General features: G+C 68.9%; 59 protein-coding genes, 1 other RNA gene and 1 pseudogene (2 of these 61 only partly in view). 25 read left to right on the forward strand and 36 right to left on the reverse strand.

Annotation, left to right across the window (positions count from 1 at the left end; genetic code table 11):
• On the reverse strand, positions 1 to 14 hold the start of the coding sequence (locus ACWGL1_RS00555; RefSeq protein WP_291778042.1) for a DUF1476 domain-containing protein. The gene continues 310 nt to the left of window position 1, outside the view; only the first 14 of its 324 coding nucleotides appear in the window; the start codon lies at positions 12 to 14; the stop codon falls past the left edge of the window.
• 261 nt (positions 15 to 275) lie between these two features.
• Here ACWGL1_RS00555 and purC point away from each other — a divergent pair, with 261 nt between their 5' ends.
• Genes purC through ACWGL1_RS00570 form a run of 3 tightly spaced genes read left to right on the forward strand, consistent with a single transcriptional unit; the run spans position 276 to position 1769 of the window.
• Positions 276 to 1034: a phosphoribosylaminoimidazolesuccinocarboxamide synthase gene (purC, locus tag ACWGL1_RS00560; RefSeq protein ID WP_291778039.1), complete on the forward strand. Its 759-nt coding sequence runs from the start codon at positions 276 to 278 to the stop codon at positions 1032 to 1034.
• Positions 1034 to 1273, forward strand: a complete 240-nt coding sequence (gene purS / locus ACWGL1_RS00565) for a phosphoribosylformylglycinamidine synthase subunit PurS (protein ID WP_313041133.1) — start codon at positions 1034 to 1036, stop codon at positions 1271 to 1273. Before purC ends, purS begins: the two co-directional genes overlap by 1 nt.
• A 1-nt stretch (position 1274) precedes the next feature.
• Positions 1275 to 1769 carry a GNAT family N-acetyltransferase gene (locus ACWGL1_RS00570; protein ID WP_452110866.1) on the forward strand — a complete coding sequence of 165 codons (495 nt, stop codon included), beginning with the start codon at positions 1275 to 1277 and terminating at the stop codon, positions 1767 to 1769.
• Here ACWGL1_RS00570 and ACWGL1_RS00575 read toward each other — a convergent pair.
• A complete protein-coding gene (locus ACWGL1_RS00575) occupies positions 1760 to 2935 on the reverse strand; it encodes an SAM-dependent methyltransferase (protein WP_291778033.1) in 1176 nt (391 codons plus the stop codon). The two genes, ACWGL1_RS00570 and ACWGL1_RS00575, sit on opposite strands and share 10 nt — an antisense overlap.
• 136 nt (positions 2936 to 3071) lie before the next feature.
• On the opposite strand from ACWGL1_RS00575, the gene ACWGL1_RS00580 reads away from it, so the two are divergent.
• The 3 genes from ACWGL1_RS00580 (at position 3072) to purQ (ending at position 5622) form a co-directional block, all read left to right on the forward strand.
• A complete protein-coding gene (locus ACWGL1_RS00580; RefSeq protein WP_338576385.1) occupies positions 3072 to 3554 on the forward strand; it encodes a YbhB/YbcL family Raf kinase inhibitor-like protein in 483 nt (160 codons plus the stop codon).
• Between the two features lie 124 nt (positions 3555 to 3678).
• A complete protein-coding gene (locus ACWGL1_RS00585) occupies positions 3679 to 4926 on the forward strand; it encodes an MFS transporter (protein WP_338576387.1) in 1248 nt (415 codons plus the stop codon).
• A gap of 33 nt (positions 4927 to 4959) precedes the next feature.
• Positions 4960 to 5622 carry a phosphoribosylformylglycinamidine synthase subunit PurQ gene (purQ, locus tag ACWGL1_RS00590; protein ID WP_291778027.1) on the forward strand — a complete coding sequence of 221 codons (663 nt, stop codon included), beginning with the start codon at positions 4960 to 4962 and terminating at the stop codon, positions 5620 to 5622.
• Here the strand turns inward: purQ and ACWGL1_RS00595 are convergent.
• The gene (locus ACWGL1_RS00595) at positions 5619 to 5852 is read right to left on the reverse strand and encodes a hypothetical protein (RefSeq protein WP_452110867.1); all 234 of its coding nucleotides are present in this window, start codon (positions 5850 to 5852) and stop codon (positions 5619 to 5621) included. The genes purQ and ACWGL1_RS00595 overlap by 4 nt on opposite strands.
• 123 nt (positions 5853 to 5975) lie before the next feature.
• Between ACWGL1_RS00595 and ACWGL1_RS00600 the strand changes: the two genes are divergently transcribed.
• The 5 genes from ACWGL1_RS00600 (at position 5976) to ACWGL1_RS00620 (ending at position 12029) form a co-directional block, all read left to right on the forward strand.
• Positions 5976 to 6773 (forward strand): hypothetical protein, encoded by a 798-nt coding sequence (locus ACWGL1_RS00600; RefSeq protein WP_452110868.1) that lies wholly within the window; start codon positions 5976 to 5978, stop codon positions 6771 to 6773.
• Positions 6774 to 6836: 63 nt separating this feature from the next.
• A complete protein-coding gene (purL, locus tag ACWGL1_RS00605; protein WP_452110869.1) occupies positions 6837 to 9047 on the forward strand; it encodes a phosphoribosylformylglycinamidine synthase subunit PurL in 2211 nt (736 codons plus the stop codon).
• Positions 9047 to 9415, forward strand: a complete 369-nt coding sequence (locus tag ACWGL1_RS00610; RefSeq protein WP_452110870.1) for an indole-3-glycerol-phosphate synthase — start codon at positions 9047 to 9049, stop codon at positions 9413 to 9415. Before purL ends, ACWGL1_RS00610 begins: the two co-directional genes overlap by 1 nt.
• A gap of 146 nt (positions 9416 to 9561) precedes the next feature.
• Positions 9562 to 10566, forward strand: a complete 1005-nt coding sequence (locus ACWGL1_RS00615) for a glycosyltransferase family 4 protein (protein ID WP_452110871.1) — start codon at positions 9562 to 9564, stop codon at positions 10564 to 10566.
• Between the two features lie 68 nt (positions 10567 to 10634).
• Positions 10635 to 12029 carry a cytochrome P450 gene (locus ACWGL1_RS00620; protein ID WP_452110872.1) on the forward strand — a complete coding sequence of 465 codons (1395 nt, stop codon included), beginning with the start codon at positions 10635 to 10637 and terminating at the stop codon, positions 12027 to 12029.
• Here the strand turns inward: ACWGL1_RS00620 and ACWGL1_RS00625 are convergent.
• The 5 genes from ACWGL1_RS00625 to ACWGL1_RS00645 form a co-directional block, all read right to left on the reverse strand.
• The gene (locus ACWGL1_RS00625) at positions 12026 to 12847 is read right to left on the reverse strand and encodes a TIGR00282 family metallophosphoesterase (protein WP_452110873.1); all 822 of its coding nucleotides are present in this window, start codon (positions 12845 to 12847) and stop codon (positions 12026 to 12028) included. The genes ACWGL1_RS00620 and ACWGL1_RS00625 overlap by 4 nt on opposite strands.
• Complete coding sequence (locus ACWGL1_RS00630; protein WP_452110874.1) at positions 12844 to 13389, reverse strand: 5-formyltetrahydrofolate cyclo-ligase; 546 nt, start codon at positions 13387 to 13389, stop codon at positions 12844 to 12846. Before ACWGL1_RS00630 ends, ACWGL1_RS00625 begins: the two co-directional genes overlap by 4 nt.
• A gap of 239 nt (positions 13390 to 13628) precedes the next feature.
• A non-coding RNA gene (ssrS, locus tag ACWGL1_RS00635) (6S RNA) lies at positions 13629 to 13789 on the reverse strand.
• A gap of 89 nt (positions 13790 to 13878) precedes the next feature.
• Entirely contained in the window at positions 13879 to 14220 is a 342-nt protein-coding gene (locus ACWGL1_RS00640; protein WP_291778013.1) for a cell division protein ZapA, read from the reverse strand.
• Complete coding sequence (locus tag ACWGL1_RS00645) at positions 14220 to 14510, reverse strand: hypothetical protein (protein WP_312218016.1); 291 nt, start codon at positions 14508 to 14510, stop codon at positions 14220 to 14222. Before ACWGL1_RS00645 ends, ACWGL1_RS00640 begins: the two co-directional genes overlap by 1 nt.
• A gap of 144 nt (positions 14511 to 14654) precedes the next feature.
• Here ACWGL1_RS00645 and tkt point away from each other — a divergent pair, with 144 nt between their 5' ends.
• The 7 genes from tkt (at position 14655) to ACWGL1_RS00680 (ending at position 23614) form a co-directional block, all read left to right on the forward strand.
• Complete coding sequence (gene tkt / locus ACWGL1_RS00650; RefSeq protein WP_452111122.1) at positions 14655 to 16604, forward strand: transketolase; 1950 nt, start codon at positions 14655 to 14657, stop codon at positions 16602 to 16604.
• 5 nt (positions 16605 to 16609) lie between these two features.
• Positions 16610 to 17467, forward strand: coding sequence for an alpha/beta hydrolase (locus ACWGL1_RS00655; protein ID WP_452110875.1), 858 nt, complete (start codon positions 16610 to 16612; stop codon positions 17465 to 17467).
• 23 nt (positions 17468 to 17490) lie between these two features.
• Complete coding sequence (purT, locus tag ACWGL1_RS00660) at positions 17491 to 18684, forward strand: formate-dependent phosphoribosylglycinamide formyltransferase (protein ID WP_452110876.1); 1194 nt, start codon at positions 17491 to 17493, stop codon at positions 18682 to 18684.
• A gap of 148 nt (positions 18685 to 18832) precedes the next feature.
• Positions 18833 to 20920, forward strand: coding sequence for a carbon starvation CstA family protein (locus ACWGL1_RS00665; protein ID WP_452110877.1), 2088 nt, complete (start codon positions 18833 to 18835; stop codon positions 20918 to 20920).
• Complete coding sequence (locus ACWGL1_RS00670) at positions 20913 to 21167, forward strand: YbdD/YjiX family protein (protein ID WP_452110878.1); 255 nt, start codon at positions 20913 to 20915, stop codon at positions 21165 to 21167. Before ACWGL1_RS00665 ends, ACWGL1_RS00670 begins: the two co-directional genes overlap by 8 nt.
• Before the next feature lie 129 nt (positions 21168 to 21296).
• Entirely contained in the window at positions 21297 to 22304 is a 1008-nt protein-coding gene (gene gap, locus ACWGL1_RS00675) for a type I glyceraldehyde-3-phosphate dehydrogenase (RefSeq protein ID WP_200168597.1), read from the forward strand.
• Positions 22305 to 22417: 113 nt separating this feature from the next.
• The gene (locus tag ACWGL1_RS00680) at positions 22418 to 23614 is read left to right on the forward strand and encodes a phosphoglycerate kinase (RefSeq protein WP_452110879.1); all 1197 of its coding nucleotides are present in this window, start codon (positions 22418 to 22420) and stop codon (positions 23612 to 23614) included.
• Positions 23615 to 23669: 55 nt separating this feature from the next.
• Here the strand turns inward: ACWGL1_RS00680 and ACWGL1_RS00685 are convergent, their stop codons facing one another.
• Positions 23670 to 24071 carry a hypothetical protein gene (locus ACWGL1_RS00685; protein WP_452110880.1) on the reverse strand — a complete coding sequence of 134 codons (402 nt, stop codon included), beginning with the start codon at positions 24069 to 24071 and terminating at the stop codon, positions 23670 to 23672.
• Between the two features lie 156 nt (positions 24072 to 24227).
• Here ACWGL1_RS00685 and fba point away from each other — a divergent pair, with 156 nt between their 5' ends.
• Positions 24228 to 25292, forward strand: coding sequence for a class II fructose-bisphosphate aldolase (fba, locus tag ACWGL1_RS00690; protein ID WP_452110881.1), 1065 nt, complete (start codon positions 24228 to 24230; stop codon positions 25290 to 25292).
• Between the two features lie 67 nt (positions 25293 to 25359).
• On the opposite strand, the gene ACWGL1_RS00695 is transcribed toward fba, so the two are convergent.
• Positions 25360 to 25998 carry a DUF2799 domain-containing protein gene (locus tag ACWGL1_RS00695; protein ID WP_452110882.1) on the reverse strand — a complete coding sequence of 213 codons (639 nt, stop codon included), beginning with the start codon at positions 25996 to 25998 and terminating at the stop codon, positions 25360 to 25362.
• Positions 25999 to 26076: 78 nt separating this feature from the next.
• On the opposite strand from ACWGL1_RS00695, the gene ACWGL1_RS00700 reads away from it, so the two are divergent.
• Together ACWGL1_RS00700 and rpoH are read left to right on the forward strand one after the other, a co-directional pair.
• A complete protein-coding gene (locus ACWGL1_RS00700; RefSeq protein ID WP_452111123.1) occupies positions 26077 to 27105 on the forward strand; it encodes an RluA family pseudouridine synthase in 1029 nt (342 codons plus the stop codon).
• 207 nt (positions 27106 to 27312) lie between these two features.
• Positions 27313 to 28197 carry an RNA polymerase sigma factor RpoH gene (gene rpoH / locus ACWGL1_RS00705; protein ID WP_291777990.1) on the forward strand — a complete coding sequence of 295 codons (885 nt, stop codon included), beginning with the start codon at positions 27313 to 27315 and terminating at the stop codon, positions 28195 to 28197.
• Between the two features lie 14 nt (positions 28198 to 28211).
• On the opposite strand, the gene ACWGL1_RS00710 is transcribed toward rpoH, so the two are convergent.
• The 8 genes from ACWGL1_RS00710 to ACWGL1_RS00745 form a co-directional block, all read right to left on the reverse strand.
• A complete protein-coding gene (locus ACWGL1_RS00710; protein WP_452110883.1) occupies positions 28212 to 29018 on the reverse strand; it encodes a response regulator in 807 nt (268 codons plus the stop codon).
• A 76-nt stretch (positions 29019 to 29094) separates the two neighbouring features.
• On the reverse strand, positions 29095 to 30390 hold the full coding sequence (locus ACWGL1_RS00715) for an adenylosuccinate synthase (RefSeq protein WP_452110884.1): 1296 nt from the start codon (positions 30388 to 30390) through the stop codon (positions 29095 to 29097).
• 90 nt (positions 30391 to 30480) lie between these two features.
• The gene (locus ACWGL1_RS00720) at positions 30481 to 31641 is read right to left on the reverse strand and encodes a phosphoserine transaminase (RefSeq protein ID WP_452110885.1); all 1161 of its coding nucleotides are present in this window, start codon (positions 31639 to 31641) and stop codon (positions 30481 to 30483) included.
• Positions 31642 to 31692: 51 nt separating this feature from the next.
• Complete coding sequence (locus ACWGL1_RS00725) at positions 31693 to 32628, reverse strand: DnaJ C-terminal domain-containing protein (RefSeq protein WP_452110886.1); 936 nt, start codon at positions 32626 to 32628, stop codon at positions 31693 to 31695.
• Positions 32629 to 32934: 306 nt separating this feature from the next.
• Complete coding sequence (locus tag ACWGL1_RS00730) at positions 32935 to 36612, reverse strand: baseplate multidomain protein megatron (protein ID WP_452110887.1); 3678 nt, start codon at positions 36610 to 36612, stop codon at positions 32935 to 32937.
• A 12-nt stretch (positions 36613 to 36624) separates the two neighbouring features.
• Positions 36625 to 37044, reverse strand: a complete 420-nt coding sequence (locus tag ACWGL1_RS00735; protein ID WP_452110888.1) for an NlpC/P60 family protein — start codon at positions 37042 to 37044, stop codon at positions 36625 to 36627.
• A gap of 179 nt (positions 37045 to 37223) precedes the next feature.
• Positions 37224 to 37877, reverse strand: coding sequence for a baseplate hub domain-containing protein (locus tag ACWGL1_RS00740; RefSeq protein ID WP_452110889.1), 654 nt, complete (start codon positions 37875 to 37877; stop codon positions 37224 to 37226).
• A gap of 3 nt (positions 37878 to 37880) precedes the next feature.
• Positions 37881 to 38492, reverse strand: coding sequence for a DUF2460 domain-containing protein (locus ACWGL1_RS00745; RefSeq protein ID WP_291777967.1), 612 nt, complete (start codon positions 38490 to 38492; stop codon positions 37881 to 37883).
• Between the two features lie 164 nt (positions 38493 to 38656).
• Between ACWGL1_RS00745 and ACWGL1_RS00750 the strand changes: the two genes are divergently transcribed.
• Positions 38657 to 39358 carry a DUF805 domain-containing protein gene (locus ACWGL1_RS00750; protein WP_291777964.1) on the forward strand — a complete coding sequence of 234 codons (702 nt, stop codon included), beginning with the start codon at positions 38657 to 38659 and terminating at the stop codon, positions 39356 to 39358.
• A 125-nt stretch (positions 39359 to 39483) separates the two neighbouring features.
• Here the strand turns inward: ACWGL1_RS00750 and ACWGL1_RS00755 are convergent, their stop codons facing one another.
• The 8 genes from ACWGL1_RS00755 to ACWGL1_RS00790 form a co-directional block, all read right to left on the reverse strand.
• Positions 39484 to 40005 carry a phage tail tape measure protein gene (locus ACWGL1_RS00755; RefSeq protein WP_338576434.1) on the reverse strand — a complete coding sequence of 174 codons (522 nt, stop codon included), beginning with the start codon at positions 40003 to 40005 and terminating at the stop codon, positions 39484 to 39486.
• Entirely contained in the window at positions 39998 to 40183 is a 186-nt protein-coding gene (locus ACWGL1_RS00760; protein ID WP_313634488.1) for a phage tail assembly chaperone, read from the reverse strand. Before ACWGL1_RS00760 ends, ACWGL1_RS00755 begins: the two co-directional genes overlap by 8 nt.
• On the reverse strand, positions 40183 to 40473 hold the full coding sequence (locus tag ACWGL1_RS00765; RefSeq protein ID WP_452110890.1) for a GTA-gp10 family protein: 291 nt from the start codon (positions 40471 to 40473) through the stop codon (positions 40183 to 40185). Before ACWGL1_RS00765 ends, ACWGL1_RS00760 begins: the two co-directional genes overlap by 1 nt.
• Positions 40473 to 40883, reverse strand: a complete 411-nt coding sequence (locus ACWGL1_RS00770; RefSeq protein WP_452110891.1) for a phage major tail protein, TP901-1 family — start codon at positions 40881 to 40883, stop codon at positions 40473 to 40475. Before ACWGL1_RS00770 ends, ACWGL1_RS00765 begins: the two co-directional genes overlap by 1 nt.
• Position 40884: 1 nt before the next feature.
• Positions 40885 to 41292, reverse strand: coding sequence for a DUF3168 domain-containing protein (locus ACWGL1_RS00775; protein WP_452110892.1), 408 nt, complete (start codon positions 41290 to 41292; stop codon positions 40885 to 40887).
• Positions 41289 to 41603, reverse strand: coding sequence for a phage head completion protein (locus ACWGL1_RS00780; RefSeq protein ID WP_452110893.1), 315 nt, complete (start codon positions 41601 to 41603; stop codon positions 41289 to 41291). The genes ACWGL1_RS00775 and ACWGL1_RS00780 overlap by 4 nt, the downstream gene beginning before the upstream one ends.
• Positions 41600 to 41866 (reverse strand): head-tail connector protein, encoded by a 267-nt coding sequence (locus ACWGL1_RS00785; protein ID WP_452110894.1) that lies wholly within the window; start codon positions 41864 to 41866, stop codon positions 41600 to 41602. Before ACWGL1_RS00785 ends, ACWGL1_RS00780 begins: the two co-directional genes overlap by 4 nt.
• Before the next feature lie 188 nt (positions 41867 to 42054).
• Positions 42055 to 43281, reverse strand: a complete 1227-nt coding sequence (locus ACWGL1_RS00790) for a phage major capsid protein (protein WP_452110895.1) — start codon at positions 43279 to 43281, stop codon at positions 42055 to 42057.
• Positions 43282 to 43449: 168 nt separating this feature from the next.
• Here ACWGL1_RS00790 and ACWGL1_RS00795 point away from each other — a divergent pair, with 168 nt between their 5' ends.
• Positions 43450 to 43980 (forward strand): AAA family ATPase, encoded by a 531-nt coding sequence (locus ACWGL1_RS00795; protein WP_338576448.1) that lies wholly within the window; start codon positions 43450 to 43452, stop codon positions 43978 to 43980.
• Positions 43981 to 43984: 4 nt separating this feature from the next.
• Here ACWGL1_RS00795 and ACWGL1_RS00800 read toward each other — a convergent pair.
• From ACWGL1_RS00800 to ACWGL1_RS00845, 10 genes and pseudogenes are all read right to left on the reverse strand, one after another.
• Positions 43985 to 44395: pseudogene (locus tag ACWGL1_RS00800) on the reverse strand (HK97 family phage prohead protease); the annotation flags it as partial.
• Positions 44396 to 44541: 146 nt separating this feature from the next.
• Positions 44542 to 44769: a hypothetical protein gene (locus tag ACWGL1_RS00805; protein ID WP_128720553.1), complete on the reverse strand. Its 228-nt coding sequence runs from the start codon at positions 44767 to 44769 to the stop codon at positions 44542 to 44544.
• A complete protein-coding gene (locus ACWGL1_RS00810; protein WP_452110896.1) occupies positions 44766 to 45932 on the reverse strand; it encodes a phage portal protein in 1167 nt (388 codons plus the stop codon). The genes ACWGL1_RS00805 and ACWGL1_RS00810 overlap by 4 nt, the downstream gene beginning before the upstream one ends.
• A 165-nt stretch (positions 45933 to 46097) precedes the next feature.
• Positions 46098 to 47273 carry a DNA-packaging protein gene (locus ACWGL1_RS00815; RefSeq protein ID WP_452110897.1) on the reverse strand — a complete coding sequence of 392 codons (1176 nt, stop codon included), beginning with the start codon at positions 47271 to 47273 and terminating at the stop codon, positions 46098 to 46100.
• On the reverse strand, positions 47242 to 47697 hold the full coding sequence (locus tag ACWGL1_RS00820; RefSeq protein WP_452110898.1) for a hypothetical protein: 456 nt from the start codon (positions 47695 to 47697) through the stop codon (positions 47242 to 47244). Before ACWGL1_RS00820 ends, ACWGL1_RS00815 begins: the two co-directional genes overlap by 32 nt.
• A 121-nt stretch (positions 47698 to 47818) precedes the next feature.
• Entirely contained in the window at positions 47819 to 50227 is a 2409-nt protein-coding gene (locus tag ACWGL1_RS00825) for an ATP-binding protein (RefSeq protein WP_452110899.1), read from the reverse strand.
• Positions 50228 to 50294: 67 nt separating this feature from the next.
• Positions 50295 to 50780, reverse strand: coding sequence for a YcgN family cysteine cluster protein (locus tag ACWGL1_RS00830; RefSeq protein WP_452110900.1), 486 nt, complete (start codon positions 50778 to 50780; stop codon positions 50295 to 50297).
• Between the two features lie 44 nt (positions 50781 to 50824).
• On the reverse strand, positions 50825 to 51163 hold the full coding sequence (locus tag ACWGL1_RS00835) for a DMT family transporter (RefSeq protein ID WP_312220330.1): 339 nt from the start codon (positions 51161 to 51163) through the stop codon (positions 50825 to 50827).
• On the reverse strand, positions 51160 to 51750 hold the full coding sequence (locus ACWGL1_RS00840) for a TetR/AcrR family transcriptional regulator (protein WP_452110901.1): 591 nt from the start codon (positions 51748 to 51750) through the stop codon (positions 51160 to 51162). The genes ACWGL1_RS00835 and ACWGL1_RS00840 overlap by 4 nt, the downstream gene beginning before the upstream one ends.
• Positions 51751 to 51797: 47 nt before the next feature.
• A complete protein-coding gene (locus ACWGL1_RS00845) occupies positions 51798 to 52391 on the reverse strand; it encodes a hypothetical protein (RefSeq protein ID WP_338576467.1) in 594 nt (197 codons plus the stop codon).
• A 97-nt stretch (positions 52392 to 52488) separates the two neighbouring features.
• Between ACWGL1_RS00845 and ACWGL1_RS00850 the strand changes: the two genes are divergently transcribed.
• Both ACWGL1_RS00850 and ACWGL1_RS00855 read left to right on the forward strand, forming a co-directional pair.
• Entirely contained in the window at positions 52489 to 54303 is a 1815-nt protein-coding gene (locus ACWGL1_RS00850) for an ABC-F family ATP-binding cassette domain-containing protein (RefSeq protein WP_452110902.1), read from the forward strand.
• A 187-nt stretch (positions 54304 to 54490) separates the two neighbouring features.
• Positions 54491 to 54708, forward strand: partial view of a S10 family peptidase gene (locus tag ACWGL1_RS00855; RefSeq protein ID WP_343830885.1) — the start only. It continues 1324 nt past the right edge of the window; only the first 218 of its 1542 coding nucleotides appear in the window; the start codon lies at positions 54491 to 54493; its stop codon lies off the right edge, out of view.

A 54708-nucleotide genomic window follows, 5' to 3' on the forward strand; every position in this document is an offset into this window, starting at 1 on the left:
TCGAAGGTCGTCATGCGCGTCGTAACTCCAGTCACGGGCCAGTCTCGCCCGCAAACGGCTCTATGGCCCCCGGCGCGAGCGAACGCAACCAGACTTCGGTCGCGGATGCTGACGCAGGGTCGCTTCAGGATATTTGTGTCACAGACGCCCTTCGGTTAAAGGGCGCGTGGTTCTATTAGAGCCGCCGTCGATTCAAGGACCGCGCCGCCCCGACCTTCGGGCCGCGCGTTTTTCGTTTTGAGGCCGTCCGTTTCCTTCCCGTCCGGGACCCGAAGATGAACACCAAGCGCAAGAAGCTCTACGAGGGCAAGGCCAAGATCCTGTACGAAGGGCCTGAGCCGGGCACGCTGATCCAGTATTTCAAGGACGACGCGACCGCCTTCAACGCGCAGAAGAAGGCGACCCTGGAAGGCAAGGGCGTCATCAACAATCGCATCAGCGAATTCATCATGTCGCGCCTGAACACGATCGGCGTGACCAACCACTTCATCAAGCGTCTGAACCTGCGCGAGCAGCTGATCCGCGAAGTCGAGATCATCCCGCTGGAAGTCGTCTGCCGCAACGTCGTCGCCGGTTCGCTGGCCCAGCGCCTGGGCCAGGAAGAGGGCACGCCCCTGCCCCGTTCGATCATCGAATTCTACTACAAGAAGGATGAACTGAACGACCCGATGGTGACCGAAGAGCACATCACGGCGTTCAACTGGGCCACGACGCAGGAACTGGACGACATCCTGGCCATGACGGTGCGGGTGAACGACTATCTGTGCGGCATGTTCGGCGCCGTCGGCATCACCCTTGTGGACTTCAAGATCGAGTTCGGCCGCGTGTGGGAGAACGACTTCAGCCGCGTCATCCTGGCCGACGAAATCAGCCCCGACTCGTGCCGCCTGTGGGATTCGACCACGGGCGAGAAGCTGGACAAGGACCGCTTCCGCCGCGACATGGGCGACGTCATCGAAAGCTACACCGAGGTGGCCCGCCGCCTCGGCATCATGAAGGACATGCCGACCGTGATTCAGGGAGGGCTGCATTAATGGCCAAGGTTAAAGTTCACGTCTTCCTCAAGCCCGGCGTTCTGGACGTTCAGGGCAAGGCCGTCGAAGGCGCCCTGCAGGGTCTGGGCTGGAACGGCGTCGCGAACGCCCGCGTCGGCAAGCTGATCGAGTTCGACCTCGACGACGCCGTCGCCGACAAGGAGGCCGAGGTGAAGCGCATGTGCGACACCCTGCTGGCCAACACGGTCATCGAAAGCTACCGGATCGAAGTCGCCTGACATGATCCTGCGGCCTGAAACCCAGGCGGATCAGGCCGCGATCCGGGCTCTGACGGCGGCGGCCTTTGACGGCCACCCGCACAGCGACGGCTCGGAGCCGCGCATCATCGACGCCCTGCGAGACGCCGGCGCCCTCGCCCTGTCCCTCGTCGCCGAGCTGGACGGTCGGATCGTCGGCCACGCCGCCTTTTCCCCGGTCGAATGGTCTGCTCAGCCCGGCTGGTTCGGCCTTGGGCCCGTGTCCGTCGCCCCGGCCCATCAGGGTCAAGGCATCGGCGGCCGATTGATAGAAACGGGCCTGGGCGATCTGCGCCGCAACGGCGCGCGCGGCTGCGTCGTCCTAGGCGACCCCGCCTATTACACCCGCTTCGGGTTCGCTCAGGACCCGCGCCTGACCTATCCTGGGCTGCCGCCTGAATATTTCATGGCGCTGAGCTTCGGCCCCATCACGGGGACGGGTCCCGTCCGCTATGATCCCGCCTTCGGTCAGGCCTGACCGCACAGATAGTCCCGGCTCAGCGGCACGGCGGTCTGTTTCTTCGTCAGTTGCAGCTGGAAGACCATGTGGCCCAGTTCGCGGAAGGCGACCTCGCTGCAGGCCAGATAGAACTCCCACATCCGGCAGAAGCGTTCGTCATACATGGCCCGCGCCTCGCCGCGCCGCGCCAGAAACCGCTCGCGCCAATGCCGCAAGGTCTCGGCGTAGTGCAGACGCAGCACCTCCATGTCCGTGACCCACAGGCCCGCCCGCTCGATGGCGGGCAGCACTTCCGACAGCGCCGGAATATAGCCGCCGGGGAAGATGTATTTGCGGATCCAGGGCTGGGTGCGATTGGGCGGCGAGTTACGGCCGATCGCGTGGACCACCGCCACCCCGTCGTCATCCAGCAGGCGGGCGACGGTGTCGAAATACTCCTGATAGTTCGGCGCGCCGACATGTTCGAACATGCCGACCGAAATGATGCGATCAAAGGTCTGGTCCAGGTCGCGATAGTCCTGAAGCCGGAAGTCGGCCCGGTCCGTGACGCCCAGAGCCGCCGCACGCTCATTGGCCGTCCGGTGCTGCTCCGTCGACAGGGTGACGCCCGTCACCCGCGCCCCGCGCTCGACCATGGAAAGCCCCAACCCGCCCCAACCGGCGCCGATATCCAGGGCGCGGTGCCCCGGCTCCAGCAACAGCTTGTCGATAAGGCGGCGCTTCTTGGCGACCTGGGCCTGCTCCAGGCTGGCGTCCGGCGTCTCGAAGAAGGCGCAGGAATATTGCAGGTCGTCGTCCAGAAACAGGCGGTAGAAGTCGACCGTCAGATCATAGTGGTGATGCACATTGCTGCGCGCGTTCAGGCGATCATTGGCCTGCTCGGCGCCACGCTTGATCCGCTGCATCCAGGTCATCTTCGGCGTGCGCGGACGCAAGGCCATCTGCGAGGCGGTCAGCTCCAGAAACTCATAGATGCCGCCGCCCTCGACCTGGAATGTTCCATCCATGAAGGCTTCACCCAACGCCAGGTCAGGATTGGCGGCGATGGCCACGGCCGCCTTCATGTCGGTCAGCACGGCCGTCAGTTCCGGCTCGCCCGGCCCTGCCGTCAGCTCGCGGCCGTCGGGAAATCGCACCCGGATCGACCGCGTCTGAAAGGTTCGGTCCAACAGGGCTTGCAGCATCCCGTTCCTCCGCTCATCAAGACAGCTTGACCTTAGCTAGGGACAGAATGTCGCGACGCAACGTCCGTGACCAGTCTTTCGTTAGTCCTGTTTCAGTTTCGGCGGCCTGATCCGCCGCCAAAGGGAGAACGCCGCCATGGGCTTCACTGTCGCCTCGACCGACTTTTCTGACGGAGGGGTCCTGCCTGACGCCCAGGTCAAGGCGCTGGGTAACACGTCGCCGCAGCTCTCATGGTCGGGCGCCCCGGAGGGGACCAGGAGCTTCGCCGTCACCTGTTATGACCCTGACGCGCCGACCGGGTCGGGCTTCTGGCACTGGACCGTCGCCAACATTCCAGCCGATGTCGCCGAACTGGCGGCCGGCGCGGGCGCGGTCGGCGGGGCGAACCTGCCCAAGGGCGCCGTCCAGGGCCGCACCGACTACGGCGAGGCCGGTTTCGGCGGCGCCGCCCCGCCCCCAGGCCACGGCCCGCACCGCTACATCTTCACCGTCTTCGCCGTGGATGTGGACCGGCTGGACGTGACGGAAGACAACTCGGGCGCGGTCTTCGGCTTCAACCTGCACTTCCACACCCTGGCCAAGGCGTCGATCACAGCGACCTACGAAAACCGGGGCTGACGCCCGGCCTCCCGAGGCATGGACACAAAGCGTGATGAGCGCTTCGACGCCGCTCCGGTTGATGCCGTGGGCGGCGTTCCTATTTTGCAGCGCAACCTCCCCTTTTGCTGCATTGCGATAATCCATGCCCCCTGCCGACGCCGCCCCCTGCCTCGACGAAACCGGCTGCATCACGGCCGGTCGCGACATCGAGCGCGTGGCCGAGCCGGGCAAGACGGCGCTGGTGCTGCTGGCCCTGGCCATGGGCGGCTTCGCCATCGGCGTGACCGAGTTCGCGGCCATGAGCGTCCTGCCCGACTTCGCCGCAGGCCTGGGCGTCAGCGAGCCCAAGGCGGGCCACGTCATCAGCGCCTATGCCGCCGGAGTGGTGGTCGGGGCGCCGATCCTGGCCGTTCTGGGCGCGCGCCTTCCGCGCTGGCTGCTGCTGATCGGCTTCATGGCCCTGTTCGCGGTCGGCAACGCGCTCAGCGCCATCGCCCCGACCTATGAGTGGATGCTGGCCTTCCGCTTTCTCAGCGGCGTGCCTCACGGGGCCTATTTCGGCGTGGCGGCGCTGGTCGCGGCGTCGCTGGTCCCCCTGCGCCTGAGAACCCGCGCGGTCTCGACTATCCTGCTGGGTCTGACGGTCGCCACGGTGATCGGGGTGCCGGTCGCCAACGCCGTCAGTCATGAGTTCGGCTGGCGCTGGACCTTCGCCATCGTCAGCGTGCTGGCGGTGCTGACCATGGCGCTGGTCGCCCTGTTCGCGCCGCGCGATCCGGCCCATCCCGACGCCAGTCCCTGGCGCGAACTGGGAGCCCTGAAGCGCGGCCAGGTCTGGCTGACGCTGGGCATCGGCGCCGTCGGCTTCGGCGGCATGTTCGCGGTCTACGCCTATCTGGCCTCGACGCTGAAGGCGGTGACGGGCGTGGGGCCGGAGGTCCTGCCCTGGGTCTTCGCCCTATTCGGCCTGGGCATGATGGCGGGCAATCTGCTGGGCGCCTGGGCCGCCGACCGCTTCGGCATGGCGGCGGCGGGCGGCCTGTTGCTGTGGAGCGCGGCGGCGCTGGCGCTGTATCCCTTCGCCGCGCCCCATCTGTGGGCGGTGATGATCGTCGTGCTGCTGATCGGCGGCGGCGGCGGGCTGGGCTCGGTGCTGCAGACCCGGCTGATGGACGTGGCCGGCGACGCCCAGACCCTGGCCGCCGCCCTCAATCACTCGGCCTTCAACACGGCCAACGCCATCGGCCCCCTGCTGGCGGGCATGGCGGTGGCGGCGGGCTGGGGCTGGACCTCGACCGGCTGGGTCGGCGTCGCCCTGTCGTTGGGCGGTTTCGCGGTCTGGGCGGTCGCCTGGACCACCGGTCGCAAGACGCCGCAAAGCGACGCCTGACATTCTCCACGAAGGGTGCTAGGAGGCCCGGTCATGAGCGCAGCCGTCATCGTCTTCCCCGGTTCCAACTGCGATCGCGACTGCAAGGTCGCCGTCGAACGTTCCACTGGCGAACAGGTCCAGATGGTCTGGCATGCCGAGACCGAACTGCCCAAGGGCCTCGATCTGATCGTGCTGCCCGGCGGGTTCTCCTACGGCGACTATCTGCGCTGCGGCGCGATGGCGGCCCAGGCCCCGATCATGCAGGCGGTCAAGAAGGCCGCCGACGACGGCGTCACCGTGGTCGGCATCTGCAACGGTTTCCAGGTCCTTTGCGAAGCCGGGATGCTGCCGGGCGCCCTGATGCGCAACAGCAGCCTGAAATACATCTGCAAGCCCATCAGCATCACCGTCGCCAACGGCCAGACGCGCTTCACCTCGGGCTATCAGGGCCAGCGCGAAATCGTCATGACCCAGGGCAACGCCGACGGGAACTACTTCGCCGACGCCGAGACGCTGAAGCGCATCGAGGGCGAGGGCCAGGTGGTCTTCCGCTACGTCGACAACCCCAACGGCTCGGTCGGCGACATCGCCGGCCTGCAGAACGAGCGCGGCAACGTCCTGGGCATGATGCCCCACCCCGACCGCGCCTTCGAAGCCGAACTGGGCAGCGCCGACGGCGCCACCCTGTTCCAGAGCATCTACGCGGCGGCCTAAACGCCCTTACGATCCAGGACGCTGGCGCTACGTCCGGCGTCGCTGACCTGAGCAGCTTCGTTCGCAGGTTCGCCGTCCTCGTCGAGGTCGCGTTCCAGCGTGCCTTCGGCGCCGGATTCGTGGATGGCGGCCAGTTCGCGAGCGCCGACGCCCAGCCCCTGTTCAAGGGCGCGGTTGGTCGCGACTTCCTCATTGATCGTCGGCTCGGCGGGGGTCTGTTTCTCGGCCATCGTGGCCTCCTGTCATCTGTCCTGAAACAGCAAGCCCGAATGCACCCGGCCGGTTCCGCGCGCCTGCGGTGAACCTTCCGTCGCGCCGCGCGTAGATACGGCGAAGCTGAGCCGGAGAGACGCATGACCGCCATCGAACGCCCCACCCCCGCCCAGCAGACGCGCCGCCTGGCCGTGCTGGCCGCCGCCGTCTTCGCCGTCATCGTTCCCATCGTTCAGGCCCTGGGCGGTTTCGGCCTGAGCCAGGCGGAGTTCGCCGCCGACGGAAACCAGACGTTGCGGGTGGCCGGTTACGCCTTTTCGATCTGGAGCCTACTCTATCTGGGCCTGCTGATCTACGCCGGGCGTCAGGCCCTGCCCCAGACGGGCGAAAGCGTGCTGATCAACCGCATGGGCTGGCCGTCGGTCGTCGCCTTCTTCGGCATCGGCTTCTGGATCATCATGGCGGCGCTGAACCTCAAGGCGGCCAGCGTCGTCGTCATCTTCGCCTCGCTCCTGGCCCTGCTGCTGCCGATGCTGGCCAGCGCGCGCACGATCCGCGCGACCGGGGCGATGGAGCGGGACCGCTGGTTCCTGATCTGGCCACTGGCGGCGCTGGCCGGGTGGCTGACCGTGGCGGCGCCGCTGAACCTGATCACCGTGGCGACGGCGTTCGAGGCCCTGCCCGCCGCCCTGTCGCCGACCGGCTGGGCCGTGCTGGCCGTGGTCGCGACCACCCTGGCCGGGATCGGCGTGACCTGGGCCTTGCGGACCCTGGCCTATCCCCTGCCCATCGCCTGGGGCCTGGTCGGAGCCTTCGTGGCTGAGCAGGAGATCAAGCCGGTGCTGGCCTTTACGGCCCTGGCGGCGGCCTTCGTCCTGGTGGTGGCCGGCGTCATCGTCACGTTCGGCCTGAGGCGCGGAATCGAACGCCGTCGTTGAGTCTCGCCAAGGCCGCTTCGGATGGGCTGACAGACGCCCCAGAGACGGCTAGAAGGCCCGCCCATGAGCGCGCCCCAAAAGACCATCGCCCAGCTGGCCGAAGAGTACGGCCTCGCCCCCAATGAATATCAGGTCCTGCTGGACCGGCTGGGCCGCGAGCCCAACCAGGTCGAGCTGGGCGTCTTCTCGGTCATGTGGTCCGAGCACTGCTCCTATAAATCCTCCAAGAAGCAGCTGATGAAGTTCCCCGTCACGGGCGAGCGCGTCATCTGCGGCCCCGGCGAGAACGCCGGCGTGATCGACATCGACGACGGCGACGCCTGCATCTTCAAGATGGAGAGCCACAACCACCCCTCCTACATCGAGCCCTATCAGGGCGCGGCGACGGGCGTGGGCGGCATCATGCGCGACGTCTTCACCATGGGCGCGCGCCCGGTGGCCCTGCTGAACGCCCTGCGCTTCGGCGATCCGTCGCACGAGAAGTCCAGGCGTCTGGTCAAGGGCGTGGTCAGCGGCATCGGCGGCTACGGCAACTGCGTCGGCGTGCCGACCGTCGCGGGCGAGACCAACTTCCACAAGGGCTACAACGGCAACATCCTGGTCAACGCCATGTGCGTCGGCCTGGCCCGCGCCGATGAGATCTATTATTCGGCCGCGCCGGAAGCGGGCCACGACGTGGTCTATTTCGGCTCCAAGACCGGCCGCGACGGCATCCACGGCGCCACCATGTCCTCGGCCGAGTTCGACGACGAGTCGGACGCCAAGCGCCCGACGGTGCAGGTCGGCGACCCCTTCGCCGAGAAGCTGCTGATCGAGGCCACGCTGGAGCTGATGGCCTCGGGCGCCGTGGCCGCCATTCAGGACATGGGCGCGGCGGGCCTGACCTCTTCGTCCGTCGAGATGGCGGGCAAGGGCGGCGTCGGCGTCGAGCTGGACCTGGACAAGGTGCCCCAGCGCGAAACCGGCATGACCGCCTATGAGATGATGCTGTCGGAAAGCCAGGAGCGGATGCTGGCGGTCCTCAAGCCCGGCTTCGAGGACGTCGGCTATCGCATCTTCCAGAAATGGGGGCTGGACTTCGCCATCATCGGCAAGACGACCAACACCGGCCATCTGGTGCTGAAGCACCACGGCGATGTGGTCTGCGACGTGCCGCTGGCCCCGCTGTTCGACGACGCCCCCCTGTATGACCGTCCGTGGGTCCAGCCCGAGCTGCAACCGCGCCTCGACCCGGCGGAAGTCCCCGCGCCGGAAAGCTGGAACGACGCCGTGCTGAAGGTCGTCGCCTGCCCCGACATGGCGTCCAAGCGCTGGATCTGGGAGCAATACGACCGCCACGTCATGGCCGACACCCTGCAGGATTCCTCGACCGGCGCCGACGCGGGCGTGATCCGCGTCCACGGCACGGAAAAGGGCCTGGCCGTCACCAGCGACTGCACCCCGCGCTATGTCCAGGCCGACCCCTATGAAGGCGGCAAGCAGGCCGTGGCCGAGGCGTGGCGCAACCTGACCGCCGTCGGCTCGCGCCCCATCGCCATCACCGACAACCTGAACTTCGGCAACCCGCAGCGCCCCGAGATCATGGGCCAGATCGTGCGCGCCACCGACGGCATGGCCGAGGCCTGCCGCGAGCTGGACTTCCCGGTCGTGAGCGGCAACGTCAGCCTGTATAACGAGACCAACGGCGTCGCCATTCCGCCGACGCCGACCGTCGGCGCCGTGGGCCTGCTGACCAACTACGACGTGACCACCGGCTTCGGCGGCGCGGCCGAGGGCGACCAGCTGGTGCTGATCGGCCAGACGCACGGCGAACTGGGCGCCTCCATCTATCTGCGCGAGGTTCTGGGCCGCGAGGACGGCGCTCCGCCGCCGGTCGACCTGAAGCTGGAACGCAAGACCGGCGACTTCGTGCGCGGCCTGATCGAGGCGGGCGAGCTGACGGTCGTTCACGACCTGTCGGACGGCGGCCTGGTCGGGGCGGCGGCGGATATCGCCCTGGCCTCGGACGTCGGCATCGAGCTGAACGCCTCCAGCCAGGCTCACGCCCACGCCTTCCTGTTCGGCGAGGACCAGGCCCGCTATCTGGTCGCCGTGGCGGACGCCGACGCCCTGATCGCCAAGGCGCAGGACGCGGGGCTGCACGCCTCGGTCGTCGGTCTGGTCAAGGGCGCGGACTTCGCCTCCTCGGGTCCGAAGGGCGAGCTGTTCCGCATCCCCGTCGCCCATGTGCGCGAGTTCCACGAAGGCTGGATGCCGAACTGGATCGAAGGCTGATGCGAGCCGCCGTCCTCACCCTCGTCGTCGCCGGCGCCGCCCTGCTGTCGGCCTGCGAGTTCGAGGGCGGCGATCCCGTCCAGCACGCCCTGCGCGATGCGGCCGCCGCCCGGCAGGCCGCCGCGCTGAAGACCACCGAGGAAGAAGAGATCCAGGCGATCCGTCGCCCGACCGCCTCCGGCCCGGCCCTGCATGAGCCGGATGAACTGTCGCGACTGATCACCGCACGGCGCCAGGCGGTGGAGGAGACCCGCGCCGCCCTGGCCGCCGTCGCTGATCCGGCGCTGAAAGCCCAGTTGGCCGAAGACCTGAAGGCCGAGGAAGCCAGCCTGCGCGCGCTTGAGGCGCGCCGCGCCGCACAACCTTAAGGCGGATTGTCAGCAGCCGTTCATGTTGATGGTGTAGGGCGCTCGGCATAGCCAAGCCCCGACGGAGCCCTCCGCTGAAAGTCGCTGTCGTCCTGCCTTCCGGTTGCCGCTTCTCCGCATCCCAGCCGAATTCCATGGAGACGGTCGTGCGGACCCTGGCTCGCGGCGCGCAGAAGGCGGAGCTCCGCATCTTCTGCTGCGAAGGCGCTGACGACCACGGCGACCTGCCGGCCCACCGCCTGCCCAGCGACAGGAAGCGGATGGCGGCGCTTGAAAAGGCGCTGAGCGACTATCAGCCGGATGTGATCGAATTCCATCAGCAGCTCCGGCAGGCCCTCCATATCGCCCGCCGGTTTCCGCGCGCCACGCGAGTTCTCTATCGGCACAATGCGCTGAAATCCCCACGCACCCCGCTTGATCGCTGGCGCTACGAGCGGCGCTTTCGCCAGTTGGACGGCCTGGTCTTCGTCAGCGAGGCCGGGCGGCGGGAATTCCTGCACGATTTTCCGCGCCAGGAGCCGAAGGCCTTCGCCGTTCCCAATCCGATCAGCGTCGATCTGTGGCGGGCGCCGGTCGAGAACCGCGAGCCTGTGATCGCCTTCGCCGGTCGCGCCATGCCGGAGAAGGGGGTGCACCTGATCTGCGCCGCCCTGCCCGCCGTGCTGGAGCGCCATCCGGACTGGCGCGCCGTGCTGATGCTCAACGACTGGGACAAGCACGCCGCCTGGGCCGCGCCGCACGTCGCGCCGTTGGAGCGGTTCGGCGATCGCGTATCGGTGCTGAAGTCCGCGCCGCTGGGCGAGGTCCAGGCGGTGATGCAACGGGCGGCCATCGCCCTGACGCCTTCGGTCTGGGCCGAACCTCTGGGCCTGACCGCGCTGGAGGCCCATGCGGCGGGGGCGGCCCTGATCTCGTCGGGACGCGGCGGCCTGCGCGAAGCCAGCGGCCCGCACGCCGTCTATGTCGACGACCTGACCGCCGAAGGACTGGCTGCGGCGATGGACGGTCTCATCGGCGATCCCGAACGACGCCTGGCGTTGGCCCGGGCCGCACAGACCTATGTCCTGCAGACCCACGCTCCCCAGCGTCGCGCGACGCAACTCCACGACCTGCGTGAACGGTTGCTCAGCGCCAGGCATTTGGCGGGATAGCCTCGAAGCCCCCTTCATTTTGACATTATAGTCAATAAATATGGAGTCGACCTGAGAAGGAGCGCTCCATGACAGACGCCGCCGCCTCGACCTTCCGTCCCTGGACGCCGCCGCGCCGGACCGCGCGGATGAGCCTGCTGCCCTTCCTGTGGCAGAGCTGGCGCGACCCGCTGCAGATCTGGGGCGAGGCGCACTTCAGGGAGCTCTACATCAGCGGCCAGTCGCCGCTGGGACGGTCGCTGGTGGTCAGCGACCCGGCGGGCGTGCGTCATGTCCTGACCGACAACGCCGCCAACTATGTGAAGGGCGACCTGCAAAGACGGGTGCTGGGGCCCATGCTGGCGGACGGCCTGCTGCTGACCGAGGGCGAGCAGTGGCGGCGGCAACGCCGCATCATGGCGCCGCTCTTCACGCCCGCCTACACGGCCCGAACGGCAAACATCATGGATGGGGTCTGCCGCCGCCGGGTCGAGGGCTGGCGCCTGCCGCACCACGGCGCGCGCGTGCTGAACATCGACAGCGAGATGAGCGGCCTGACCTTCGACATCCTGTCGGCGACCATGTTCTCCGACGACCTGGACGGCGACGCCGCCGGGTTTGAAAGGGCCTTGAACCAGTATCTGTCGGTCGGGGCGCGGATCAGTCCGCTCGATGCGCTGAAAGCGCCCGACTGGATCCCGCGTCTGGGCCGCGTGGCCTCAGGCGGGGCGGCGCGCTTCTTCGAGGAGCGGGTGACGGCCCTGGTGGCGCGACGGCGCGCCCGCCTGACCCACGGCGACGCCCCCGACGACCTGCTGACCGCCCTGCTGAACGCGCGGGATGAGGAAGGCGACGGCTCGGGCCTGTCGGATCATGAGGTCGCCTCCAACATCCTGACCTTCATCCTGGCGGGACATGAGACGACGGCCAGGACCCTGGGCTGGACCCTGCACCTGATCAGCCGCGACCGCCGCGTGGCCGACATTCTGAAGGCCGAGGCGGACGGCTGGGACCGCAGTCCGGCGGGCGTGCGCGACCTGATCTGGCACCGTGCGGTGATCGAGGAGGCCATGCGTCTGTTTCCGCCCGCCCCCGCCATGATCCGGCAGGCGCTGGAGGACGACGAGATCGGCGGCCATGAAGTGAAGGCGGGCCAGAGCGTGCTGATCGCGCCCTGGGTCATCCATAGGCATGAGAAGTTGTGGGACGAGCCCGACGCCTTCCGCCCCGAACGCTTCCTGCCCGAGAACCGCAAGTCGATCGATCGCTACGCCTGGCTGCCCTTCAGCGGCGGCCCGCGCATCTGCATCGGCGCCGCCTTCGCCATGCAGGAGGCGGTGATCGCCCTGGCCGAAATCCTGAAGGCCGCCGAGGTCGAGGCCATCACCCCGATCGAGCCCCGCCCTATCCATCAGGTCACCCTGCGCAGCCAGCGGACCCTGCGCCTGCGGCTCAGGGCGCGGAAGCGGGCCGCTGCGGCCTAGACCTGCGGTATCGCCTGGATGAGACGCCCGCCGACGCGGATCGGCTCGACGCGCTTGGCCAGGCCCGTGCGGTCATCGGTCTCGACGAAGACGCCGCAGATGGTAGCCGGGCCGCTGGCCGGGGTGTAGCGCCCGCCGGACAGACGGGTGGTGAAGCGGCGCAGCGGCTCTTCCTTGTCGTTGCCGATGACGGAGTCGTAGTCGCAGCAGCCGCCCGCGTCGGTCTGATAGGCCGTGCCGTGCGGCAGAATCTGCGCGTCCGCCGTCGGAACGTGGGTGTGGGTGCCGACCACCAGACTGGCGCGGCCGTCGCAGAAGTGGCCCATGCCCATCTTCTCGCTCGTCGCCTCGGCGTGCATGTCGACGATGACGGCGTCAGCGACGACGCCCAGAGGCGCCGCCTCCAGTTCGCGCTCCACCGCGCTGAAGGGGTCGTCCATCGGGTCCATGTGGACGCGGCCCAGAACGTTGATGACCAGCACTCGGCGCCCGTCCGGCGTGACGAAGACGTCGGCGCCGCGCCCCGGCGCATCCATCAGGCGCGGATAGTTGGCGGGACGGATCAGGCGCGGCTCGCGCACGATATAAGTCAGGGCCTCGCGCTGGTCCCAGCTGTGGTTGCCCAGCGTCAGGACGTCGGCCCCGGCGTTGAAGATGTCGTTGGCGGTGTTCTCGGTGATGCCGAAGCCGCCCGCGGCGTTCTCTGCATTGACCACCACGAAATCGAGCCTGAGGTCGCGCCTCAGCCCCGGAAGGTGGTCCGAAAGTCCATCGCGCCCGGACTTGCCGACCACGTCACCGAAAAACGCCAATCTCATGGGATGGCTCTATAGCCGGTCTCGGTCAAAACGCCATGCAGGCGGATGTCGTGCGGCTCCAGAGCGAGGCGATCAACCGCCTGCCCGGCATAGGCGAAGCCGACCCGATGTGCGTCGGGCAGCGCCGCGAACGTCCGGTCGTAATAACCGCCGCCCTGCCCCAGCCGCCCGCCGTGGGCGTCGAAGGCCAGCAGGGGCGTCACGATCAGGTCGGGCGTCACCACCTCGCCGAGAGGCAGGGGCGCGGGGCAGCCAGCCGCGTCCAGCTCCAGCGGCTCGCCCGGCGCCCAAGCGCGGAAGATCATGGCCGCGTCGCGCTCCAGCACCACCGGCAGGCACAGACGACGCCCCGCCTGATGCAGGATATTGGCGAGAGCGTCCGTATCCAGCTCCGATCCCATGGCGCGGTAGAGGGCGACGATCTCGCCGGGAGGAAGGGCGTCGGCATGGCCTGCGGCGCGCTCGGCCGCCTCGGGGTCGGTCTCGGCCAGACGCTTGCGAAGCGCGCGCATGGCGGCGCGAAGTTCGTGCTTGGGGGTCATCGCCGCTCGGCCCTTCGCCAAATTCCACCGTCATCCTCGGGCTTGACCCGAGGATCCAGCCCAACGGCGCGCTGAACGCCGACAAGCAGAGCGCGTCGCCCAACCCGATCCTCGGGTCAAGCCCGAGGATGACGGCGGGAGGAGAAGCAGGTGAAGAAATGCGCGCCCAGAGCGCACGAAACGCGCTCAAGCAGTGAGCGACCCCGTCGCGAGCGATAGCGCACAAAAGAGAAGAGGGTGGCGGCGCCGCGTGAGCCGTGAAGCGCGTTTAAATCCTCTCGACCTGGGTAGCCAGGTGGGCTCCGTATGCCCAGGCCCTCGAGCCCGGACAGGGACAGATCCCTATGAGTGAATTAAGGTCAGAAGGATATGTTGTCTTCGACGTGAGCCGCAGCAGGACCCGCCGTCGCACAAGATAGGCGTTCAGGCGGGTTTCAACAATGGCGAACATCCCTCTCCCTCCCCTTTATGGGGAGGGAGAAACCGCGCTCAGATCGTTTGAGTGATCTTCTCGATCCTTGCGGCCACGGCGTTCAGGGCTTCGGCCACGCCGTCGCTGGCGGAGGCCGGCGCAACGGCGGCCGCAGCCGTCGCCTTGGCCCGGCCCGAGTTCTGGACCGCCGCCTGGCGTTTCGCCTCTCCAAGCTCGTCGGCCAGCATCAGAGCCGCCATCAGAAACAGGCGCACGTCCCCGACCTGGCCGACCTGATCGGCCACGCCCTGCACCCGCTCGTTGAACTGAGACGCCAGGTCGCGCACCCGCGCCTCCTGACCATCGGCGCAGCCCACCGCATAGGGGCGGCCGTGAACCTCTACCGTCACCGTCGCCATCAGTTCGCCTCCTCTCGCCCAGCGGCCTGCTGTGAGGCCGCCTGCTGTTGCGCCAACACCTCGCGCACGGCGTCGGCCGCAAGGGCCAGGGCCTGGGCGGTTTCCTGGCCGACCTCTTCAAGCTCAGCGATGCGCGCCAGATCGGCCGCGTTCGAGGGACGTGGCGCGAACAGGTCGTCATCGGCGATCGGCGGCGCCGAAGCGGGCCTCGCCTTCAGCTCCAGCACCTTGCGCTCCAGATCGGCCAACGCTCGATCAATCCGCGCCTTTGCAGCCGTAACGGCGTCCATGGGGGTCCTTTCTTCCAGATTCCGTGTAGAACCTGCCGGCGCGCCGGGGTAAAGCGGCGCCGCCCCCGCTTTATCCTGTTCCTGAGGAAAGGTCTCGCCGTGACCGACGCCCAAGCCGCATTCGCCAAGCCTTCGCCCAAACAGATGGCCGACGCCATCCGGGTGCTGTCCATGGATGCGGTCGAAAAGGCCAAGAGCGGCCACCCCGGCATGCCGATGGGCATGGCCGACGTCGCCACCGTCCTCTATTCGAAATTCCTGAAGTTCGACGCCAGCCGTCCCGACTGGGCCGACCGCGACCGCTTCATCCTGTCGGCCGGTCACGGCTCGATGCTGATCTACAGCCTGCTACACCTGACGGGCTACAAGGACGCGACCAAGGAGCAGCTGGAAAACTTCCGCCAGTGGGGCTTCAAGACCGCCGGCCACCCGGAGTACGGCCACATGGCCGGGATCGAGACGACGACCGGCCCGTTGGGCCAGGGCCTGGCCACCTCGGTCGGCTTCGCCCTGGCGGAGCGGCATCTGGCGGCGCGTTTCGGCAAGGATCTGGTCGACCACCGCACCTGGGTCGTCGCCGGCGACGGCTGCCTGATGGAAGGCGTTTCGCAGGAAGCGATTGCGCTGGCGGGCCGCCTGAAGCTGAACAAGCTGTGCGTCCTGTGGGACGACAATGAAATCACCATCGACGGCAAGCTGTCGCTCTCGGACGCCACCGACCAGCTGGCGCGCTTCAAGGCCTCCGGCTGGGCGGTCAAGGCCATCGACGGCCACGACTACAAGCAGATCCAGAAAGCGCTGAACTGGGCGACCAAGCAGGACAAGCCGACGCTGATCGCCTGCAAGACCAAGATCGGCAAGGGCGCCGCCACCATGGAAGGCAGCCACAAGACCCACGGCGCCGCCCTGGGCGCCACCGAGATCGCGGCGACCCGCCAGGCGCTGAACTGGCCGTTCGAGCCGTTTGAACTGCCCGAAGGGATCAAGACCGCCTGGGCCAAGGTCGGCAAGCAGGGCGCCAAGGCCCGCAAGGCCTGGGAAGCCCGCCTGCTGAACCACGACCACCGCGACGACTTCACCCGCGCCATGGCCGGCGACCTGCCCACCGGCGCCTTCGAGGCGCTGGACGCCAAGCTGAAGTCGCTGGTCGTCGACAAGCCTGCCCTGGCCACGCGCCAGTCCTCGGGCGAGGCGCTGGAGACGGTGTTCAACGCCATTCCCGAAATGGTCGGCGGCTCGGCCGACCTGACCGGCTCGAACAACACCTTCGTCAAGAACACCCAGATCATGGACGCGCCGGACTATGCCGGTCGTTACCTGAACTACGGCATCCGCGAGTTCGGCATGGCCGCGGCGATGAACGGCCTGGCGCTGCACGGCGGGGTCATCCCCTACGGCGGCACCTTCATGGCGTTCGCGGACTACAGCCGTCCGGCGATCCGTCTGGGCGCCCTGATGGGCGTGCGCGCGATCCACGTCCTGACGCACGACAGCATCGGCCTGGGCGAAGACGGCCCGACGCACCAGCCGGTCGAGCATCTGGCGGCCCTGCGCGCCATCCCGAACCTGCTGACCATGCGCCCCGCCGATACGGTCGAGGCGCTGGAGTGCTGGCAGGTCGCCCTGCAGCACAAGACCACGCCGACCGCCCTGTGCCTGTCGCGCCAGAAGACCCCGGCCGTGCGCGTGACCGACGCGGGCGAAAATCTCTCCAGGAAGGGCGCCTATGAGCTGAAGGCCGCCAACGGCGAGGCGAAAGTCACCCTGTTCGGCACCGGCACCGAAGTCGCCCTCGCCCTGAAGGCCGCCGAGACGCTGGAGGCCGAAGGCGTGCCCACCCGCGTCGTCTCGGTCCCCTGCTTCGCCCTGTTCGAGCAGCAGCCCAAGGCCTATCAGGACGCCGTCATCGGCCGCGGCACGGTGCGCGTCGCCGTCGAGGCCGCGATCAAGCAGGGCTGGGAACGCTTCATCGGCGAGGACGGCGGCTTCGTCGGCATGTCGTCCTTCGGCGCCTCGGCCCCGGCCGAAATCCTCTACCGCGAGTTCGGCATCACCGCCGAGGCCGTGGTCGAAGCCGCCAAGGCCCGACTGTAACCCTCATGCGCCGCCTCGCCCTCGTCCTGAGCCTCGGCTTGTCGATGGCGGGCGGCGCGACCGCTCTCGCCGCACCGGCGGAGGACGCACCCGCCGTCGCCGAGACGCCCATCGTCATCGGCCGGTCCTACGCCCTGCCCTCGGCCATCATGGGTCAGACGCGCGAGATCAACGTCTGGCTGCCGCCCGGATATGCTGAAAGCGGCCAGACCTATCCGGTTCTCTATGTGCTGGACGGCGGTCAGGATCAGGACTTCCACCACATCTCGGGCATCGCCCAGTTGGGGACCATCGTCGGCACGACCCGCGACGTCATCGTCGTGGGCGTCGCCTCGGTCGACCGCCGCAATGAGCTGGCCCTGCCGACCGAGGACGCCGAACTGATCGCCCGCTATCCGACGCAGGGCCATTCCGACCGCTTCCGTCGCTTCATCGGCGAAGAGGTCCAGCCCTTCATCGAGAGCCGCCTGCGCACCAACGGCGAGACGGCGCTGATGGGCGAGTCTCTCGCGGGTCTGTTCGTGATCGAGACCTTCCTGAAAGAGCCGCAGATGTTCGACGCCTATGTCGCCGTCAGCCCCAGCCTGTGGTGGGACGGCGGCAGGCTGGCCCAGCAGTCCGGCGCCCATCTGCGCGACCACTCCAACGATCCGCGCACCCTGATCCTGACGCTGGGCGACGAGGGCGAGATGATGCAGGCGCCGATGGACGTGCTGACCGCCAATCTGCGCGACCACGCCCTGCCCGGCGTCAAATGGGACTTCACCCCGCGCCCGGCCGAAAGCCACGCCACCATCTATCACGGCGCGGCGCTGGACGCGTTTCGCCGCCTCTATGCGGTTCCGGCAGCGCCCGGAACCTGAACGACTTTTCGGAGCCTGACGCCATGAAGATCGGCACGCCGCTTACCGACCACGCCACGCGCGTCATGCTGCTGGGCTCGGGCGAACTGGGCAAGGAGGTCGCGATCGAGCTGCAGCGCCTCGGCGCCGAGGTGATCGCGGTCGACCGCTACGCCAACGCTCCGGCCATGCAGGTGGCGCACCGCAGCCACGTCATCCCCATGACCGACGCCCAGGTGCTGAACGGCGTCATCCTGGCCGAGGCGCCGCACATCATCGTGCCCGAGATCGAGGCCATCGCCACCGACGTGCTGGCCGGCATCGAAGCGGCGGGTCTTGCCCGCGTCATCCCCACCGCGCGGGCGACGCAGCTGACCATGAACCGCGAGGGCATCCGTCGTCTGGCCGCCGAGGAACTGGGCCTGCCGACCAGCCCCTACGCCTTCGCTGCTTCGGCCGAGGAGCTGGCGGCGGACGCGCAGGCCGTGGGCTTTCCCTGCTTCGTCAAGCCGGTCATGTCGTCCTCGGGCAAGGGCCAGTCCTATGTCGAAGGCCCCGAGGGCGTCGCCGACGCCTGGGCCTATGCCGAAGCCTCGGGGCGGGTCGCGGGCGGCGTCGTCATCGTCGAGGGCAGCATCGACTTCGACTATGAGATCACCCTGCTGACGGTGCGGTCGTTACGCGACGGCGCGGTGCGCACCGATTTCTGCGCGCCTATCGGCCACCGCCAGCAGAAGGGCGACTATGTCGAAAGCTGGCAGCCGCAGGCCATGAGCGAGGCGGCGTTGAAAGCGTCGCAGGCCATCGCGGCCAAGGTGACGGAGGCGCTGGGCGGCCTCGGCGTGTTCGGCGTCGAACTGTTCGTGAAGGGCAATGACGTCTGGTTCTCGGAGGTGTCGCCGCGCCCGCACGACACCGGGCTGGTGACTCTGGCCACCCAGACCATGAGCGAGTTCGCCCTGCACGCCCGCGCCATTCTGGGCCTGCCGGTCGACGTGACCCTACGCGAACCGGGCGCCAGCGCCGTCATCTACGGCGGGATGGAGGCTGAAGGCGTGGTGTTCGAGGGCGTGGCCGAAGCCCTGTCGGTCCCGACCGCCGACCTGCGCCTGTTCGGCAAGCCAGAGGCCTTCGAGCGCCGCCGCATGGGCGTGGCCCTGGCGCGCGGCGCCGACACGGACGAGGCGCGTGCGCGTGCAACCGAGGCGGCGAGCAAGGTGCGGGTGGTCGCTCCGTAATCCTTCTCCCTCTCCTGATGGGAGAGGGTCGAAACATTAGCCATGCCCGCAGCCAAGCTTCTTCGACTTTTGTCGATTGGCGCCGGGCGCGATTAGGGTCCAAAAAAGGCGAAAGGTCGCACCCAGTCGACCCGGAGGACCGTTCGCCATGGGCAAGCTCAAGACGGCGCTGATATTCGGCGCCATCGCCATATTGGGGGCCGTGTCCCTCGCCGTCATCGCCCTGCACCAAGGCGAAAGCATCAGCGCCGTCTGGATCGTGGTCGCGGCGCTGTGCGTCTACGCCATCGCCTACCGCTTCTACGCCCGCTATTTGGCCGGAAAGGTGCTGGGGCTGAACGCCCGCAGGCCCACGCCCGCCGTTAGACACAATGACGGGCTGGATTACGTCCCGACGCCGCGCAACGTCCTGTTCGGCCACCACTTCGCAGCCATCGCGGGCGCAGGCCCTCTGGTCGGGCCGGTGCTGGCGGCGCAGATGGGCTATCTGCCGGGCGTGCTGTGGATTCTGGTCGGTGCCGTGCTGGCGGGGGCGGTGCAGGACATGATCGTCCTGTTCATGTCGACCCGACGCGACGGTCGCTCGCTGGGCGACATGGTCCGCACCGAGATGGGGCCCATCCCCGGCGTCATCGCCCAGGTCGGGGTGCTGATGATCATGGTCATCATCCTGGCCGTGCTGGCCCTGGTGGTGGTCAAGGCCCTGGCCGAGAGCCCGTGGGGCACCTTCACCGTCGCCGCCACCATTCCCATCGCCGTCTTCATGGGTCTGTACACCCGCTATCTGCGGCCCGGCCGCGTGGGCGAGGTGTCGGTGATCGGCGTGGTGCTGCTGGTCCTGGCCATCATCGGCGGCGGCCATATTGCGGCTGATCCCTTCTGGGGTCCGGCCTTCACCCTGTCGGGCACGACGCTGGCCATCGCCATGATGGCCTATGGCTTCATCGCCTCGGTCATTCCGGTGTGGCTGCTGCTGGCCCCGCGCGACTACCTGTCCACCTTCCTGAAGATCGGCGCCATCGTCGCCCTGGCCGTCGGCATATTGATCGTGCGACCGCACATCCAGATGCCCGCCGTCACCCCCTTCATCGACGGAACCGGGCCGGTCTTCTCGGGCGCCCTGTTCCCCTTCCTGTTCATCACCATCGCCTGCGGGGCCGTGTCCGGCTTCCACGCCCTGATCTCGTCCGGCACCACGCCCAAGCTGCTGGAGAACGAGAACCAGATCCCGCTGATCGGCTACGGCGCCATGCTGTGCGAAAGCTTCGTGGCCATCATGGCCCTGATCGCCGCCACCGTGCTGGACCCGGCCGTCTATTTCGCCATGAACAGCCCGGTCGCCGTCATCGGCGACAACGCCGCATCCGCCGCCGCCGCCGTGGCCCAGTGGGGCTTCCACATCACCCCGGCCGAGTTGGAGAACCTGGCCCGACAGGTGGGCGAGCACTCCATCCTGTCGCGCGCAGGCGGCGCCCCCACCCTGGCCGTCGGCATGGCCCACATCCTGTCGGGCGTCATCGGCGGCGAGGCCATGATGGCCTTCTGGTACCACTTCGCCATCCTGTTCGAGGCCCTGTTCATCCTGACCACGGTCGATGCGGGCACCCGCGTCTGCCGCTTCATGATCCAGGATCTGCTCGGCATGGCCGTGCCGAAGATGCGCCAGACCCATTCCTGGACCGGCAACGTCGTGGCCACGGCCCTGACGGTCGGGCTGTGGGGCTATTTCCTCTATACCGGCGTGGTCGATCCCCTGGGCGGGATCAACAGCCTGTGGCCCCTGTTCGGCATCGCCAACCAGATGCTGGCGGCGGTCGCCCTGATCCTGGGCACGGTCGTCCTGTTCAAGATGAAGCGGCAGAGGTTCGCCTGGGCCACGGCGGTCCCGGCGGTCTGGCTGCTGATCTGCACGGTCACGGCGGGGCTGCAGAAGCTGTTCCACCCGGACGTGAAGATCGGCTTCCTGGCCCATGCCCGGAAATATCAGGACGCCATGGCCGCCGGCGACATCCTGGCTCCGGCCAAGACCATCGGCGACATGCACCGCGTCATCGTCAACGACTACGTCAACTCGGCGCTGACGGCGGGCTTCCTGTTCGTGGTGCTGACGGTCGTGGTCTATGGCGTCGGCGCCTGCCTCAAGGCGCTGAAGTCCGATCGCCCGACCGTGGTCGAAACCCCGGCCGAGCATGAGCTGACCCTGGCCGACGAAGCCATGGACATCGCCCGTGCCTAGGCCCTCTTCATCCTCGGCGACAACCGGGGGCGCGGACCTGCTCTGCGCCTGTCGCGACACTCTGGTGCGGTGGGGCAAGGACGCCCGCCGCACCGCCGGGCTGATGATCGGCCAGCCCGACTATGACGCCTATGTCGCCCATACGAAGGCGACCCACCCGGATCAGGAACCGCTGGACCGCACCGCCTTCTTCCGCCTGCATGAGGCGCGGCGGTTTGGCGAAGGGGGCGGCTTCCGCTGCTGCTGAAGGGCTGGGCCGCGCCCCGACGGTTACAGGTGATCATACCTTGTTACGGCGACGGGGTTGCAACCGCGCGCGCTCCGTCCCACTAAGGCGCCAATCATAAATAACCCTTGGTTCAGGAGACCTCGCCCCATGACCGTTCGCGTCGCCATCAACGGCTTCGGCCGCATCGGCCGCCTCGTCCTTCGCTCCATCGTCGAGCACGGCCGCAAGGACATTGAGGTCGTGGCGATCAACGACCTGGGTCCGGTCGAGACCAACGCCCACCTGTTCCGCTATGACTCGGTGCACGGCCGCTTCCCCGGCACGGTCACGACCGGCGAGGACTGGATCGACGTCGGCACCGGCAAGATCAAGGTCACGGCCGAGCGCGACCCGGCCAACCTGCCGCACGCCGAGCTGAAGGTGGACATCGCCCTGGAATGCACGGGCATCTTCACCTCCAAGGACAAGGCCTCTGCTCACCTGAAGGCGGGCGCCAAGCGCGTGCTGGTCTCGGCCCCTGCCGACGGCGCCGACAAGACCATCGTCTTCAAGGTCAACCATGAGACCCTGACGGCCGACGACATCGTCGTCTCCAACGGCTCGTGCACGACCAACGCCCTGGCCCCGGTGGCCAAGGTGCTGCACGACCTGTTCGGCATCGAGCGCGGCTACATGACCACCATCCACGCCTACACCGGCGACCAGCCGACGCTGGATACGATGCACAAGGACCTGTACCGCGGCCGCGCCGCCGCCCTCAGCATGATCCCGACCTCGACCGGCGCCGCCAAGGCCCTGGGCCTGGTCCTGCCGGAACTGAAGGGCAAGCTGGACGGCTCGTCGATCCGCGTCCCGACCCCGAACGTCTCGGTCGTCGACCTGAAGGTCGTCGCCGGTCGCGAAGTCACGGTCGAGGAAATCAACGCCGCCCTGCTGGCCGCCGCGAACGGCCCGATGAGCGGCGTCCTGGCCACGACCACCGACCCGCTGGTCTCGGTCGACCTGAACCACGTCGCCGCCTCCTCGACCGCCGCCCTGCCCCAGACGCAGGTCGTCGACGGCAAGCTGGCCCGCGTCCTGACCTGGTACGACAACGAGTGGGGCTTCGCGACCCGCATGGCCGACACCGCCCTGGTGATGGCGAAGTTCCTCTGATCCGGCCTCGCGCCTGACAGACTGCTGACCTATGAGGGGCTCTCGCCGAACGGCTGAGAGCCCCTTGTTTCAAGACGACGGGCCCGCCGCCCAGATCAAAAGACGGATCACCGATGACCTTCCGCACCCTCGACGACGTTTCCGACCTTTCGGGCAAGACCGCCCTGGTCCGCGTGGACTTCAACGTGCCGATGGAGGACGGGAACGTCACTGACGACACCCGGCTGAAGGCCGCCCTGCCGACCATCCACCGCCTGCGAGAGGCGGGCGCCAAGGTGGTGCTGCTGGCCCACTTCGACCGCCCCAAGGGCGAGCGCGTGCCGTCGATGAGCCTGAAGCCGGTCGTTCAGCCGCTGGAGATGCTGCTGCACGGCCCCGTGCGCTTCGCTGACGACTGCGTGGGCGACGAGGCCAAGACCGCCGTGGCCGATCTGGACGCGGGCGGCGTGCTGCTGCTGGAAAACGTCCGCTTCCACAAGGGCGAGGAAAAGAACGACCCGGCCTTCGCCCAACAGCTGGCGGAACTGGGCGACCTCTACGTCAACGACGCCTTCTCGGCCGCGCACCGCGCCCACGCCTCGACCGAGGGTCTGGCCCGCCTGCTGCCCGCCTATGCCGGTTGCGCCATGGCGCGCGAGCTTGAGGCGCTGGATGCGGCGCTGGGCAAGCCGCAGAAGCCGGTCATCGGCATCGTCGGCGGCGCCAAGGTCTCGACCAAGCTGGACCTGCTGAAGAACCTGGTCGCCAAGCTGGACTACCTGGCCATCGGCGGCGGCATGGCCAACACCTTCCTGTTCGCCCAGGGCGTCGATGTCGGCGGTTCGCTGTGCGAGAAGGATCTGGCCGACACCGCTCGCGAGATCATCGAGGAAGCCCGTCGCCAAGGCTGCGAACTGCTTCTGCCGGTCGACGTCGTGGTCGCCAAGGGCGTCAAGCCGGGCATCGAATCGGGCGTGCGCGCCCTGGACCGCATCGCCGCCGACGACCTGATCCTGGACGCCGGGCCGGAGACGGTCGCCCGCCTGAACCGCGCCATGGACCTGTCGAAGACCCTGATCTGGAACGGCCCGCTGGGCGTGTTCGAGGTCCCGCCCTTCGACAAGGCCACGGTCGAGGCCGCCAAACACGCCGCTGAACTGGCCAAGGCCGGCAAGCTGGTCGCCGTGGCCGGCGGCGGCGACACCGTCGCGGCCCTGAACCACGCGGGCACGGCCGACGACATGACCTTCGTCTCCACCGCGGGCGGCGCCTTCCTGGAATGGATGGAAGGCAAGGTTCTGCCGGGCGTCGAAGCCCTGCGCGCCGCTTAAGCGCAACCATCAAGGCGAGGGCTGTTCGCGGCCCTCGCTCCTGACGTCCGAAGCTTTAGTCTTCGCCGTCCATATCGACGGCGCGCGCGACCAGATCGCGCCACGTCGGGTCGGTGTCGTCCACCAGATCGACGTCGTCCAGCAGAGCCACCGCCCCGCCGCCGTCCGGCATGATCAAGCCCAGCACTTCCATCAGATCGCCGTCGGGCCCGACGTGGGCTTCGGCCTGGACGATCACGGCCGCCTGCTCGCCGTCCTCCTCCCACCAGATCACGGGCTGAGGCAGTTCCATGTCGATGACGCGCGCCTCTTCCGTATCGCCCAGGGCGAAGACGGCCTTGCCCGCCTGGACATCATCCAGCGTCGCCACCGCGCCGGCGAAGGGCGTCAGCCGCGACCAGTCGTCGACGTCGAAACCGCCGCCGTCCTCGTCCAGCGCATCATCATTCTGGCCCATGGCCGCTCCCTGGTCTGACGCTGTTCACGCGTCGGAACCCCATAGGGCTTCAGCGCACAAAGTCCACTAAGCCGCGGCGCTGTAACCCGGCGTGACTTCCCCCGCCCGAACGGCTAAGAGGTCGGGCAAAATCATAACCGGTTCAGGAGACTATCCATGGCGCGCATCACGCTGCGACAACTGCTCGACCACGCGGCGGAGCACGACTACGGCCTGCCCGCCTACAACATCAACAATATGGAGCAGGGCCTGGCCATCATGGAGGCCGCCGACGCCGTCAACGCGCCGGTCATCATCCAGGCCTCGCGCGGCGCCCGCTCCTACGCCAACGACATCGTCCTGGCCAAGCTGATCGACGCCCTGGCCGAACTGTACCCGCACATCCCGGTCTGCATGCACCAGGACCACGGCAACGGCCCGGCGACCTGCGCCACCGCCATCCAGTACGGCTTCACCTCGGTGATGATGGACGGCTCGCTGGAAGAAGACGCCAAGACCCCCGCCTCCTACGAGTACAACGTCGAAGTGACGCGCCGCGTCACCGAAATGGCCCACAGCTGCGGCGTCTCGGTCGAGGGCGAACTGGGCGTTCTGGGCAGCCTCGAGACCGGCATGGGCGAGGCCGAGGACGGCCACGGCTTCGAAGGCAAGCTGGACCACTCGGCCCTGCTGACCGACCCGGATCAGGCCGTCGACTTCGTCAAGGCCACCAAGGTCGACGCCCTGGCCATCGCCATGGGCACCAGCCACGGCGCCTACAAGTTCACGCGCCAGCCGGACGGCGAAGTCCTGGCCATGAACGTGATCGAGGAAATCCACCGCCGCCTGCCCAACACCCACCTGGTGATGCACGGCTCGTCCTCAGTGCCGCAGGACCTGCAGGACATCATCAACCAGTATGGCGGCCAGATGCCCCAGACCTGGGGCGTGCCGGTCGAGGAAATCCAGCGCGGCATCAAGAACGGCGTGCGCAAGGTCAACATCGACACCGACAACCGCATGGCCATGACCGGCGCCATCCGCAAGGTGCTGGCCGAGAAGCCGAGCGAGTTCGACCCGCGCGCCTATCTGAAGCCCGCCAAGGAAGCCATGCGCAAGCTGTGCATCGAGCGCTATCAGGCCTTCGGTTGCGAAGGCCAGGCATCCAAGATCAAGCCCCTGTCCACCGCCCAGATGGCCAAGCGTTACGCTTCGGGCGAACTGGACCCGCGCATCGGCTGATCGCCGGTTGCGTCCTGATCAGACGGAAACGCCCGCCTCCAGTCGATGGAGGCGGGCGTTTTCATCTTCACCAAACGCCGTAGCGGCCGCCGATCGCGCCGCGCACGGCTCGCGCCTCGATCTCGGCGTAGTGAAGCGCCTCCTCGGCCTGACGCGCATCCCGGCGGGCGTCGCGGATTTCCTCGCGCACCTCGCGGATACGGTCGCGGATGCGACGACGTTCCTCATCGGTCAGCCCTTCCTGACGCAGTTCGCGCTGCTTGGCTTCCAGCTTGTCCTCGCGATTGCCGATGCGGCCGATCGCCGAGTTCAATGCGCTCTCCGCCGAGCTCACCGCCTGCTCGACCGCATGGATGCGTCGTCCATCCTCATAGGCGGGCAGGAAGTCGCGCTCCTCGGCCGGGGCGCAGACTCCGCCATAGCTGTTCCCTTCACGACCCTGCCGGAATCCGTTCTCCCAAGTGCAATAGGTCCGCAACCCGTCCTCTCGCGAGGCCAGATAGGCGCTCATGTTCGGCGCCACCCCGTATTTGGCGCAGGCCTTGGCGTGATCGTCCAGGCGGCTGACCTGGCGTCCGGCCGCGCCGTCGCGCCAGCCCTGACCGCCCCAATCGCCGACAAGGCACTGGTCCTCGTTCATGGTGGCGCAACCCGACAGCAGGATCACGCCCGATACGGCGACAACAAAGGCGATCAGCGACTTCATCTTCGGCCCCTCCAGGGCGTATTGCGTGCGTTCAAGGACCGATGACGCCTCTCTGCGCAAGCCATGCTATTTCGCCCTATGGCCGATGAACCCTTGCTGACGGAAGACGACGAAACGCTTGAAGAGGCGCCCCGCGACGCCGTCGAGGTGATGCAGGCGCGCATCGACGCCTCGGGCGTGCGCCTGGACAAGGCATTGGCCGAGGCCTTCCCCGCCTTGTCGCGCGCCCGGCTCCAGGCCCTGCTGGCCGATGGCGCAGTGACCCGCGACGGGCAGGTCGTCTCCAGCGGCTCGGCCAAGGCCCGACCCGGCCTCTACGCCGTCGCCCTGCCGCCCGTCGCGCCGGCGACGCCGCAACCCGAATCCCTTCCGCTGACGGTTCTGTTCGAGGACGCCGACCTGATCGTCATCGACAAGGCGCCCGGCATGGCCGCCCACCCGGCGCCCGGCTGCGAGACCGGCACCCTGGTCAACGCGCTTCTGGCGCATTGCGGCGACAGCCTGTCCGGCATCGGCGGCGTCGCCCGCCCCGGCATCGTCCACCGCCTCGACAAGGACACCTCGGGCGTCATGGTCGCCGCCAAGTCCGACCGCGCTCACCTCGGCCTGTCCGCCCTGTTCGCCGCCCACGACATCGAACGCACCTATGTGGCCCTGACCCGCGGAGCTCCCACGCCCCAGAAAGGCCGCATCCAGACCCAGATCGGCCGCTCCAGCGGCGACCGCAAGAAGATGGCCGTGCTGCGTTCCGGCGGACGCGAGGCGATCACCGACTATGTGGTCCAGCAGACCTTCGGCCGCCCGGCCAAGGCTTCGAACGCCCCCTTGGCCGCCCGCGTCGCCTGCACTCTCCACACCGGCCGCACCCACCAGATCCGCGTCCACCTGGCGTCCAGAGGCGCGCCCCTGCTCGGCGATCCCGTCTACGGCTCGGGCAGCCCCTCCGCCCCCGTCCGCGCCGCCGTCGAGGCGGCCGGGCTGAAACGCCAGGCCCTGCACGCCGCCGTCCTCGGCTTCGTCCATCCTGTGACCGGTCAGGCGCTACGCTTCGAAACCGCTCCGCCCGAGGACATGCAACGCCTGGAAGCCCTTCTGGCCGACCTCTGAGGCGGCCCCGGAGCGCGCCGCTTTATTCGCAACAACATCTGTGCTAGATAACTGATCGACGACGACGGACCGTCGCCGCCGAATTGGGACAATCCGCCCCTTCCGCTTCGGGCAACGGATTCCCATCTTGTCAGTTGAGGGGCGAGGTGAAGATGCACGTCATGTGGTCGGAACCGTAGCGCCAGCTCATGCAGCCGGAGGGACCATATGGCCAACAATACGCTGACGGTGATGTCGCCCGAACAGGGACTGTCCCGTTATCTTACGGAAATCCGTAAGTTTCCCATGCTGACCAAGGACGAGGAGTTCATGCTCGCCAAGCGGTGGAGCGAACACCAGGATACCGAGGCCGCCCACCGACTCGTGACCTCTCACCTGCGCCTCGTGGCGAAGATCGCCATGGGTTATCGCGGCTACGGCCTGCCGATCGGCGAGGTGATCTCGGAAGGCAACGTCGGCCTGATGCAGGCCGTCAAGAAATTCGACCCCGACAAGGGCTTCCGCCTGGCGACCTACGCCATGTGGTGGATTCGCGCGTCCATTCAGGAATACATCCTGCGCTCCTGGTCGCTCGTGAAGATGGGCACCACGGCGGCGCAGAAGAAGCTGTTCTTCAACCTGCGCAAGGCCAAGAGCCAGATCTCGGCCTTCGAGGAAGGCGATCTGCACCCCGACCACGTCTCGCACATCGCCACCAAGCTGGGCGTGACCGAGCAGGACGTCATCGACATGAACCGCCGTCTCGGCGGCGACGCCTCGCTGAACGCTCCCCTGCGCGCCGACGGCGAAAGCGAGTGGCAGGACTGGCTGGCCGACGACAACGCCGTCAGCCAGGAGACCGAACTGGCCGAGAGCGAGGAAAAGTCGATCCGCATGGGCCTGCTGCAGGAAGCCATGGAAGAGCTGACCGACCGCGAGAAGCACATCCTGACCGAGCGCCGGCTCAAGGACGACCCGGTCACGCTCGAGGAACTGGCCGGTCAGTACGGCGTCAGCCGCGAGCGCGTCCGCCAGATCGAGGTCCGCGCCTTCGAAAAGCTGCAGAAGGCCATGCGCGCTGCGGCTGAGGAACGGAACCTGGTCGACGCCTGACGTCGACCCGTCTCCTAACCCGCCCGCGCCAGGGTCTCGGGCGGCGCCAGCTTCAGCACCGCCTGAACCGGCGCCGTCAGCGAAGCCCTGGTCGGCGCTCCGGCGGCCAGCACCGTGTCCAGTCCGGCCGCGGCGATGGCCAGCGGCGCATCGCCCGTCTTGATGGCCAGGGCCTTCAAGGTCTCGGCCTGCTGCTTGATGGCGCGCACGGCCTGCAACGGGTCGCTGTCGAACTGCGCCAGGGCCGAGAACAGGATCCGCATCGCCTGATCCTTGACCGCCACCGCGGCCTCGGCGCCCGAGCGCGGCTTGTCCGCCCGTCGCTTCTGCGGGCCAGCGTAGTCGTCCGAGTTGAAGCGCCGCCGGTCCGGTCCGACATAGCCCACCGCCTCGACCCAGTCGCGCGGCTTGGTCGCCAGATTCTCGATCCGCCGCTGCAGGTCGCCGCTGGTGAAGGGCTTTCTCAGGAACTCATGCACGCCGGAGTCCCGCGCGCCCTTGATGGCGCTGGCGGTCGCCTCGGCTGTGACCATGATGATCGGCGCGCGCCGGCACGACAGGCTGGAGCGACGGATACGCCGCACCAGAGCCTCGCCGTCCAGCTTCGGCCCCGCCCGCTCGGTGCAGATCAGCCCCGGCTCCATCTCCCGCGCCAGGTCCAGCACGCGCGACTCGTCGCCTTCGACCACCACCTCGCGCGACCCAAACCCCTTGAGCAGATCCATCAGCAGGCGCGCGGCGGCGGGATTGGGATCGACGATCAGCACGCGCCGCACCACCGGCGCGATCCTCTGCATCGTCTTGGCGTCTAGGGCGAACACGGGGCGAGCTCCATTCCAGAGCCCGACCCTATGCTCGACGGGTTAAGGCGTCGTTGCCTTATCCCAAAATGTAAACTCAGCCTTGGAAGGGATCGCGCATCAGAATGGTGTCGTCACGCTCGGGGCTGGTCGACAGCAGGGCCACCGGCGCGCCGATCAGCTCCTCGATCCGCCGCACATACTTCAGCGCATGGGCGTTCAGATCCTTGAAGCTGCGGACGCTGCCCGTGCTCTCGGTCCAGCCTTCCAACTCCTCGAACACCGGCTCGGCCGAGGCCTGATCCTTCAGGCTGGACGGCAGATAGTCCAGCACCTCGCCATTGATGCGATAGCCGACGCAGATCTTCAGCGTCTTCAGCCCGTCCAGCACGTCCAGCTTGGTCAGGGCGATGCCGTCGATGCCGTTGATCGCCACCGACTGGCGCACCAGCACGGCGTCGAACCAGCCGCAGCGGCGCGACCGGCCCGTGTTCACGCCGATCTCACGCCCCACCACCGCCAGGTGCTGGCCGACCTCGTCGTTCAGTTCGCAGGCGAAGGGCCCTTCGCCCACACGGGTCGTATAGGCCTTCACGATGCCCAGCACGTAACCGACGCCGCGCGGACCGATGCCCGAGCCCGCCGCCGCCTGCCCGGCGACCGTGTTGGACGACGTCACATAGGGATAGGTGCCGTGGTCCACGTCCAGGAAGGCGCCCTGCGCTCCCTCGAACAACACGCGTTTGCCCGCCTTCTGGGCCTGATCCAGCACGCGCCACGCCGGCTTGACGTAGGGCAGGATCATCGGCGCGATCTCCAGAAGTTGCGCCAGCAGGGCCGCCGGGTCGATCGGTTCGAGCCCCAGACCGGCGCGAAGCGGATCGTGGTGCGAGCGCAGGCGGTCGATCTTTACCTTCAGGTCTTCTTCATTGGCCAGGTCGCAGACGCGGATGGCGCGGCGGCCGACCTTGTCCTCATAGGCCGGACCGATGCCGCGACCGGTCGTGCCGATCTTGGCCCCCGGCGCGCTGGCGGCGGCCTCGCGCGCCACGTCCAGCGCCGGATGGATCGGCAGGATCAGGCAGGCGTTGTCGGCGATGGTCAGGATGTCGGGGGTGATGGCCACGCCCTGGGCCTGGATCTTCTCGATCTCGCCGACCAGGTGCCAGGGATCGACGACCACGCCGTTGCCTATGATCGAGGGCTTGCCCTGCACCACGCCCGAGGGCAGCAGCGCCAGCTTGTAGACCTTGCCGTCGACGACCAGGGTGTGGCCCGCGTTATGGCCGCCCTGGAACCGCACCACCATGTCGGCGCGATTGGACAGCCAGTCCACGATCTTGCCCTTGCCCTCGTCGCCCCATTGGGCGCCGACCACCGCGACGTTCGCCAAGACCGTTTCTCCGCAATCCAGAATGCGGTGGGAGCCTATAACCCCTGAATCGTCCGGAGTCGCCCCACTCGCACGGAATGAGGTGCAGAATTATCCCGCCAACTCGCCGACCGCCGTCTGGAACGCCCATTCCAGCCACGGCGTCGCGGCCACGACGTCCGCCGTCTCGATCGTGCAGCCGCACCACAGACGCAGGCCCGGCGGGGCGTAACGATGCGGCTCCATGTCATAGACCGCCCCCTCGCCTTCCAGCAGCGCCTTGAACCGCTTCACGAAGGCCTTCTGGCCCGCCTCGTCCATCGCCGCGATGCGCGGATCGACGAACTTCAGACAGACCGAGGTGGTCGAACGGATTTCCTCCCGCTCCGGCAGGAAGTCGATCCAGTCGGTCCGCTGCACCCACCCGGCCAGGGCCGCATAGTTGGCGTTGGTGCGCGCGATCAGCGCAGGCAGGCCGCCCACGGCCTTCGCCCAGTCCAGGGCGTCGATCCAGTCCTCGATGGTCAGGATCGAAAAGGTGTTCATCGCCACCCCGTCCGCCAGGGTCCGATCAAAGCCCTTCTTGTCGACGATCCGCAGCACCTTGGGCACTGCCCGATCCGGGCGATAGGCGTCCAGCCGCGCCACGGCGCGCGGCGACAGCACCATCAGGCCGATGCCCGCCTCGCCGCCCAGCGCCTTCTGGAAGCTGAAGGTGGTCACGTCCAGCTTGTCCCACGGCAGGTCCATCGCGAACGCCGCCGAGGTCGCATCGCAGATCGTCAGCCCCTCGCGGTCGTCGGCGATCCAGTCGCCGTCCGGCACGCGCACGCCCGAGGTCGTGCCGTTCCACGGGAACACCACATCCTTCTTCGGATCGACCCTCGCCAGGTCCGGCAGATCGCCCCACGGCGCCGTCAGAGCCTCGGGCTCCAGCCCCAGATGATCCTTGACGTCGGTCAGCCAGGTCAGGCCGAAATTCTCATAGGCGACCACCTGCACCGGCCGCTCGCCCAACATGCACCACAGCGCCGCTTCGACCGCCCCCGTGTCCGATCCCGGCGTATAGAGCATGACATAGTCGTCCGGCGGGCTCAGCACCTCGCGCGTCAGCCGCAGTCCATGCGCGAACCGCTCGACCACTTCCGGCGCGCGGATGCCCCGCCCCATCAGGTTCGTCGGCAGGTTCGCCAACTCCCAGCCCGGACGCTTGGCCGTCGGCCCGGCAGAGAACCAGGGGCGAGCGGGCTTGGCGGCAGGCTTGGGCGTCATGTCAGTCTCTGAAGTCTCGCAGGAGAGGAGGAAGGCCAAGCCTTTAGGCCATCAACGGCCGGGCTTGTAGGGCCGGCGTTCACGCCATTCGGTCGCAAACCGGACCAGTTCGTCGTCCGGCGTCTCGGGCAGCGTCACCACCAGCCTGGCCATCAGGTCGCCGCGCCTGCCGTTCGCATAGGCGCCGCGCCCCTTCAGCCGCAGCACCTTGCCCGAGTTCGAGCCCTTGGGAATGGTCATCATTACCGCGCCCTCGGGCGTCGGCACCTGGATCTTGCCGCCCAGCACCGCGTCCGGAACCGACACCGGCAGGTCCATCGTCAGATCGGCACCGTCGCGCTTGAACACCGGATGCGGCTGGATGCGCAGTTCGATCAGCGCGTCGCCTGACTGACCGCCCCGCCCCGGGGCGCCCTGCCCCTTCAACCGAATGGTCTGGCCTTCAGACGCCCCCTTGGGGATGGTCACGTCCAGCATCCGTCCATCCGAGAACTGGATACGGCGCGTGGTCCCGGCGATGGCGTCCTCAAGGCTGATATCCAGCGTGGCGCGCACGTCCTGCCCGCGCCCGCCGCCGAACCCGCGCCCAGCGTTACGCGCCCCGCCGCCGAAGGCGCCGAAAATCTCTTCCAGATCGATGTCGTCGAAGCTGGCCCGCCCGCCGGGACCGCCTTCGCCGCGCCCGCCGAAGCCGAAGCCGCCGAAACCGCCGCCGCCCGGACGTCCGCCCTGCCCTGCGCCGCCGAAGCCGCGGAACTGCTCGCGTCCGTCAGCGTCGATCTCGCCGCGATCATATTTGGCGCGCTTCTCGGCGTCGCCCAGCAGGTCGAAGGCGGCGGTGATGCGCTTGAACCGCTCCTCGGCGGCCTTGTCGCCGGGGTTCTTGTCGGGGTGCAGTTCCTTGGCCAGCTTGCGGAACGCCTTCTTGATCTCGTCCGCGCTCGCGCCCTTGGAAACGCCCAGTTCCTGATAGGGATCGCCAGCCAATTTTCGCTCCACTCCGGATCAACACAGACCAGAGCGTCAGTTAAGCCATGCGCCCGCCCGCCGAAAGGGGCGAAAGGCCTTTCTGCCCCCCTCTCCCGGCGGGGAGGGCTTGAGCGCACGAGAGCGCAGCGATCGTTCTTGCGCAAAAGGGTGAGGGGCTTGTCCTCTCCGTCGGCGCAAGCCGTCGCGCAAGACGAGCTACGGCCTGCGGCCGACTTCAGCCGCGAACCCTCACCCTTTCGCCTTAGCCAATAGCTTCGCTCTTGGAGGCTCAAGCCCTCTCCCAACAGGAGAGGGCCTTGTATCTCACAGCCCCGCCACCGCCTCCGCGCCCCAGCCGTACCCGTCGCCCCACTGGGCCACGGCGACCTTGGCTACGGAGCCGACGCCCCCGGGAAAGTCCGCCGCGACCTCTACCGCGCCATAGACCGCCGCCAGCTCCTCGACCTCCCAGACCCGACGCTCGGCATCCCCGTCCAGCACCCGCACCCGAAACCGCCTCGGATCGACCTCGACCGGCTCACCTTCCCAACCGTCGCCGCTCAGACGCACGCGCGACAGCCAGCTCAACCGCCATCCGCCGCCCTCCGGCCTCGCCTTCAGATGCGCCGGTCGCCACGGCGCCGCATTCCGGTTGCTCCAGACGAAGCCGGCCTCCGTCGTCCCCGCCCCGCCCGGCGGCGAACCCACAGGCCCCGCCCGCCAGATCCGCGGCAATCCGCGCTCGACCGCATCCACCTCAGCCCGCGCCATGCCGCGCTCCAGCACCACGACCAGCGCCCCCGGTTCCGCCCCGCGCGCGGCCGCCTCTTCCGTCCCCAGCTGTCCGCGCAACAAGCCGCTCAACCGCCACACGTCTCCGCCGACCAGTTCGGCCCGACGGAACTGCACCAGTTCCCACCCGTCCGCACTGCGCACCGCCAGCAGATTGGCGCCCGACAGCACCGCCTCGACCGCCCGGCTCTGCGGCGCCTGCCCCTCGATCCGCACGTTCAGCACGCCCGTCTCGTCCCAGCGCCCGACCACGCCGGGCCGCAAGGGCGCCGTCAGCGTTCCCACCGTCGCGGGCGTTTCCACCAGCGCCCTCTGCGTCAGACTGTCGACCGAGCCCCCGCCATGCAGCGCCATCGGCGTCCACGGCTCGGCCGCCGCCGCGACCACCGGCCGCCCGTCCGCCTCCTCGCCCGGCAAAGGCGGCAGGTCCAACAGTTTCAGGAACGGCGCCCCCACAGTCGCCGCCCCGCCGCTCTCCCCACGCCAGTCCTCCGGCGCATCCACAACGGCGACCTCGATCACCGGAGCCAGCACCGCGCTGGGCGTCTCGTCCCAGTCCAGCCGCTCGACGCGCCAGTCGCCCGCGCGCCCCTCCACCGCCATCACATCGCCCGGCTCCAGCCTCAGCGCCTCCAGCGGCCCCAGCTTCAGCGTCAACCGCTCGGCCGTCTCGCCCGCCAACAGCCGCTGCGCCGCCGCCGTCGCCAGCCCGACCCCGACCACGGCAGGCAAGGCCGCGTCCACGCCGCCCCCCTCGCCCTCGCCGCGCACCGTCACCGCGCCCAACTGATAGTCCGCCGCCTCGTCGATGAAGCGCATCCGCGCCGCGCCGGGCCGTGGCGTCAATCGCCGATCCGCCGCCTCGCTCCCGCCCTTGTCAGGCAGGGCTAGAGCCGCCTGATGCAGCGTCATCTCCCGCGCCGTCTCGCCCAGCACGGCTGCCCGACCATCACGCTCGGCCGTCGTCGCCCCCAGCGCCTGCACCAGCGGCGACAAGGCGTCCTTCGTCGCCATCGGCCGGTCGATGACATAGCCCGTCACCGCGCCGTCCACCGCCCCGACCGTATAGTCCGCCTCAGACAGTCCCCCGCGCTTCAGGATGGCCTCGATCAGGCCGCGCGCATCCCCGCCCATCCGCCCGTTCAGCCAATGCCCCGTGCGCCAGGCGCCCGCGTCCGCCCACACCTGATCCAGCGCCGGAAACGCCGGATAGGGCCGCGCGTCCCAGCACCAGACGTCCGCCCCTTCCAGCATCCGCCCGCCATAGACGCCCGAGACCGGGTTGTTCGCCGGCTGCGCATAATGCCCCAGCACCGCCTCGATCAGACGCCGCTGCATCCGGTCGTCGCGCGCGCCGGTCGAGTGCGGCGGCAAGGCGTTCTCGCTGCTCTTCGGGTCCTGAAACAGGTTCGGCGCATTGCCCCCGCGATCCACCGCCGCACAGCCGAACTCAGTCAGCCGAATAGGCTTCATCCCCGGAACCCAGGCCGTCGGCTCCGCCTGCCGCACCCCGCCGACGCGCTCATGGTGCGGGTTCGACCACCAGCCCTTCAGATCCTTGTAGCGCCAGATCCAGTCCTCGCCGTGGGCGCCGTCCTCGATCGCCGTGCGCTGCTGCGCCGCCCGGTCGACCGCGTCGGCGTAGAACCAGTCATACCCTTCGCCGCCCGCCACCTGCGCCGCCAGATAGGCCGCATCCGACGCCCCCTTGAACACCTCCGCATCCCGCCCGCCGTCGCCGCCGCGCCAGTCGCCCATCGGCGGATACCAGTCGATCCCGACGTAATCGATGTTCGGGTCCGCCCACAAAGGATCGAGGTGAAAGCGCACCTCTCCATCCCTCTGCCAGCCGAAATACTCCGACCAGTCGGCGGCGTAGCTCAGCTTCACCCCCGGCCCGACCACCGCCCGGCACTCGGCCGCCAGCGCCCGGAACTGCGCCACCGCCGGAAAGCCGCCACTGGCATCGCGCGTCCCCGTCAGCCCCCGCATCTCCGAGCCGATCAGCAGGCCGTCCGCCCCCTCATCCGCCGCGATCCGGGCGTAGTGCAGCGCCAGCCGCCTCAGCCCCCAGCCGTCCGCCGCGCCGAACAGGGCCGCGACCTCCGCCGTCGCCCCCGCCCCGTCCATTCCCGTGATCCGCCCGCGCCACGGATAGCCGGGGCAGTCCATGAAGACGAAGGGATACAGCGTCACCTCCAGCCCGCGCGCCTTCAGCGCCCGGATCGCTTGACGCACGCTGTCGTCCGAGGGCGTCCCGCCATAGGCCGGGCCGCCGCCCGTCTGTGAGATCAGATGAGCGTCCGCACGCCCCAGCCCCGCCACGCTCCAAACCAGCGGCCGAGTCGGCTTGTCGCGTCGCTCCACCCCCGGCCGGATACGGCAGTGACCCATCCGCACGTCATCGCCGAACCAGCCGACCACCAGACTGACCCGCTTCAACCTCGGCGCCTGGGCCGTCAGCTGATCCAGCGAGGCCTCCAGGTCCGTCTGACCCGCCGTCAGATGCACGTTCTCCGGCGTGGACCTCGCCAACCCCTCGCGCCGCATCACCGGCTCGGTCGCCAGGCAGAACTCCCCCGCGCCGGGGATCAGGCACACGCCCTCCAGCCGATCTTCCAGCTGGGGCGCCACCCCCTGCGGCCGACGGAAAACCTCGAACGCCAGTTGCGGCGGCCGGTCGCCATAGGCGTCCAGCGGCAGATCCTCGAACACCACATATGCCGTCCCGCGATAGGCGGGCGCCCGTCCCTCCACCGCCTCGATCAGCGGGTCGGGCGTCTGATCCTCCGTCCCACGATGCAGCCGCATCGTCACGCCCGCCATGTCCATCGGCTGACCATCCGCCCAGACACGCCCGATCCCGTCGATCGCGCCCTCGCACAGGGCCACGGCGAAGCTCAGCGAATAGGCGTAGTCGACCGTTTTCTGACCGCCCTTGCCGCCCGATCGCTTCTCCTTGCGCTCCAGAAAGCGCGCGGCCCAGATCACCTGGCCGACCACCCGCGCCCGACCGAAGACGCAGGCCATCGGCGCCCCCTCGGCCGAGGATTGCAGCTTCAGCCCCTCCAGCCTCGGCCCGACCTGCCGCGCGTGCGACAGGCCGGCGACCAGCCAGTTGTCCGCCGCCCGCCCCAGCACGCCGCCGATAAAGCCCCCGATCGGCCCGCCCAGCGCCGACCCGATCCCGCCCAGAACGACCTGCGCCATGCCTGCTCCTTCTTATATTTCGGGCCAACGAAACGCCGCGACCAAGCGCCTGCGCCACCACGCCCCCATCCAGCTCTCGACCACCGACCGTCCCCAATAGGCGTGGATCATCCGCCGCTCCGGCCCCGCAACCTCGCTCAGGATCGCGCAGTGCTTGGCCGGACACCCCGCCGCCATGCGGAACAGCAGCACATCGCCCAGCCCCGCCTGCTCCGGCGCAATCTCCACCAGCCGCCGCCGCGCCGCGGTCCACAGCGTCTCCTCGCCCCCGACCTCGGCCCAGTCGGGGCGATAGGGCGGCGGCGCCTCCGGCTCCTCGCCGACCACCTCGCGCCACACCCCGCGCACCAGGCCCAGACAGTCCGCCCCCTCGCCCTTCACGCTGGCCTGATGCCGATAGGGCGTCCCCAGCCAACCGCGTGCAGCCGCCACGACCCCCACGCGCCACGCCTCTCCCTCCCCTTCATGGGGAGGGTGGTCGCGCAGCGACCGGGTGGGGAGGACCAGGTGATCAGGACGCGGCGCTTGCCCAACCGCACCGCCCCCACCCGGCTTCGCCTTCGGCTCAACCATCCTCCCCGGGACGGTGAGGGAGAAATCAGCGCCGCCCCTCATCGCCTGCGGCTCCGGCCGTCATTGCGTCCCGCCACCGGCCGCGCCGTCAGGAAGTCCTCGCCCGGAATGTCCGGAAATCCCTGGAAGTTGACCCCGTTCGCGAAGACCCCCACGCAGGTCGCCCACCGCTTGTCGCAACTGCGGCCCGCGACCGCCGCCGCGCCCAATCGGCAACGCCCGTCGCCCAGCACCGCGTCGCAGCCCCGGCCGTAGGTCCGCCCCACCACCGGCTCCAGCGCCGCCATCGGCCCGTCCAGATCGGCGACGAAGCGCCCGTTCTCGCGCCGTATCCGCGCCAGCCTTCCCTTCCACAGCCGCACCCTCAGGTCCGACCGCATCCAGTCCACGCGCCACAGCTCGACCTCGGCGGCGTCATACCGCCCCGCCGCTATGTCCTCTTCGGTGATCGCCGCATCATCCAGCCCGCCCGAGGCCGACAGCGCACCCGCCGACAGCCCGACCTCGCCGTCGCCCGCCCCGCCGGTCCAGCCGCTGGCCGCCCGGCACGCCACGCCCTCAACCTCCAGATCGCGGTCATGATCGGTGAAGCCCATCGCCCGCCCATCCGCCCGCCTCAGCAGCCAGACATGACACAGCGTCGCCGCCTCGCTCTCGATGCGGGCGGCCAGTTCGTCCGGAACATTCCGCATGGCTCAGACCCGCACCTCGATCAGAGGCATGGCGACCATCCGCCCGGCGCCGAAGCTCTCCAGCGTCACCTCCATCCGGTCCGCGTCGAACCGCACCGGCACGTCAAAGGCGAACCCCGCCGTCACCACCGCGCCATCCGGCGGCGCCGTCGCCAGCGTCACCCGCCCCGTCGTCGCCTCCAGCGAGAAGGCCGCCGTCTCCACGCCCGCCACCGCGACCCGCACCGATCCCTCGACCGGCTTGGCGACGACCCGCCGATGATCGCCGTAAGCCTTGCTCAACTGAAAGACGCGCGCCTGCCCGTCTCCCGCCCCGATCGCCTGATCCAGCGGCGTCACGGCCGCCCCCGGCGCCCCGCTCCTGAAGTCCGCAAAGTCGCGAAACCGGAACCCGTTCAGCCGCCCGCGCCGCGCCTCGAAAAACGCGGTCAGCGCCGCCATGTCGTCCAGCGACCGCAACCCCGCCCCGATCAGATAGCGTCTGCGCCCGTCCGCCCACGGCGTCGAGCGGCGCTCGAACCCTGACGCCAGCGTCGTGATCTCCGTCCTCCGCTCGACCCCGCCGGTCGAGCCGAACGCCAGCCGCGCAGGCAGGCGCACCTCATGAAAGGCCATGCGTCCTCGCTACTTTGATGTGGATTGCGTCCCGTCGCGGGACAGATTGCGAACGTTTCGCGAAAAACTTCACCCGACGGCAGTCTTCGGGTTGTCCGAACGGCCAGGCTCAGCCATGCTTTCGTCACAACACGGCCAAGCCGGAAACAAGACAGGAGATCCGCGTGCGCGGCGAAATTCTCAGCTATGACGACGTCTCGGGCACGGGCCTGATCAGCGGCGACGACAGCATCCGCTACGGCTTCACGCGCGCGGACATCCAGGCTGGCGGAACCGTCGCCGTCGGCGCTCGCGTCGACTTCGTGCCGGAAGGCATGGAGGCGACCCAGATCATGATCCTGGCCTCCACCGCCCCCGCCGCCGCCTTCGGCCAGGCCGCCGCCTCGTCGACGGGCGGCGCCCCGCTCGGCGCCTATGACTTCGCCACGGCCATGCTGTCCTTCAACGGCCGTCTGCGCCGCCAGCATTTCTGGATCAGCTGGCTGATCCTGCTCGGCGCCGGCGTGGTGCTGGGCTGGATTCCCATCCTCGGCGGCCTGATCTCGCTCGCGCTGATCTGGCCGAACCTGGCCATCACGGTGAAACGCCTGCACGACATGGGCAAGTCCGGCTGGTTCGCCGTCATCCCCTGGGTCGCCAACATCATCGGCTTCTTCATGATCATCGGCGCCGTCGGCACCGCCATCATCACCAATCCGCAAGCCTTCGAGAGCGAAGATCCCTCCGTGGCCCTGTCCATGCTGGGCTCGATGATGGGCGGCCTCAGCATCATGCTGCTGGTCGGTCTCGGCTTCCTCCTCTGGATCGGCATCGTCGACAGTCAGAAGGGCGACAACAAGTTCGGCCCCAACCCCAAGGGCGAGTAATCGACCCACCGGTCTGTAAAGGGACGCCTCCGGGCGTCCCTTTCTTTTTGCGCTATCGCTCGACGCGCGACGCCTCGCTGCTTGAGCTTGCCCGGCTATCGCCGGGCGCCCGGCGCCTCGCGACTTCAGCGCGCCCCCAACGCCGTCGCCCGCGCCAGCATCCGTGCGATCTGCGTCTCTGACCGCAACAGTCCCTCGGCCCCGCCGTCCACCGTGACGTTCACCGTGACACCAGGCGCTCCGCCCATGGGCTCGATCGTCCCGGCGCCCTCCGGACGGAACACCTCCGGTCCGCGCTCTCCGACCAGATAGGCGCCGCCGCCAAGCACCGGGCCGCCGTCCGCCCGCGCCCCGCCGAAGCCGCCCAGCGCCGCCGCTATCGCCCCGCTCAGCCCGCCGCCGCGCGTCCCCGCCGCCGCATTGACCGCATTCAGCACCGCCCGCGCCAGTTCGGCCAGCGTCACCTCCCCATCCGCCGCCGCCCGCGTCAGCGACTTCGTCAGGCTGGCCCCCGCGCGCCCGAAGGCGTCCTCGATCGAGGCCGCCGCCCGTTCCGCCGGTTCCTTCAGCGCCTCCAGCGCCGCCGCAGCCTCCGCCGCCTTCACCGGCACGGCGTCGATCCCGTCCGGCCTGAAACCATCAGTCATCCGGCCACATCTCCTGCATCCGTTCCAGTTCGCCGCGCCCCAGCGGCGCCGCCTGAACCGGCCCCGCCGTCAGCATCCGCCACTCCTTCAGCGACAGGCGCCAGAACCCTTCCGGCCCCACGCCCATCCGCGCCGCCGCCTGCATCATCTCCGCCCATTGACGGTCTTGGGGCGTCATCAGGCCGCCGCCGCAAAAGCCTTCGCCACCGCCTCCGCCGCCTCACGCGGATCGACCGGCGCCCTCGCCAGTTCATCCGCCAGAGCCCCCTCGCCGCCGCCGCGCAGCAAGGCCGCCAGCACCACCATCAGATCCCGCGCCGACAGCGAGCGCATCCGCTCGGCCAGCGCCGCCATCCCGGCGACGCCCAGCCCGGTCTCAATCTCCGCCAACGCCCCCAGCGTCAGACACAGCCTCCGCTCCGCCCCCGCCAGCCCTGCGACGACCTCGCCCCGCACGCCGTTCACCATCACAGCGCCGAGAACGTCACTTCGCCCGCGCTGGCCAAGCTCAGCGCAAAACTCGCCTCGCCCTCGTGCTCGCCGGCGTATTCCAGCGCCGCCACCAGGAACGGCCCCTCCAGCACCCCGAAATCCGGCACGATCAGCCGCCACGTCTTCGCCGCCTGCTCAAAGAAAGCCTCGCGGATCAGGGCGTCCGAAGCCGCGTCGCGGAATATTCCCTGCCCCGACACCGCCGCCGACTTCACGCCCGCCCCCGCCAGCAGTTCGCGCCACCGTCCGGCGCTGTCGCTGTCGGTCGCGTCCACCGTCTTGGCGTTCAGCGAGATCGCCCTCGCCCTCAGCCCCGCCACCGTGGTGAAGGCGCCGCCCGCGCCCTCGATCTTCAGCAGGATGTCCTTGCCCCGTTGCGCGCTCATCTCAAATTTCCTCCGTCACGGCTCTCAGCCGCATCACCGCCCACGCCCGCTTCAGGTCCGGGCTGCGGAACAGGTCCGTAAACGTCACGCCCAGACTGACCGCCTTCACCCCGTCCGCCTCCAGCGGCGCATCGGCGAGCCGCGCCCGCACCGCCGCCGCCACGGCCCGCGCCTCCTCCAGCCCCCTGAACCGGCTGGCGCAGGTCAGGGTCAGCCGCTGCTCCACCCCGCCGCCGTCGGCGTTCAGCGGTCGGCTTTCGCACCGCCCGATCACCAGATGCGGAAACCCCGCCCCCTGCGGCGCCTCATCCCAGACCCGCACCGGATCGCCCAACAGAGCCTGCAACGCCCCGTCGCCGCCCAGATGCGCGATCAGCGCCTTCACCAGCGCCCCTTCATGATCCTTCATCGCGCCCGCTCCAGGTTCAGCCGCAGCCGGCCCGCCGCCTTCGGATCGGCCTCGATCCCGACCAAGGCCCAGTCCGCTCCGCCGAAGCGCGCCACCAGCCCCTCCTCCAGCCGCGGATCGGCCCGCACCGTGGCGCTCAGCGTCTCCACCGCCCGCGTCACGCCCGCTTCCGTCCGCTCGCGCCGCCTGCGCGCGCCCAGCGCCAGCCACAGCGACCCCACCGGCTCATAGCTGACGACCTGCCCGCCATAGGGGGTCTGCGCCGTCACCGGCCGCACCAGCGACGCCACCACCTTCATCGCCCCAGTCAAAGCCGCACCACACGATAGGGCGCGATCCACCCCTCGACCGGCGCCGCCGACATCTCGCTCTCGCCGCGCTCAAAGGCGCGCATCACCAGCATCATCACCGCCAACCTCAGCGGCGCCGGCGAGGTCGAGGTCAGGCTCAAGCCCGCCTCCCCCTCCACCCGCGCCCTGGCCGCGTCGATCAGGGTCTGGATCAGCCCATCCTCCGCCTCATGCTCGACGCGCAGGAACAGCTTCGCCTCCGCGAGGCTCACGGGTGCGCTCATTCAAATCTCCAATGTTCTGCTGCCTTCTCCCCTTGGGGGAGAAGGTGGGCGCCGGAGGCGCTCGGATGAGGGGAAGGGTTCAACAGACGACCGGCTGACCGAGAGCGCGCAGCCCCCGTCCCCCTCATCCGTCTCGCTGCGCGAGCCACCTTCTCCCCCGCAGGGGAGAAGGAAGCCCGTCATCGCCCTTACGACGCCGCGAACTTCATCAGCTTGATCGCGTCGAAGTTCTGCACCCCGCCGCCGACGCGCTTGGTCGTGTAGAACAGCACATAGGGCTTGGCCGAATAAGGATCGCGCAACACCCGCACCCCCGCGCGGTCCACAATCAGATAGCCGCGCGCAAAGTCGCCGAACGCGATCGACAGACTGTTCGCCGCCACATCCGGCATCGTCTCGATCTCGGTGACCGGATAGCCCAGCAGGCTCGCCGTCTCGCCCGGCCGCGTCGCTGGCGACCAGACATAGTTGCCGTCCGCATCCTTGAACTTGCGCACCGCCGAGACCGTGCGCCGGTTCATCACGAAACGCCCATTCGGCCGATACTGGGCCTTGGGCGCATAGATCAGGTCGATCAGCTTATCGACCGGACTGGCGCTGGCGAAACCGCCCGCCGCGCCCGAGACGACCGTGCCGATCTGGCCCCAGGTCTGCGTCCCCTCGGTCGCCGTGTCATAGGCCAGAAAGCCCTTTGGCTTGTTGACCCCGTCGCCGCCGACGAAGGCCGCCGTCTCCTGCGCCGCGAAGGCGTCCTCGACCTCAGCCGCCAGCCATTCGTCCAGATCGATCAAGGCGTCATCCAGCAGGCTCTGCGTCGCCGCCGGACAGGCATAAAGATCGGCCGACGAGAACTCCAACAGCGCCAGCGTCGCCGGGTCCGTTTCCGGGCGCGCCGCCGTCTCGGCCACCCAGCCCGCCTGGACGCCCGCCGTCGACACCGGCTTCCTGAACACGCCCGAGCCGACCGTGCGCACCGTGGCGATCTCGCGCATCGGCGACCCGGCCATCAGACGACGCTCGATGGCCCGCTCCGTCTCCGGCGGCACGACATAGCCCGCCGAGTTCGACGCCGACGACAGCCCCGCCTTCAGCTCCAACCCGTGCGAGGCGCCCGACTTCATATAGCCGTCCCACGCCGCCTTGGCCTCCGGCGCGGCGACCACAGCGGGCGGCTCGGCGCCCAGCATCGGTCGGCGGCTCTCGCTCAGCGCACGGTCCATGCGCGCCTGCGCCTGAGCCACCGCCTGATCGATGCGCGCCACCTTCTCCTCCAGCAGCGCATCGGCCGAAGCCTTCTTCTCAATCTCGTCCAGACGGGCGTCGTTGGCCCCTTTGAACGCCTCGAACGCGGCCATCATCTCATGCATGGCGGCGCGCGCCTCGGGATGCCCCGAGACGGTCTTGGTCTCTTTCATGGTCTCTCCAGAAAAATGCGCGACCGTCCTGCGGCGCGCCGTCAACCGGGCCAGGCCCGGAACTGCCTTACCCTTCGCGCACCGGCTCAGGCGTGGTAGCCTGCCCCTTCAATGCTGGAAGGATGGATGTTGCCGGACGATCGCCTGCTCGCCTCGAGGTTCTGAACGATGCAGATCGTCTTCCTCTACGGCCCTGCGGGCGCGGGCAAGCTGACCATCGGCCGCGAACTGGCGCGCCTGACCGGCCTGCCGCTGTTTCACAACCATTTCGTCGTCGACGCCGTCAGCGCCGTGTTCGACTTCGGTTCCGAGCCGTTCGTTCGCCTGCGCGAAGCCTTCTGGCTCCAGACCTTCGCCGAGGCGGCCCGCGACGAGCGTTCCCTCATCTTCACCTTCGCGCCCGAGGCCACGGTGGCCCCCGGCTTTCCCGCGCGCGTCCAGGCGACGATCGAACCGTTCGGCGGCGTCGTCGCCTTCATCGCCCTGACCGTCTCGCCAGAGGAACAGGAGCGCCGGATCGTCCAGCCCAGCCGCGCCGCCTTCGGCAAGCTTCAGTCGGTCGATCTGCTGCGCCGCCTTCGCGCCGAGTTCGACGCCAGCCTGGCCGCCATGCCGCCCGCCGCGCTGACGATCGACACCGAGGTCTGCACCCCGCCTCAGGCCGCCGAGCGCATCGCCGCCCATCTGGCCGACCGATAGGCCGTCAGGCGTCAGGCCCCAGCATCCTGAACCGCGCGCCCGGCAGCATCGGGAACGTCACCAGCGACACCTCCCACAACTCCGCCCGGCTCAGCACCCTGAGCCGCCCGTCTCGCCGCGCCTTCCTCGCACGAAAGCCGATCGACAGCCCGTCCAGCGCCCCGGCGCGCGTCAGGGCGGCGGCGTAGCGGGCCTCGGCGGACCAGTCCTCGATCCGCCCCTCGACCCACAAGCCGCGCTCGTCCTCGACCATGCGGTCCCAGACGCCGACCACGGCGCGGCTTTCATGCTGATGCAGCATCCGCACCCCGCCCGCGCCGGTCTTCGCCAGACTGTCCGCGAAGACCCCGCGCGCCGTCACGTCGCCGTTCAGATCGGCCACGCCCCACAGGGAGGCGTAGCCAGCGATGAATAGCGTCCCTCTCCCCTTGCGGGAGAGGGAGACCGCGCACGGCGGCGCAGCCGTCGTCCTCGCGCGGTCGGGTGAGGGGTCGCGCAACCCCTCATCCGGCCCTTCGGGCCACCTTCTCCCACAAGGGGAGAAGGACGAGCGCTTCCCCATCACTTCCCCTCCAGCTGTCGCTCGATCCGCTCGACCGCCGCGCGCACGGCCTCGCCCTGGGCCTCCAGCCGCGCCAGCCGCTCGGCGACCAGCCTCTGCTCGTCCACCCGCTGCTCCAGAGTCGCGATCCGCGCCGCCGCCCCGCCCGCCCACACCAGACCGCCGACGGTCTGCACCGCCAGGGCCGCGATCAGGGCGACGGGAAACTTCCTCGCCTGATCCGTCATTCGCCCACTCCCGCCATCCGACGCCGCTCCTCATCCGTCAGGAAGCTCGCCGCGTTCAGCCGCGTCCACAGCGCATCCCGCTCGACCTGCAGGGCCGGAACCGCATCCAGATCCGGCTCGATCCGGCAATCGACGAAGCGGCTCCCCAGCCAGCCCGTCATCGCCCCGGCCGCCTTCCTCACCAGCGGAATCACCGTCCCCCGCCAGAAGGCGGCGTTGGCCTCGCGATAGTTGGCGTAGGTCGCATCCCCCGGAATCCCCAGCAGTTGCGGCGGCACGCCGAACGCCAGGGCGATCTCCCGCGCCGCCGCATGTTTCCCGGCGATGAAGTCCATGTCGTTCGGCGTCAGGCTCATCGGCTTCCAGTCCAGCCCGCCCTCCAGCAACAGCGGCCGCCCGGCGTTGCGCGCCCCGGCATGAGCCTCGCCCAGTTCCGCCTTCAGCACCTCGAACTGATCCGCCGTCAGCCGCTCCCCGTCCTTGGCGCCATAGACCAGCGCCCCCGACGGCCGCGCCGCATTGTCCAGAAGCGCCTTGTTCCAGGCCCCCGACGCATTGTGCACGTCGATGGCGAAGGCCGCCGCCTCCAGCGGCGAAAATCCGTAGTGATCGTCCGTCGGATGAAACAGCTTCAGGTGCATCACCGGCGACCAGCCGTCGCCATGCCGCGCGATCCGCACCGACCGGCCGCCCACCGCATACTCATAGGCCTCGGGCCAGCCCGCCCGCCCCGGCACGACCTTCATCCGATCCGGCCGCAGCGCCCACAGCTCGTCCGGCGCCCCGTCCCCGTCGGCGTCGCCGGTCGCCTCGACATAGGCGTTGCCCGCCGTCTGCAGCGCGCCGTAAAGCGCCTCCATCAGTTCGGCCCCCGACTGCTCGGGATTGGGCTTGTCGATCAGCCGCGCCAGCGGATGGTCCGCGCTCCGCACGCCCCCGACCATCACCACCAGCGGCGTCGAGGCCGCCGCCTCCGCGATCATCCGCACGCAGCGATAGGCCACAGCGTTCTTGCCGAACCCCTCGTCCGCCAGATGCGCATAGTCGCGCGGCGTCCACCGCGCCCGGCCCGCGCCGGTCAAAGCGATCAGCGGCCCCGTGCGGCTATCCTTGATTTCGGGCGCAGCAACGCGCCGCCGACCGAACGGTCGTCGCCAATCCATTGAAATCTCCATTATCTTTCCCTTCTCCCCTTGTGGGAGAAGGTGGCCCGTCAGGGTCGGATGAGGGGTTGTGCGCCATTGACCGTCGGATGAGGTAAGCATAGCGCCCCCCTCATCCGTCAGGCTTCGCCTGCCACCTTCTCCCACAAGGGGAGAAGGAAACCGCTAAAGCGCCCGCAACCTCGGCTGCGTCTTCCCGGCCAGCAGCAGGTGCGTCAGCGCCCAGACCAGCGCATCCGCCCGGTCCGGGCTCTTCGCCCCCGGCGTCTCGCTCCCCAGCGCCATCATCTCTTCTTCCAGCGCCGGAAACGCGCCGCAGTGGACGACTCGCCCCTGCTCGTAGAGCGCCGCCACCGGCTCGGCCCGCGCCTTCTTCGACCGGCTGGCGTGCACCAGCTTCACCTGCGCCGGACAGTCCGCCTGCCCCAGCAGGGTCCGCACCATCTCCCCGCCCTGATTGGCCTCGGCCAGCACCAGGTCGGCGTCGAACTCTCGCGCCGTCTCGGCCACGCGCCGCGCCCATCCGGCGGGCGACAGCCCCCGCGCCGAACGATCCGCCAGCACATAGCCCGTCCTGTCCCTGCGCCCCGCCGCCACGATCCCGCAGGCGTCGCCGTGGGCGCTGGCGGGCGGGTCGACAGCCACCACCACCCGCTCGAACTTCGCAGGCCGGTTGCCCCGCGCCCGCGCCAGATCCTCGGCCCGGAACAGGGCGCCGTCGGCCTCGACCACCAGCCCCTCCATCTCCTGCGCCTCCAGCCGCGTCCCGGCGTAGAGCGCCTGCAGATGCCCCAGAAACCCCGGCGCCAGATTGTCCGCATTATCCTTGGTCGCCAGCCGCGCCTTCACCACCCCCGGCTCGGCCAGCAACCGCCTCAGCGCCGGGATGGGACGCGGCGTCGTGGTGATCGCCAGCTTCGGGTCCGCCCCCAGCCGCAGCCCGAACCTCAGGTTCGACAGCGTCGCCTCAATGTTCCTCCAGGCGCAGAATTCATCCGCCCAGGCCGCATGAAACTGCGGCCCGCGCAGACTGTCCGGGTCTTCGGCCGAAAACGCATAGGCCGCCGCGCCCGAGGGCCAGACCAGCCTGCGCCGCCCCGCCTCCCAGCGCGGTCGGTTGTCGCCCGGCGCCTGCGCCTTCAGCCCCGACGGCCCCTCGACCATCACCTCGCGCACATCGTGCAGCGCCGGTCCGACCAGGGCGAAGGTGCGATCCTTCGCCTTGGCCAGTTCGTTCATCCAGAAGCCGCCCGCGAAGGTCTTGCCCGACCCGCGCCCGCCCAGCAGCACCCAGGTGCGCCAATCCGTATCAGGCGGCGGCCAGACCTGGTCGTCGTTCAACCTCGGCGTCGCCCTCAGCAGCCGCAGCAGATCCTCGCGCGTCGCCTGTTTCAGCCGCTGCTGCGCCAAATCCCTTGCGCTCGGCGACCCCGAGAAGATGATCGAGACGAGACTCGAGCTCTGCCCGCGCGGTCCGTTCTTCGTCGTCGCTGAGTTCACGATCGTCTTCGCTCATTCCGTCCTCTTCGGGATCGCGGGTCCTGCGAGGTGACGCCGCCGCCAGCGCGGCCACCGCCTTGGCCGTGCGGGCCAGCACGCCGATGGCGCGCCCCCGCTTCTCGGCCTCGGCCACGTCGGCCGGAGGCTCCGCGGCGGCCACCACGGCGATCGCCTCATCGGTCGCCTGCATCAGCCGCGCCAGGGCGCCGTCCAGCCACTGCGCGACCGCCGCCGCCCGCCCCGCCTCGTCCCCTTTTCCCGCCATGACCGAACCATAGCGGACCAGCGTCCTCAGGCTGGCGAACAGCCTCCAGAACCTCCCAAAGCCGGGAAATCACAGGGATCCGCGCCCTCGGCTGCGATAGCCGCGACGCAATGGCCGACGCCTAGACCGCCATCGCCGCCGGATCGCCGCCCGACAGCCACCGGGTTAGGGCTGCGGCCAGCTCCACGATCTGGATGGGTTTGGCCAGATGGCCGTCCATGCCCGCCTCCAGGCAGCGGGTAACCTGCTCGGCCTGGACGTTGGCGGTCAGGGCCAGAATCGGCGTCCGGCGCCCGCTCCCCGCCTGCATCCGGCGAATTTCGCGGGTCGCCTTCAGCCCGTCCATGACCGGCATATGCACGTCCATCAACACCAGGTCGTAGGCGCCCGACTGGACCGCATGGACCGCCTCCGCGCCGTCGGCGACCGTGTCGATCTCCAGTCCCAGATTCCGCAGGATGGCGCTGACCAGTTCGCGGTTGGCCGCCGCGTCGTCGGCCATCAGCACCCGGCCCCGGATCGTTTGCTCGGCCGCTCGTCCCTGACGTGTCTCGATCACTTGGTCACCGGCGGCGGCCACGGCCAACGGCGCCTCGAACCAGAAGGTCGAGCCCTGGCCCGGCGTGCTGTCGACGCCGATCTCTCCGCCCATCAGCTCGACCAGACGGCGCGAGATGGCCAGCCCCAGCCCCGTCCCGCCGTAGACCCGCGTCGTCGAGGCGTCGGCCTGGGTGAAGCGGTGGAACAGCTCCTCGATCTTCTCGGCCGGAATGCCGATGCCGGTGTCGCGGACCGCCGCCCGCATCCGCCATTGGCCGTTCTCGTCCAACCGGCCGCCCAGCTCCAGCGTCACCTCGCCGCGCGCCGTGAACTTCACCGCATTGGACAGGAAGTTGAGGATCACCTGCCTCAGCCGCCCCTTGTCGCCGGTCAGCCGCTCGGGCGTGTCGGCGGCGACCACGACGCGCAGGATCAACCCCTTGAGCGAGCACTGGCTCTCGATGATGGCGGCGGCGCCGTCCACCAGGGCCCGCGTGTCGAACGGCTCGGGGTCCATCTCGATGGCGTCGGCTTCCAGCTTGGAATAGTCGAGGATGTCGTTGATGACGCCCAGCAGGGCCTCCGACGCCGTGGCGATGCGCTCGACATAGATGCGCTCTTCCGGCGGCAGGTGCTCCGAACCGTGCAGCAGACCCGAAAAGCCGATGACGCTGGTCAGCGGCGTCCGTAGCTCATGGCTCATATTGGCCAGGAATTCGCTCTTGGCCCGGGCCGCCTTCTCGGCGCGCTCCTTGGCCTCGATGACCTCGTCCTCCAACAGCTTGCGCTGGGTCATATCGCGGATCACCACCACCACGTCGTCCACGTGGCCGTGCTCGTCCTTCAGCGCCTTGAAGGTGCATTCCACCCAGACCGTATGGCCGTCCCGGTGCACCGCGCGATGCTCCAGGCGGGTGGGCGTTCCGGTCTTCACCGCCTCGCCGATGGCCTTGAGGACCAGGTGCTTGTCCTCAGGGTGCACATAGTCGGTGGACTGGCCGCTCATCTCCTCCAGCGTCCAGCCCAGAAGCTGCTTGATCGCGGGCGAGATGTATTTGCTCGACCCGTCCATCTTCACGCGGGTGATGACGTCGCCGACGTTCTCGGCCAGCAGGCGATAACGCCCCTCGTCGCGGCGCGCGCGCTCCAGCACCTTCTCCTGGTCGGTCACGTCCTGGAAGACGCCGAAGATGGCCGAGACCTGGCCGTCCTCTCCGCGCTCGGTCTCGGCGTGGGTCAGAACACGCCGCTCCTCGCCGTCGGCCCGGATCAGGGTCAGCTTGGCCATATAGGGGCGGCCCTCGGTCAGGGCCGTCTCGATCAGCTCGCCCAGCCGCGCCTTGTCCTCTTCCCCATAGAAGGCCAGCGTCTGGTCCAGATCCGTGACGAACCGGCCGCGTTCGACGCCGTGAATGCGATAGACCTCGTCGGACCATTCCATCACCCGCCGCTTTCGTTCCAGCCGCCAGTGGCCGACGCCCGACATCTGCTCGACCAGGCGCAGCGTCTCCAGCCGCTCGTCCCGGATGCGCGCGGCGTCCAGACCGGCGATGATGTCCTCGGCCATGCCCACCAGGCTGGCCAGTTGCTCCATCTGCTTCGAGGTCGGCTCCGGCCGCTCCCGGTCGTCCAGGATGCTGAAGGCGCCGACCGGCCGCCCGGCCGGATGGCACAGGGTCGCGACCACGACGAACCTCAGATGCGGCGTCTTGCGGACGAGGGCGTGGTTCTTCAGACGCGGGTCGCCCCGGGGATCGGTCGACACCAGCGTGGCCCCCGGCCCCATCGCCGTCAGGATGGGCGCCAGGCTGTCCTCCTGCGGAATGCGCTGCATGCACACGCCCGCGCTCGAGCGGATGACCGCGTCCCGCTCGGTCAGCAGGGTCACCACCGCCGCCCGACAATCGAACAGGGTCGCGGCGAAATCCACCAGGCGCTGAAACGGCCCGCCCGGGCCTTCCAACGCCTCTATGCTCTTGGTGAATGACAACTCGCGTTCCCCCCGCTCGGTTGTTCCTTGTCGCGCCTAACCCCGAAATATTCGTTAGCGGACCCGATCAGGCCGGCCGGGGCAGCGTTCCCCGCTCGGCCATCCACTCCGGCGCCTCGAAATCGAGAGCGTCCTCGGCTTCCCTCAGCGCCGTCTCGCACACCGTCTGGCGGCGCACCGACACCCCCGCCGCGTGCACCGTCTCCGGGTCGCCCGACACCAGCGGATGCCACCAGGCCAGCGGCCGTCCCTCGTGCAAGCGGCGATAGGCGCACGACAGGGGCATCCACTTCAGCCGTTCGATATTGTCCGGCGTCAGTTGCACGCAGTCCGGCACCTCGGCCTGGCGCTGGGCGTAATCGGTGCAGGTGCAGCGGTCCGGGTCGAACAGCTTGCAGTGGACGTGCGTCGGAATGATCTGGCCCGTGTCCTCATCCTCGAAACGGATGACGCAGCACAGCCCGCAGCCGTCGCACAGGCTCTCCCACTCGGCCGGAGACATCTCGGCGAGCGTCTTGGTTTCCCAGAACGGCTTGGCAGGCGTGGATTTCATGGCCGCGCCCTATACCCCTCCAGGGCGCGTCTGTCGCCCTCTGCCTAATGCGTCACGCTCTTCGAGAAGACGTTGATCACCACCACCCCGCCGATGATCAGCGCCAGGCCGATGATCGCGGGCGCGTCCAGCTTCTGCTTGAACAGGAACAGGCCGATCACCGAGATCAGCACCACCCCCAGCCCGCTCCAGATGGCGTAGGCCAGCCCCACCGGCATCTGCTTCAGCGCCAGGGTCAACAGATAGAAGGCGACGCCGTAGCACACCGCCAGCCCCGCCGTGGGCCAGGGCCTGGTGAACTGCTGCGACTGCTGCAACAGGGTCGTCCCCATCACCTCGAAGCCGATCGCGCCCAGCAGGGCCAGCCAGGTGGTCGGGTTCACGCGGCCGCTCCCCCATAGGCGTCCGTCAACAGACTGCCCGGCGTCAGCAGCGACAGCAGAGCCTTCCTCTGCTCCGGCGACACCTCATGCGTGCCGAACAGGTCGGTCATCCACAGGCCGTCGGCGATCAGCCGCAGCATCAGGGCGTCGTCCTTGCCTGCCAGGTCTTCCGGGTCATCGGCGGCCAGGGTCTTCATCGCCGCGCGCCAGCGCGGGATCAGGCTCGGCTCTATGGCGCAGGCGGCCAGAGCCGCGCGGCCGATGCTGACGTCGCGTTCGGTCGCCGGCTCGTTGACGATCGCCCGCAGATAGGCCCGCGCATTACGGCCATAGGGGTTGGGGTCGCGCGCCGCCTCGGCCAGCACCGCCGCCATCATCTCGGACGCCAGATGGTCGATCACGCCCTCCAGCAGGGCCTGCTTGTTGGGGAAATGGTGCAGCAAGGCGCCCTTGCTGAACGGCAGCCGCGCCACCACGGCGTCCAGCGTCACCGCCATCGCCCCCTCTTCGGCGGCGAGTTCGATGGCCGCCTCGATGATCTGGCGGCGGGTGTCTTCGGGCGTGCGGCGGAGGGTCTGCGTGTCCATGACGCTTTACATACCAACTGGACGGTATGCGTCAAGCCGAGACTCGCTCAGGCCTGTCTCGCTCTCCGCCGCGCCAGATAGACCCCGACCACAGTCGCCACCGTCAGGATCATGCCCAGGAAGACGGCCCCCAGCCCTAGGAAGACCGTGGCGAACAACTGCCCCATGAAGCCCTGTCCCACGGCGATCACCGTCTGCGGCCCGACCTGCCCATCATAGTCGGCCGAGATCCTGTAGATTCCGGCCCGTTCGACGCTGAACACATTGATCGCCTCGCCCTGACGTCCGCCCATTGAATAGGTGGAGCTTCCCATGGGCGCGCTCACCGCCACCGGCGCGCCGTCCGCCGCCTCGACGTGGACGGCCAGACCGGGCACTTGATCGACCGCATAGACCCGGCCGTCAACGACGCTGCGGTACTCCAGAAAGACCGTGTGCCGGCCCGGCTCCAGCCGCAGTTCGCGCGCGCCCGGCACGACGATCTGCTCCAGCCCGTCATCCAGCTTCGGCAGTTGCGTGAACAGCACCGCGCCCATGGCCGCGAACCCGCAGATCATGGGCAGCGCCGCCAAGGCGTACCAGCCCCGGCCCGGCCCCCTCTTCGCGGCGCGACCGTCTCTTGCCGAGGCGCTCAGATCCATTCCACCCTCCGTCGTCATCGCCCGCGACTACAGCCCGCCGTCAGGGAAGCGTCAACGCCGATGGCCGAAGCGCCGGTCAGTCGCTATATGCGCCCCCATGGCCGCCAGACCCCCCCTCGTCGCTCTCAAAGATGTCCGCCTTCAGGACGGTCCCCGCCCGCTGTTCGACGGTGTCGACATGGCGATGGAGCCGCGCAGCCGCGCCGCCCTGGTCGGCCGCAACGGGGCGGGAAAATCCACCCTGATGAAGGTGGTCATGGGCCTGATCGAGCCGGACTCGGGCGACCGCTCGGTCCAGGCCGGCACCTGCTTCGCCTATGTCCCGCAGGAGCCCGTCATCACCGGCGAGACGCTCGCCGACTACGCCGCCTCGGGCGAGGCCGAGCGCTGGACCGCCGAAAGCTGGCTGGAGACCTTCGGCCTCGACCCGGCCAAGTCCACCCAGGGCCTGTCGGGCGGCGAGATCCGCCGCGCCGCCCTCGCCAAGGCCTTCGCCGAAGAGCCCGACCTGCTGCTGCTGGACGAGCCGACCAACCACCTCGACATCCTGGCCATCGAACTGCTGGAGAACGAGTTGATCCAGGCCCGGTTCGCCCTCCTGGTGGTCAGCCACGACCGCGCCTTCCTGAACCGCGTCACCGACACCGTTCACTGGCTGGAAGGCCGCAAGGTCCGCACCCTGAACAAGGGCTTCGTCGAGTTCGACGACTGGGCCGCCAAGGTCATGGACGAAGAGGCCGAATCCCTGCGCCGCCTGACCAAGCGCATCGAGGCCGAGACCTACACCTTCTACCGCTCCATCACCGCCCAGCGCACCCGCAACGAGGGCCGCGCCCGCGCCCTGCAGCAGATGCGTCTGGACCGGGCCGAGCGGGTCAAGGATCTGCCGCGCGAGCTGAACCTGGGCGTCGATTCCGGCGCCGTCTCGGGCAAGCTGGTCGCCGACATCAAGGGCGTCAGCAAGGCGTTCGGCGACCGGACCATCTTCAAGAACCTGACCACCCGCATCATCCGCGGCGACCGGCTGGCCATCGTCGGCCCCAACGGCGCGGGCAAGACCACCCTGGTCAAGGTGCTGCTGGGCGAACTGGCCCCGGACGAGGGAACCGTCCGCATGGGCGCCAACCTCGACCCCCTCTACCTCGACCAGTCGCGCGAGGGACTGAAGTCGGACATGACCCTGTGGGACGCCCTGACGCCGGGCGGCGGCGACAGCATTCTGGTGCGCGGCCGCTCCATGCACGTCGCCGCCTACGCCAAGGACTTCCTGTTCCAGGAAGCCCAGCTGAAACAGCCCATCTCCACCCTGTCGGGCGGCGAGCGCAACCGGCTGCTGCTGGCGCGGGCGCTGGCCCAGCCCGCCAATCTGCTGATCCTCGACGAGCCGACCAACGACCTCGACATGGACACGCTGGAGAAGCTGGAGGAACTGCTCGAATCCTACGACGGCACCCTGATCCTGGTGTCGCACGACCGCGATTTCGTCGACCGTCTGGCCACCTCGACCATCGCCCTGAACGGTCGCGGCGACGTGGTCGAGACCCCCGGCGGCTGGCAGGACTTCCTGCGCCAGAACCCCGGCTTCCTCGCCCCGCCCCCGACCCACGCTGACGCCGCCCCCTCAGCGGCGCGTCGGGTCGAGAAGGCGGAGCCTGATCGCGCCCCCAAGAAGACCGTGAAGCTCTCCTACAAGGACGCCCGTCGCCTGGAGGAGGTCGAAAAGCTGATAGAGTCCCTGCCCGTCGAGATCGCCCGACAGGACGCCATCCTCGCCGACCCCGATCTCTATTCGCGCGACCCCGCCGCCTTCGACCGCGCCATGAAGGCCGCCGAAAAGGCCCGCGCCGAACTGGAGGCCGCCGAACTGGACTGGCTGGAGCTGGAAGAAAAGAAAGCCGCCCTGGCGGGCTAGAGGCCGCCCTCGTCCTATCCGGACATTCTTCGCGGAATTGGTCCACGTCCAGCCAACTCTCCTGCGATTAGGCCGGAACCCACGGTTTACATTCGGCCCGGCTTGCCGCCTCATCTCAAGCTGGGCGGCGTCGTTCGCGCGCCCGGCTCTCGAGGGGGAGCCGCGTAGACCAACTGGGGGTTTATCCATGAAGAGACTGCTTGTCGTCGCCGCTTCGGCGCTGGCCCTGGCCGGGCCGGCCATGGCGCAAAGCGGGGGCCAGAGCGGGCCTCAAGGCGCGCCGCGCGCCGACGCCGCCGCGAACCGCACCGAAGCCGCCATTCCGCCGCCCGTCATGTCCGAGACCCGCCACACCGGCGTCTTCGGCGGTCAGCGCATCGCCTACCGCGCCATCGCCGGCGAGAC

It is taken from the genome of Brevundimonas sp. NPDC055812 (genome assembly GCF_053616535.1).

Excerpts from the sequence above, each read along its gene's own strand:
- ACWGL1_RS00620 (WP_452110872.1), top strand. The coding sequence starts at position 10,635 with ATGACAGACGCCGCCGCCTCGACCTTCCGTCCCTGGACGCCGCCGCGC.
- ACWGL1_RS00570 (WP_452110866.1), top strand. The coding sequence starts at position 1,275 with ATGATCCTGCGGCCTGAAACCCAGGCGGATCAGGCCGCGATCCGGGCT.
- ACWGL1_RS00665 (WP_452110877.1), top strand. The coding sequence starts at position 18,833 with ATGGGCAAGCTCAAGACGGCGCTGATATTCGGCGCCATCGCCATATTG.
- ACWGL1_RS00850 (WP_452110902.1), top strand. The coding sequence starts at position 52,489 with ATGGCCGCCAGACCCCCCCTCGTCGCTCTCAAAGATGTCCGCCTTCAG.
- ACWGL1_RS00755 (WP_338576434.1), bottom strand. The coding sequence starts at position 40,005 with ATGACTGATGGTTTCAGGCCGGACGGGATCGACGCCGTGCCGGTGAAG.
- ACWGL1_RS00760 (WP_313634488.1), bottom strand. The coding sequence starts at position 40,183 with ATGACGCCCCAAGACCGTCAATGGGCGGAGATGATGCAGGCGGCGGCG.
- ACWGL1_RS00695 (WP_452110882.1), bottom strand. The coding sequence starts at position 25,998 with ATGAAGTCGCTGATCGCCTTTGTTGTCGCCGTATCGGGCGTGATCCTG.
- ACWGL1_RS00765 (WP_452110890.1), bottom strand. The coding sequence starts at position 40,473 with ATGGTGAACGGCGTGCGGGGCGAGGTCGTCGCAGGGCTGGCGGGGGCG.
- ACWGL1_RS00810 (WP_452110896.1), bottom strand. The coding sequence starts at position 45,932 with ATGGATTGGCGACGACCGTTCGGTCGGCGGCGCGTTGCTGCGCCCGAA.
- rpoH (WP_291777990.1), top strand. The coding sequence starts at position 27,313 with ATGGCCAACAATACGCTGACGGTGATGTCGCCCGAACAGGGACTGTCC.
- ACWGL1_RS00745 (WP_291777967.1), bottom strand. The coding sequence starts at position 38,492 with ATGGCCTTTCATGAGGTGCGCCTGCCTGCGCGGCTGGCGTTCGGCTCG.
- ACWGL1_RS00595 (WP_452110867.1), bottom strand. The coding sequence starts at position 5,852 with ATGGCCGAGAAACAGACCCCCGCCGAGCCGACGATCAATGAGGAAGTC.
- ACWGL1_RS00585 (WP_338576387.1), top strand. The coding sequence starts at position 3,679 with ATGCCCCCTGCCGACGCCGCCCCCTGCCTCGACGAAACCGGCTGCATC.
- ACWGL1_RS00640 (WP_291778013.1), bottom strand. The coding sequence starts at position 14,220 with ATGGCGACGGTGACGGTAGAGGTTCACGGCCGCCCCTATGCGGTGGGC.
- purQ (WP_291778027.1), top strand. The coding sequence starts at position 4,960 with ATGAGCGCAGCCGTCATCGTCTTCCCCGGTTCCAACTGCGATCGCGAC.
- ACWGL1_RS00655 (WP_452110875.1), top strand. The coding sequence starts at position 16,610 with ATGCGCCGCCTCGCCCTCGTCCTGAGCCTCGGCTTGTCGATGGCGGGC.
- ACWGL1_RS00840 (WP_452110901.1), bottom strand. The coding sequence starts at position 51,750 with ATGGACACGCAGACCCTCCGCCGCACGCCCGAAGACACCCGCCGCCAG.
- ACWGL1_RS00645 (WP_312218016.1), bottom strand. The coding sequence starts at position 14,510 with ATGGACGCCGTTACGGCTGCAAAGGCGCGGATTGATCGAGCGTTGGCC.
- fba (WP_452110881.1), top strand. The coding sequence starts at position 24,228 with ATGGCGCGCATCACGCTGCGACAACTGCTCGACCACGCGGCGGAGCAC.
- ACWGL1_RS00685 (WP_452110880.1), bottom strand. The coding sequence starts at position 24,071 with ATGGGCCAGAATGATGATGCGCTGGACGAGGACGGCGGCGGTTTCGAC.
- ACWGL1_RS00580 (WP_338576385.1), top strand. The coding sequence starts at position 3,072 with ATGGGCTTCACTGTCGCCTCGACCGACTTTTCTGACGGAGGGGTCCTG.
- ACWGL1_RS00805 (WP_128720553.1), bottom strand. The coding sequence starts at position 44,769 with ATGACGGATCAGGCGAGGAAGTTTCCCGTCGCCCTGATCGCGGCCCTG.
- ACWGL1_RS00795 (WP_338576448.1), top strand. The coding sequence starts at position 43,450 with ATGCAGATCGTCTTCCTCTACGGCCCTGCGGGCGCGGGCAAGCTGACC.
- ACWGL1_RS00600 (WP_452110868.1), top strand. The coding sequence starts at position 5,976 with ATGACCGCCATCGAACGCCCCACCCCCGCCCAGCAGACGCGCCGCCTG.
- ACWGL1_RS00610 (WP_452110870.1), top strand. The coding sequence starts at position 9,047 with ATGCGAGCCGCCGTCCTCACCCTCGTCGTCGCCGGCGCCGCCCTGCTG.
- tkt (WP_452111122.1), top strand. The coding sequence starts at position 14,655 with ATGGCCGACGCCATCCGGGTGCTGTCCATGGATGCGGTCGAAAAGGCC.
- ACWGL1_RS00625 (WP_452110873.1), bottom strand. The coding sequence starts at position 12,847 with ATGAGATTGGCGTTTTTCGGTGACGTGGTCGGCAAGTCCGGGCGCGAT.
- ACWGL1_RS00720 (WP_452110885.1), bottom strand. The coding sequence starts at position 31,641 with ATGACGCCCAAGCCTGCCGCCAAGCCCGCTCGCCCCTGGTTCTCTGCC.
- purL (WP_452110869.1), top strand. The coding sequence starts at position 6,837 with ATGAGCGCGCCCCAAAAGACCATCGCCCAGCTGGCCGAAGAGTACGGC.
- purS (WP_313041133.1), top strand. The coding sequence starts at position 1,034 with ATGGCCAAGGTTAAAGTTCACGTCTTCCTCAAGCCCGGCGTTCTGGAC.
- ACWGL1_RS00790 (WP_452110895.1), bottom strand. The coding sequence starts at position 43,281 with ATGAAAGAGACCAAGACCGTCTCGGGGCATCCCGAGGCGCGCGCCGCC.
- ACWGL1_RS00630 (WP_452110874.1), bottom strand. The coding sequence starts at position 13,389 with ATGACCCCCAAGCACGAACTTCGCGCCGCCATGCGCGCGCTTCGCAAG.
- purT (WP_452110876.1), top strand. The coding sequence starts at position 17,491 with ATGAAGATCGGCACGCCGCTTACCGACCACGCCACGCGCGTCATGCTG.
- ACWGL1_RS00575 (WP_291778033.1), bottom strand. The coding sequence starts at position 2,935 with ATGCTGCAAGCCCTGTTGGACCGAACCTTTCAGACGCGGTCGATCCGG.
- ACWGL1_RS00680 (WP_452110879.1), top strand. The coding sequence starts at position 22,418 with ATGACCTTCCGCACCCTCGACGACGTTTCCGACCTTTCGGGCAAGACC.
- ACWGL1_RS00785 (WP_452110894.1), bottom strand. The coding sequence starts at position 41,866 with ATGAGCGCACCCGTGAGCCTCGCGGAGGCGAAGCTGTTCCTGCGCGTC.
- ACWGL1_RS00730 (WP_452110887.1), bottom strand. The coding sequence starts at position 36,612 with ATGGCGCAGGTCGTTCTGGGCGGGATCGGGTCGGCGCTGGGCGGGCCG.
- ACWGL1_RS00775 (WP_452110892.1), bottom strand. The coding sequence starts at position 41,292 with ATGAAGGATCATGAAGGGGCGCTGGTGAAGGCGCTGATCGCGCATCTG.
- ACWGL1_RS00820 (WP_452110898.1), bottom strand. The coding sequence starts at position 47,697 with ATGGCGGGAAAAGGGGACGAGGCGGGGCGGGCGGCGGCGGTCGCGCAG.
- purC (WP_291778039.1), top strand. The coding sequence starts at position 276 with ATGAACACCAAGCGCAAGAAGCTCTACGAGGGCAAGGCCAAGATCCTG.
- gap (WP_200168597.1), top strand. The coding sequence starts at position 21,297 with ATGACCGTTCGCGTCGCCATCAACGGCTTCGGCCGCATCGGCCGCCTC.
- ACWGL1_RS00845 (WP_338576467.1), bottom strand. The coding sequence starts at position 52,391 with ATGGATCTGAGCGCCTCGGCAAGAGACGGTCGCGCCGCGAAGAGGGGG.
- ACWGL1_RS00770 (WP_452110891.1), bottom strand. The coding sequence starts at position 40,883 with ATGAGCGCGCAACGGGGCAAGGACATCCTGCTGAAGATCGAGGGCGCG.
- ACWGL1_RS00700 (WP_452111123.1), top strand. The coding sequence starts at position 26,077 with ATGGCCGATGAACCCTTGCTGACGGAAGACGACGAAACGCTTGAAGAG.
- ACWGL1_RS00830 (WP_452110900.1), bottom strand. The coding sequence starts at position 50,780 with ATGAAATCCACGCCTGCCAAGCCGTTCTGGGAAACCAAGACGCTCGCC.
- ACWGL1_RS00740 (WP_452110889.1), bottom strand. The coding sequence starts at position 37,877 with ATGCGGAATGTTCCGGACGAACTGGCCGCCCGCATCGAGAGCGAGGCG.